Below are 53941 nucleotides of genomic sequence, written 5' to 3'. Positions count from 1 at the left end.
TGAGCATCAGAAGCAATGGGTCGTATATGCTGTCAAACTGACAGGTGTTTAATTTGGCGAGTTCTAAGGCATTTAGGCGTAGCAACTGCTGCGTAGCTGAATTGTAGACCAATGATTCTCCATGCTTTAGGGGAACCTTGACGTTGAAAAAAGATGTTTCCATAAAAAAGGGCGCGCGTTTTGAGCGCGCCCATACTTGGGAAAATCAGACGGCACACGCTGTAACGCTGTTGAAGTAGCAGGAGCCACCACCAGCAGCGTCAAGGGACGCATCAGTATGCGCATGATCGTCAAGCTCTTCGCGGGTCACCTCATGACCAAGCGACTGGGCATGTGAGATGATCTCGCTTGGAGTGGACGCCTTTGTATCAAGACGTGCGTCAGGATTGGCTTGCAAGTGGTCGATGTAGGTTTTGAGAGACATGATTGAGACTCTTGAGACTTAATGCGTCCAGAACTGACGCATAAATGCATTATAGGAGGTAGCGCCCAGGGCTGATTCAAAGTCTTAATCCGGGCCGGGCTCTGGTTGGCGCCGCGCCATCGCCAGCAGCGCCTTGATGTCATGCATCACCGCCTGCATGCCGGCTCGGATCGACTGGAAACCGGCCAGCCTCAGCAGGTTCATAGCCGCGGTGCGCAGCGTGCCCATCGCGCCGGCGCCATTGCCCCGGTAGCGGTGGGAGTCCTCATGCAGCTGGGTGTCCCTGATCCAGTGCCAGCCCTCAATGCTCCAGCGGTCGCGTACCAGTCTCAGCAGGGCTTCTGGGGTGGTGCGTAGGCTCGTGAGAAACAGGTGGGTCGCCTGAAAGGGCTTGCCGTCACGGGTGCCGCTGGCCGTGACTTCCATGATCCAGCTGGTGCCGACGGAGGAGCATTCAAGGTCGAAGATGTTGTTAGGATTAGCGGTGAAGATGAGAAGCGAGTTGCCCAGGCTAACTTATTGTTGTATTACAATAATATGGTTTCGCTTGGCCAAGGCGTGTCGGGTGCGGAGGGCGGTGAGTTGACGCTAAAGGATACGATTCCTTCGGTCGATAAAAATGTGGTAGCTGACGATTATGCTTGGCTTGAGCGGTATGTAGCCCAGCTTTCCCCGTTTGAAATACAGGTGTTAAGCCTTCGGTTTTTGAGTGACAAAAAACTGTCACTCGTGGATGTTTCTCGCTTAACGGGGAAAACCAGGCATCATGTTCAGGTTGTCGAAAGCAGAGCGCTTGGAAAGTTAAGGCGAAATGTTATGCCCGCTTTGAATCCTGATTGAAGAGTCGGCATCGGCACCTCTCGGTTTTTGGCCTTCTGAGGTGCCCGTTGGGGGCGGGATTGATGCCGAGCAGCTGCTTGGCCTGCACCGCGCGGTGCCCGTTGCCTTCGAAGCCTGAAGGCTGAGCCATCGCGGGCTGTTGTTCCCTCAAGGCGTCCTCCAGCAAGAAGGCGCAAAGGTTGGAGACGGAGCGGCCTTCGTTTTCGGATCGGCTCAGCAAGGCCTCATGAACGTGGTAGCTCAAAGTGATCGAGATCCGGCGGGGCTGACGCTGAAGAACGCGAAGACGGTTGTTCATTGTTTCGTTCCTCTAGGTGAAGCGTGATGGGTTTCTGGTGTATTCGATGTCACATCCGTGCATGTGCCATCTGCGTCGTAATAGCACTACTCTTTGAGCCCTCCTCGCGGTTTGCGCTCTAACCGGTTCGGTTCCGATGTGGCCTGCCGCAGTGGCGGCGCAGAGCTCAGCAAAGGGCCTCAGTTTCAAGCGTCCCTGCGCCACCAGCGCCAGCCCTCCACGTTGATCAGCAATCCGAACACCGTCAGGGCAGCCATCAGCACGATCTGATCAGCACGGGCATCGGGCACAAGGATGTCGGCGACCAGATGGGGCACGTTGGTGACCGAGTAGACGATGCTGAACCAAAAGTGCAAACGTCGCCAGGGCCGCCAGCGCAATGCCGGTTCCGATGCGGTGTCGGCATAGCTGATCAATACAACCGCGATCAGCGGCAGCAGGAAGTAGCCGAGCATGGCGCCGAACAACAGCGGTAGGGCGCTGGTGGGGAGCTGGCTGTGGATCTCAGGCGACTGACCGTGGAACAGAGGCATCAAGCCCAGATCCACATGGAACAGCATGGCCAGCATCCAGGCGATCCACAGGGTGATCAGCCGCTGGGCATGGTTGGTGGCTTGGCGCATGGCCTTTGCCCGCATGCCGGGCTCTTGCTTGGGTTCAGTGTGGGGCGGTTGCAGCTCAGCCGGCTGGTTTGCGTCCGAGCACCTGATCCACGACGTCGCTCCTTCAGGATCAGCAGCCTGCTGCATAATGTCTTTATTGTCATACTCACTTTCATGGCTGCCTCCGGCTCCATGCCCTCTCCTCAGTTGCTGGAGGAGTACAGCCAGTTCTTCCGACTGCTGAGTGAGCCGGCCCGCCTGCAGTTGCTCTGTCAGCTGAAGCAGGGGCCGATGGATGTGGCTGCGCTCATTGAGGCCACCGGCTTTTCCCAGTCGCACATCAGCCGCCAGCTGGGCCAGCTGCAGCGGGCCGGCCTGGTGCGGTGTGAGCGCGATGGAGTGCGCACGATCTGGACTGCAGAAGGCGAGCTGGTCAACGATCTCTGCACCCTGGTGCAGACCCGGCTGAAGCAGCGCCTAGAGGACCAGCTCTCCCAGCTGTAGTCGGCCTGAGCCTGCTGCTTGGGCGGCTGGTGGGTAGCCGTTGGTGGGGGCCATGCTTGATGCGTCATCGCCCCGTGGTCTCAATGGCTCCATCCGATTCGGCCCTTGCGCGTCTCCGGAGCCACCTGCACCAAACGCGCCTGCTGGGCTCGATCAGTAGTGCCCTCTACTACGACCAGAACACGGTGATGCCCGCGGCTGGCGCCGCTTGGCGGGGAGACCAGCTGGCCCTGTTGGCCGGCCAGCTGCACCAGCGCCAGAGCAGCGCGGAATACGCCGAGCTGGTGGCAGCGGCTGAGGCCGAGCTTGACGTCGATGCGCTGCCTGAGCGCCGCCGCAACCTGCAGCTGCTGCGGCTGGAGCTGGAGCGTCAGCGCTGCCTCGATCCAGCCCTGGTGGCGGCCCTCGCCAAGGCCCAGTCGCGCGGCAATGCCGTCTGGCAGGACGCCCGCGCCCGCAACGATTTCGCCGCCTTTGCCCCGGCCCTCCAGGAGCTGATTGGCCTGCGCCGCCAGCAGGCCAGCCAGCTCGCCGCCGCTGAGCCGGTGGCCCGCAGCCCCTGGGAGGTGCTCGCCCAGCCCTTCGAGCCTGAGGTGAGCAAGGCGCGGCTGGACGAGTTGTTTGCGCCGCTCAAGGCTGAGCTGCCAGACCTGCTGCAGCAGGTCGCGGGACCGCCCTCAGTCGAGCCAGTCTCCGCCAGCCGCGGCGCTGTTGAACCGCTGGATTGGCCTGAGGCAATGCAGGAGGAGCTCTGCACCGCATTGCTTGAGCGCTGGGGCTACGACCCAAGCCGCTGCCAGCGCTCCCGTTCTGCCCATCCCTTTTCCTGCACCGTGGGCCCCCAGGACTTCCGCATCACCACCCGGGTGGTGCCGGGCCAGCCCCTCTCGGCCTTTCTGGCCACCGCTCACGAGTGGGGCCACTCCCTCTACGAGCAGGGGCTGCCACGCTCAGGTGATCACTATTTCCCCTGGCCCCTGGGGGAGGCCACCTCGATGGGGGTGCACGAATCCCAGTCGCTGTTCTGGGAGTGCCGCGTGGCCCGCAGCCGCGCCTTTGCCGAGCGCTGGCATCCCCGCTTTTGCGCGGGGCTGTGCAGCGCGCCGGCCAGCGATCCCTGGGGCGGTGCCCAAGGCTTCTGGCGCGCCCTCAACCCGCTCAAGCCTGGCCTGATCCGGGTGGAGGCCGATGAGCTCAGCTACTGCCTGCACATCGTGCTGCGCTATGAGCTGGAGCTGGCCCTGCTGGAGCAGGACATGCCGGTGGAGGCTCTCCCTGAGCAGTGGAACCAACGGATGCACAACCTGCTGGGCATCCAGCCGGACAGCGATGCCCAGGGCTGCCTCCAGGACATTCATTGGGCGGAGGGCCTATTTGGCTATTTCCCCAGCTACGCCCTCGGCCATCTGATCAGCGCCCAGCTGGCAGAAGCCATGGAGCAGGAGTGGGGTGATGGCGCCATCGAGGCGGCGATCGGCGCGGGCCAGGAGAGCCGCTTGCACGACTGGTTGGCCCAGCGGGTCTACCCCCTGGGCCGAAGTGTCGATGCCGAAGGGCTGGTGGAGCAGGTGAGTGGTGCCCCTCTGAGCGCAGCCCCGTTTCTCCGTTATCTGCGCCACAAGCTCGAGCCGTTTCAGGCCTGATGACCCCACTCCTTAGGATGCGCCCCGATTCCGTTTTGAAGCCGCGCCCATGGCGAACATCGACCACGCTCCCAGCCGCACGATGCTCAACCTGCTGCACGTGCTGCCGGCCTTTGCCGATGAAGCCGAGCTGCGTCTGAACGCCATCGTGGAGCTCAACTCCATGACGATCAACAAATACGAGCTGATCACGGAAACCGGCCACCTCAAGCTCGACCGCGTCGGCTATTCATCCCTGGCCTACCCGTTCGCCTACGGCTGCATTCCCCGCACCTGGGACGAGGACGGCGATCCCCTCGACATCGAAATCGTGGGCGTGACCGAACCCCTGGTGCCCGGCTCCCTGGTGGAGGCCCGCATCATCGGCATCATGACCTTCGACGATGGCGGTGAGGTGGACGACAAGGTGATCGCCGTGTTGGCCGATGACAAGCGCATGGACCACATCACCAGCTACACCCAGCTCGGTGCCCAGTGGGTGAAGGAAACCGAGTACTACTGGGAGCACTACAAGGATCTCAAGAAGCCCGGCACCTGCAAGGTGAACGGCTTCCTTGAACCCGCCGAGGCCGTGCCCATCATCAAAGAGTGCGAGCAGCGCTACCGCGACACCATCGATGCCAAGTTGGTGAACTGAGCCAGAGCTCGAAGCCGGCGTTTTCAGGCTGAGTTCGAAGTTTGCGCGCGAATTGCCGATGACTGCCTCCTTCAAACCCCTCTGGCTTGCGGCTGCCGCTCTCCTGGTGGCGCCGGTCTGGGCCCAGGACAGCCCTGTGCCCCCGTCGGTTCAACCGACAGCGTCCACCGCCACGGCTGTTCCTGGGCCTCAGTCAGCTCCCGCCCCCCAGGTCAGCACCCGTGAAATCGTGTTGCAGCTGAGCAAACGCACGATCAGCCTGCGTGAAAACGGCAAGGTGATCAGCAGTTGGCCCGTGGCGATCGGCGATCCCAGCACGCCCACCCCAGTGGGCCGGTTCACGGTCCAGAACAAGGTGGTCAATCCCAAGTACCAGAGCACCAAGAGCGGCAAGATCAACGCCACGGTGGGACCCAATGGTCCCCTGGGCGACCGCTGGCTGGGGTTCCAACAGAGCGGCCCGAACCAATACGGCATCCACGGCACTCCGTCTGCCTGGTCGTGGACGGTGACCTCCCGCGCCGCTGTGACCAACGGCTGCGTGCGGATGCTGCACGAGCATGTGCGCAAGCTGTTTGATCTGGTGGATGTGGGGACGCCGGTGATTGTGCAGCGCTGATCGGTTTAGCGCTGATCGGCCTAATGGAAAACATTCTGGAGATCGACAGCTCTCCGGCTAAACGTCGCATCAACACAAGTACTTTGTAAGGCCTCATCAAGGCCATGGGCCTCCCGCGGCCCCGTTCATGTCCCCGGCTTCCTCGTCCCACCAACCTGCCGATCCCCAGGCCAGCACCACGCTCAAGTGGGCCAGCGATGGGGAACTGTCGTCCCTCGATCTCGAGCGGATCCTGGAACGCTTGTGTGCCGTCGATCCGGCAGCCCAGCCGCTTACCGGCGCCCTTCAGGCCCAGTCCTGAGCTGACTGCAGGTGCCGTGCCAAGGCCCGGGCCATGCCATCGCGACTGGCCAGACCCCGCAGCGCTTCGACGGGGAGGCCAGGGTTGGGCAAGCCATGGGGGAGGGCCGCCGCCACGGCCGCCGGCACATCGAACACCGGCACTTGGCGTAGGCCATTGGGGGTGAGCTGGTCCTCAAGCTGGGCCATTTGGGCCGATAGGGGCAGCCACACCAGATCCCCGCGGCGGCAGTCCATCAGGCTGGGCATCAAGGCTGCGCCATTTGGGCTGCGCGAGGGTTCGGCACTGAGGGCCCGTTGCAGATCCGCCAGGGTCACCAGTCCCACCACCCAGGCCCCGTCGGCCACCACCAGGCAATGGCCGTGGGCCTCTACCAGCTGACGCAGGGCCAGGTGGGCCGGCAGCTCGGCCGGCAGCACCAACGGGGCTTCCGGCTCAAAGGCTTCCCCCACCGGCAACGCCGCCAGCTGGCGACGGCGGTGCTCCTCCAGGGGATCGGGGCCCAGCAGCCCAGGATCCGCTAGCCCCTGCCAGCGCTCCACCAGGGCGGCGCTGAGGCCGGCCGCCGCCATCAATGGCAGCACGATGCGGATGTCGCGGGTGAGCTCAAACAGCAGCAGCAGCGCCGTCAGTGGTGCCCGGGCGCTGCCCGCCAGCACGGCAGCCATGCCCACCATCGCGTAAGCCGGCGGTTCGGCCACCGGCAGATGCAGGCCGCTGGCGCCGAGCAGCTGGCCGTAGCAGTTGCCCAGCACAGCCCCGAGAAACAGCGAGGGTGCAAATCCCCCTCCCACGAAGCCGGTGGCGTTGCTGATGCCGGTGGCCAGCAGTTTCACGCCCAGCAACACCAGCAGGGTCAACAGCGGCACCCCGCCGTCACTGCCGAGCAGGGCTTCGATCGTGTCGTAGCCCACCCCCAGCACCTGGGGAAACACCAGGGCCATCAGGCCCACACAGGCTCCGCCCAGGGCAGTGGGCAGGCCAGGTGGCAACTGGGCTAGCCAGCCCTGAAGCCGTTCACTGCGGCCGGCGGCCAGCAGGCTGATCAGGGCCCAGGACATCAAGCTGGCCACCAATCCCAGCCCGAGATAGAGGGGCAACTCCAGTGGCGAGCGCACCTCGTAGGCCGGCAGCCGCAGGATTGGTGTGTCGCCGAGCAGCAGCTGGGTGACGAGCGAGGACGCCACCGCCGCCACCAGCACGGCCCGCAGGCTGGGTCGGCCCTGGACGGCGCTGAAGCTTCCCTCGAAGGCAAAGAACACCCCCGCGATCGGGGCCTTAAAGCCTGCCGCTAGGCCGGCGGCCACCCCGGCCGCCACCAGAGCTTTCTGGCTCTGGGGGGAGAGCCCGCCGCGCAAGGCCACCCAAAGGCCAAGGTTGCCGCCGCTCTCCACGCTGGGGCCCTCGGGGCCGAGGGAGGCGCCGCTGCCAAGGCTCAGGGATGCGCCCAGCAGGCGCTGAAGCGGCAGCCTGGGCTGGGCCGGCATCGCCCCATCCGCCATGGCCATCAGGCTGGGTAGTCCCGGACCGAGGTCGCCGCCGTAGCGGCGCAGCAGACCCACGGCCAGCCCCCCCAACGTGGGCACCACCACCACCGGCCAGAGGCTGATCCAGTCGGGGAGCGACGAGACGGGTAGGGGCAGCGGCTCGGGCGCTGCCGGCGGTGGCGGCAGAAAGCCCAGACCCCCCAGACCCACCTGCAGCAGGGCCCGCAGGGGGGTGCCCGTATCGGGGGGCAGGGCGGGCAGTTCGGGCGGGAGCTCGGGCGGCTGGCTGCGGCCGACGGTCAGCAGGCCCTCGACGAACGGGCCAAACAGCCCGTTGTTGATGAAGCCGAGCAATTCATGGAAGCCCACCACGGCCAGCCCGGTGAGCACGCCCACCAGAGCTGCCCAGGCGAGCAGATTCCACTGGTACGGGAGGGCGCGGGCCTCGGCTTCTGCCGGGGCCTGGTTCTCAGCGGGTTCGGATGTGGTTTCAGGCTTCAGGCCGGACCGTTGCAAAGATCTCCTCCAGGATTTCTCCTGCTCCCTGGGCTTTGAGGGTGTGGGCCAGGGCAATGCCGATGGCCTCGGGATCCGCCTGGGGGCCGCGGGCCTCATCGCGGATCAGGCGCTGGCCATCGAGGCTGGCCACCATGCCGGTGAGGATCAGCTCGCCGGTGTTGTCGGGGCCGGCAAAGCGGGTGTTGACGCCGATCGGCACCTGGCAGCCGCCTTCCAACTCCCGCAGGAAGGCTCGCTCCGCCAGGCAGCGGCGGGCGGTGGGGGGGTGTTCCAGCACCTTGATCTGCTCCAGCACGGTGCTGTCGCCCTCGCGGCACTCGATGCCCAGGGCCCCTTGGCCCACAGCGTGCAGGGAGATGGAGGGATCGATCAGCTCGTGGATGCGGTCGCCCAGCCCCAGCCGCCCCAGGCCGGCCGCCGCAAGGATCAGACAGTCGAATTCACCGGAATCGAGCTTCTCCAGGCGGGTGATCACATTGCCGCGCACGTCCTTGAAGGTGAGGTGCGGATAGTGGTGGCGAAGCTGGGCCAGGCGGCGCAGGGAGCTGGTGCCCACCACGGCACCGGCGGGCAGGGTGGCGAGTGTTTTGTCGTTGTGCTTGGCGTGCACCACCAGGGCATCGGCGGGATCTTCCCGCTCGGTGATGCAGCCCAGCATCAGGCCTTCAGGGAGGTTGGTGGGCAGGTCCTTGAGGCTGTGGACGGCGATGTCGGCCTGGTCGACCAGCATCTGGGCCTCGAGCTCCTTGGTGAACAGTCCCTTGTCGCCGATTTTGGCCAGGGCCACATCGAGGATCTTGTCGCCCTGGGTGGCCATCGCCTCGATGCTGATCTCCAGGCCGCTGTGGGCCTTGGCCAGCTCATCGCGCACCCAATGGGTCTGCACCATGGCCAGTTGGCTGCGGCGGGAGGCGATGCGCAAGGGATTGGCCATCGGTGCCAGATAACAGCCGCCCAGCCTAAGGAGTGGAGCTCTCTCGCAACGCCTGCGCTGTCACAAAAGCGCGGGATCGCTCAGGCGGCAAACAGATCGAGGGGGAAGGGCCCCCAGGTGTCTTCGGCGTCGGGATTGACACTGCTGTGGCCAGTGATGAGAAGCCCTTCCCCCAGCCCCGTTTCACGACGCACCAGAAAGCGGCCCGTGTTCTGGTTGGCCTTGAGAAACACCGGCCCCTCGATGGCCTCCAGGGCTTCGCAGGCCGGATCCAGCTCCAGGGGGCTCCAGCCCAGGGCCGTCTCCAGCTGGCGCAGGCAGGCCAGCGCCCTGGCCGCTGTGGGAGCCATCACCCCCACCGTGAACCAGTCACAGGCGGCAAGACAGGGCTGCAGTTCCGTCAACAGCGCAGCACGCTCAGGGGCCTGAAGCATCGGCGCGCTGCGCAGCTCCCGCAGGGCCGTCAGGCCCTCACTCACTTGATGTACTCCTTGAGCACGCCGTTGCGGTTGGGGTGGCGCAGCTTGCGCAGGGCCTTGGCCTCGATCTGACGAATCCGCTCGCGGGTGACATCAAAGATCTGGCCGATCTCCTCGAGGGTTTTCATGCGGCCGTCATCCAGGCCGTAGCGCAGGCGCAGCACGTCGCGCTCGCGGGGGCTGAGGGTGGCCAGCACGCCTTCGAGGTCTTCGCGCAGCAGGTTCTTGGCCACGTCCTGCTCGGGGTTCTCGATGTCGGCTTCGATGAAGTCGCCGAGGCGAGAATCCTCCTCCTTGCCGATCGGCGTTTCCAGGGAGATCGGCAGCTGGGCGCTCTTGGCGATGAAGCGCAGCTTCTCGATGGTCATCTCCATCGATTCGGCGATCTCCTCCTCGGTGGGCTTGCGGCCGAACTCCTGGGAAAGGGTCTTGGTGGTTTTCTTGATGCGCGAGATCGTCTCGTAGAGGTGCACCGGCAGGCGGATGGTGCGCGACTGGTCGGCGATAGCGCGGGTGATCGCCTGACGGATCCACCAGGTGGCGTAGGTGGAGAACTTGTAGCCCTTCTCGTGGTCGAACTTCTCGGCGGCGCGGATCAGGCCGAGGCTGCCCTCCTGGATCAGGTCCTGGAAGCTCAGACCCCGGTTCATGTATTTCTTGGCGATCGACACCACCAGTCGCAGGTTCGACTGCACCATCTTTTCCTTGGCCCGGCGGCCCAGCATCAGCCGGCGGCGGAACTTGATCGGTGGCATCTCCACCAGAACCGCCCACTCCCGGTTGTCGGGCTGGCGGCCGTTGTCAGCCTCGAACTGAGCAGCAATCTCCTCGAGCTGCAGCAGATCAGCGATCTTGCGGGCCAGCTCGATCTCCTCGTCTGGGCGCAGCAGCCGGATCCGGCCGATCTCCTGCAGATAAACGCGGATCGAGTCTTCCGTGTAGACACCCTTCGGGCCCACCTTGATGCTGGCCAGGGCTTTGGCAGCCTTGTCGTCCTTTTCGGCTACCGCGGCGGCGAGGGCTGGGTCTGCCCCGTCGGCGGCGGGGGCTGCATCCGCAACGACAACCTTGGCTTTGGCAGGGGCCTTGGTGCCTGCAGCCTTGGCTTTGGCTGGGCTGGATTTAGCGGTTGTGGTTTTTGGGGCGGCAGACTTGGTGGAGGTGGCCTTGGGCTTGGCAGCAGCCTTCTTCGCCTTGGGCTTCACAGCCAACTCTTCAACGGCCGCCGTGGCCACCATCAGGTTTTCCGGGGTTGCTTTCAGCTCGGCAGCAGCGGGGCTCATGGGATACGGAAACGAAGAGAGACAGAGCGTTGGGGAGGAAGCGGGTTTCCAGGGATTGCCCGTCGGCATTCAGCACGACTGCACTGTCGAACTGGGTTGGAAACGGCGATGGTCGGTCGGGTGGCTGGACTTCGAGAGGCCTCAAGGGTTTGAGGAGAGTCGACAGTGATGTTGAACAGCGGAGTCGACGGGACACCTCACGACAGAAAACGACCTGATGGAACAAAAAGGTCGGCGGCGGAAGCCTGATTGGATGGCCGAAGCCAGGAAATTGGCTGGAGCCAAAAAATTGGCTGGAGCCAAGCAGTGCTGTCAGGGGTGGTCGCAGACCGGGAGGCCGAATGGTGGGAGGCTGGCTCCCGGGGTCTCTCTTCAGGTCTTCCCGCTGGACGGAACTCTGCTCGGTTCCGACGGCAGCCATTGGACTGCCCAACTGACACATTCTATGAATGGGCTGTGACCTTTGCAAGCTCGACGCCCCCGTGGCTGCAGATCTGGCTTGAGGCCGGCCGGGAAGGCCAGGTCTTTACCTATGCCAACAGCGCTCAGACCCCTGCTGGCATCGGTGATCTGGTGCAGGTGCGTCTGCAGGGCCGCTTGCACACCGGGCTTGTGGTGGAAGCGCTCGATCAGCTGCCGGCCAGTCTGAGCGGCAAGACGATCCAACCGATTCTGGCGATCTGGCAGCGGGCCGCCGTCGATCCCCAATGGCAAGGGTTGATTGAGAGCGTGGCCGAGTCGTGCCACACCAGCCTGTTCAAAACCCTCAAAAGCGCCCTGCCCCCCGGTTGGCTCGGCCAGCGCAGCCAGGGGCCAAGTCGCACCAGCCGTCCAATCTGGTTGGTGGAACGCTCTGCCGCGCCGCTCCCCAGCCAGCCCCTTACCCCCCGGCAGCAGCAGCTGTTGGAGCACCTGGAGGGTCAAGCCGCTGCGGTGCCCCTGCGCCAGCTCTGCGGCGAGGCGGGCTTCAGCCGGGCTGTGCTGAAGGGCCTGGAATCTCGGGGGTTGGTGGTGCGGCGCTCGGAGTCGGAGCCGGGCAGCAGTTCTGCGGGCCTGCCGGCTGCCGCCTGGCCTGCTCTCACCGAAGCCCAGGCCGCTGCGGTGCACGCCCTGGCCGGGGCGGATCCGGGCGCTGAATTTCTGCTCTGGGGCGTCACCGGCGCCGGCAAAACCGAGGTGTATCTGCAGGCGGCTGCCCGGGTGCTCGCCGCGGGGGAGGGCTGCTTGCTGCTCACGCCGGAGATCGGCCTGATTCCCCAGCTGCTCGACCGTGCCCGTGAGCGCTTTGGCTCCCGGGTGGTGGAGTTTCACAGCGGCCTCGCCGATGGCGCCCGGGTTGCCACCTGGCGCCGCTGCCTCGAAGACGAGCCGGTGGTGGTGGTGGGCACCCGCTCGGCGATCTTTTTGCCGATGCCACGCCTGGGCTTGATCGTGCTGGATGAGGAGCACGACAGCTCCTACAAGCAGGACAGCCCGATGCCCTGCTATCACGCTCGGGATGTGGCTCGGCAGCGGGCCCGGCGCAGCGGAGCCCGGCTGGTGCTTGGCAGTGCCACCCCATCGCTGGAGAGCTGGCTGGCGTGCCAGGGGCCCCAGGCCTCCACCCGCCTGCTGCGGCTACCGGAGCGGATCGGAGCCCGGCCGCTGCCTGCTGTGCGGGTGATCGACATGCGCCATGAGTTGGCTGAGGGCCACCGCCGCCTGCTCAGTCGGGCCCTGATGGGGCGGCTTGAGCAGCTGCAGGAGAAGGGAGAGCAGGCCGTGGTGCTGGTGCCCCGCCGCGGCTACCGGGCCTTCCTGAGCTGCCGCAGCTGCGGCGAGGCGGTGCTGTGCCCCCATTGCGATGTGGCCCTCACGGTGCACCGCTCCAAGGGTGGCCAGGAATGGTTGCGCTGCCACTGGTGCGATCACCGCGCCGAGCTGGGAGACCGCTGCGGCCACTGTGGCTCCACCGCCTTCAAGCCCTTCGGGGCCGGCACCCAGCGGGTGATGGAGCAGCTGGCCGCCGAGCTGGAGGGTCTGCGGTTGCTGCGCTTCGACCGCGACACAACCCGGGGCCGAGATGGTCACCGCCGCCTGCTCGACCGTTTTGCCCAAGGTGAGGCCGACGTGCTCGTGGGCACCCAGATGCTGGCCAAGGGAATGGACCTGCCCCGGGTCACCCTCGCTGTGGTGCTCGCGGCGGATGGGCTGCTGCATCGCCCTGATCTGCGCTCCTCGGAGCAGTGCCTGCAGCTGCTGTTGCAGCTAGCGGGCCGGGCCGGGCGCGGTGAGAAGCCGGGGGAGGTGCTGGTGCAGACCTACAGCCCGGATCACCCCGTGATCCGCCATCTCGTGGATGGTCGCTACGGGCAATTTCTGCTGGAGGAGAGCCAGTTGCGTCGCCAGGCCAGCCTGGTGCCCTTTAGCCGGGCCTGTCTGCTGCGCCTAAGTGGCCCCACGGCCAGCGGCACCGCCACGGCGGCAGCGGCTCTGGCGGAGCGGATTCGCGGCGACCTCGAAGCGGCCGGTTGGCTGCTGATCGGTCCCGCCCCGGCCCCGGTGGCCCGGGTGGCGGGCAAGAGCCGCTGGCAGCTGCTGTTGCACGGACCCGCCGGCCAGCCGTTGCCCCTGCCCAGCGAGGCCGTGTTGCGCCAGGGGCTGCCGGCGGGGGTTGGGCTGGCGATCGACCCCGATCCCCTCACCCTGTAAGGGGTGGCTTAGGCCGGTAGCTCGGGCAGGCCGAAGCCCAGCAGCCGGCGCAGGCGCTCCAGTGCCAGCACCAGGGCCAGGCCCGCTGCGATCAGAAGGCCGCCCAGCCCCAATCCGCTCCAGCGCCAGCAGGTCAGCTGCAGGGTGTTGCGAGCCCCGAAGCGCAGCGGCCAGCGCAGGGTCTGCCGGCCTGGAAGAGCCTGGGCCGGCTCCGGGCCAGCGCGCTGCACGGCCCTGCTGCCGGCGGGGCTCAGCTCAACGGCGGCGCTGAAGCCCGGCAGGGGTTGCACCTCCCGCAGGTCTACGGCCAGCTCGAGGGTCTGGTGCACGCCCACCAGCCAGTTGCGCTCCTGCAGCGCGAGCTCCGGAGCCGGCAGGGTCACCCCGGCGAGCTGGGCCGCATCGCTGAGGTTGCGGGCCAGCAGCTCCAGGGCCCGGGGTGCCGCCAGCACCTGGCTCTGCAGCCGTTGTTGCCAATCCCCAGGGCCCGGTGACGCCGCGCCGGTGGGGGCAGGCCGAAAGCCCTGGCTCTGCAGGAGCTGGCTGAACTGGCGCCCCCAGGGGGGCGGCTGCGCGCCAGCGCTAATCAGTGCATGGGTGATCTGCAGCCGGCCCGGTCCCTTGAAGTTGAGCTCGGTGCGCACCTCCATGCAGCCGCCGAGCAGCACCGTGAGCAACAGCAACACCACCGCCAGCAGGGCAAAGCCCACCGGGGCCCGGGTGGGCCCAACGGGCGGTGGCGGTGGCGGCGGCGGTTTGTTGGCGCGGCGGCTGCGGGCCAGTTGCTGCATCTGGCTGCCCATCGCTTGGGCTGAGCCCAGATCAGGCAAGGTGATCGACCAGTCGCGGGGCCGCTCCAGGGCGGGGGCTTCCAGCACGGCGAGCAGGTCCTGGGCCTGGGCCCGCAGGGTGGCATCCCGGCAGCGCTTGATCAGGCGGCAGCACACCATGGCGCGAGCGTTGTCACCCTGGCCCATCCAGGCCGTGGCCAGCAGCAGCTGGATCTCGGCCCCTGCCTGGGTGGTGGAGGGGTGTTCGCGGGTCAGGGGCTCGAGCAGCCGCACCACCCGCCCGTAGTCACCCCGCTCCAAGGCCGCGCGAGCTGCGGCCAGCTGTTCCTCCAGGGACGCATCCAGGGGCGCATCAGCCATGGCAAGCGCGTTGGCTGCCCACCACCATCGTGCCGATGCCCGCGTCGGTGAACACCTCGAGCAGCAGGGCGTGGGGCACACGGCCATCAACGATGTGGGCCGCCGCAACCCCCTGGGCTAGGGCGCGGATGCAGCACTCGGTTTTCGGGGTCATGCCGCCCTCTACCACGCCGTCGTGGATCAGCTGCCGGGCTTGCGAGAGGCTGAGCTGGCGGATCAGGGAGCCGGGGTCGTGGCGATCCTGCAGGATCCCCGCCGTGTCGGTCAGCAGGATCAGCTTCTCGGCCTGCAGTGCGGCGGCCAGTTCGCCGGCCACCGTGTCGGCGTTGATGTTGTGGGCCTGCCCCTCGCCGTCGGCCGCCACGCTGGAGATCACGGGGATGTAACCCGCATCGAGCAGAGGGAACAGCACGGAGGGGTCCACCGCCGCCACCTCCCCCACCAGGCCATTGGCCCCATCGGCGTAGGTGCGGGCCCGCACCAGGGAGCCATCGCTGCCGCACAGGCCCACGGCCCGCCCGCCCACGCGGTTGAGCCCGTTGACAATGTGTTTGTTGACCCGGCCCACCAGCACCATCTCCACCACGTCCATGGTTTCCGGGGTGGTCACACGCAGGCCGTTGCGGAAGGCCGGTTCGATGTTGAGGCGGGTGAGCCAGTCGTTGATCTCCGGCCCGCCGCCGTGCACCACCACCGGTTGCACGCCGACGGAGGCCAGCAGCACCAGGTCGCGGTAAACGGCATCGCGCAGCTCGTCGCGCACCATGGCCGCACCGCCGTACTTGACCACCACCCGGCGGCCAGCAAAGCGCTGGATGTAGGGAAGGGCCTCACTGAGGACCGACACCCGCAGGGTGTCCTGGCTGCTGATCAAGGGTTCGGAGCTCAAGGCGGGGCGCAGAAACGACGGGGAATGGGGAACAAGCAGGTCTTAGCTCGCTGCAGCCGCGGGCACCAGGGCGAGGCTGAAGCTGTCGCGGCGCTCCGGTTGAATGTCGGCCTTAAGGCCTGGCCCGAAGAAGCGGCCGAGGCGGTCGGCCCGGGCCTGCCAGCGCTCGAGGGGCACCCCCTCACAACGAAACCGCAGTCTGAGTCCGTAGCGGCCGTCACAATCCAGCTCTTCGACGCTGATCAACTGGGGCGGGGCGTCCTCATCCCAGAGCTTCAGCACCTCCAGCGAGCTCTCCAGATGGGCTTTCTGGCCGTAGCGCCAGCGGTCTACGTCGGCGAGCAGCTTGCGCAGCGGTTCGCTCTCTGGGAGCTCCCGCAGTGCCTTGTACTGGGCGGCGGGGGTGAGGCGCTGGGGGGGCGGCAGCTCTGAAGATTTCAGGGCCAGACCGCCCAGCAGGATTGGAATCCCGTAGAAAATCGTCGGCAGGCTGAGGTTGGGGATGTCGGTGGCGTAGGCGATCGAGCCGATCACCGTGAGCACCGCTCCTGCAATCGTGACCAGGCTTCCGGGGGAAAGGAGTGCTTGCATACAGCCATCTTCCTGTATGCCCATGGCCCCCGAAGCCTCCAGCACGGCCACTGAGCCCAGCACAGTTGCTTTGATCGACGCCCTCAAGGCCGATCGGCTCTGGCTGTTGCGTCAGATCGATGCCGGCCGTTGGCCCCAATGGCGGCTCGACCTCGCTGCCCTGGAGCGCGAACTCGGTCAGCTGCTCGACCAGGCCAGTGAGCGGGTGGGCGAGGAGCAGGTAGGCGAGTGAGCAGGTAGGCAGTTAGGGCTCGATTCAGAAGGGAATGTCGTCGTCGTCGGGCAGATCGGGCACCAGCGGCGAGGTGTTCCAGGTGGGGGGCTGGGCAGCCGGCTGGGCTGCGCTGGGGTGCGCCGTACTGGGAGAGGCGCCGCCTGGAGCTGGTGCCATCCCGGAGCCGGTGGCGCGGCGCACCGGCGGCGCAGTGGCACTGGCGGCGGGGGCCGTAGTCGTGGGGGAGGGGGTGCCAGGAGTCATTCCGGAGGGTCCAGCACCCAGGGGGTGGAGGCGGGCCAGGGTGAATTCGGCGCGCTTTTCCTTGACCCCGTCCTGCCGTGTCACGGTGTTCATGCGAAGGCGGCCTTCGAGCATCAGCCGCTGGCCCACGTGCACGCTGTTTTGCAGCTCCTGGGCCAGATTGCCCCAGCCCACCACCTTCAACTGGCCCGGAGGATCATCGGGACGCAGACCGTCAATTTGGACGGCCATTTCCGCCACCGGCGTCTGGTTGTCCTGGGTGTAGCGCACCTGGGGCGCTTCCAGCACCTCGACCTCGAGCAGACAGTGATTCACTCCCCGGAAACCATTGGGCGACGCCCATCCTGATGCACCGACCCGAGATGCACCAGGATCGCAGCTACCAGGACTGCCGGCGCCTGTGGTTGGTGGCTGGCACCGGCGAGGGCCCCGAGCTGGCCGAGAGGCTGCTGGCCCTCGGCTGGCAGCTGACGGTGAGTGTGGTCAGCGCGCCTGCGGCCCTGGCCTACCGGCCCCACCCGGAGCTGACCCTCAGGGTCGGCGCTCTCGGTGGAGAAGCGGCTGTGGAGGCCGAACTGACGGCCGCCGCATCCAGCGGCCGCCCCTACGCGCTGGTGGTGGACGCCAGCCATCCGTTTGCCTGCCAGGTGAGCCGCCAGCTCATGGCGGGTTGCGCCCGTCAGAGGCAACGTCTGCTGCGCTTGCAGCGCCCCACTCTTGAGGGCCCGGCCACCTTGCTTCCAGCGCTGGAGACTCTGCGGGCTGTGCCGCTGGCGGGTCAGCGCCTGCTGCTGGCCATCGGCGCCCGGCAGTTGGCGGCAGCCGTCTCCCTCAGCCCCGGTGCCCTTCACCATGCCCGCCTGCTGCCCAGCGTCAGCTCCCTGCAACAGGCCATGGCAGCGGGCCTGACAGCTGAGCGGGTTGCCTGCCTCAGGCCCGGGGCGGCGCTGGCCGTGGAGCGGGCCCTGGTGCGTCGCTGGCGCATCAACACGGTGTTGGCGCGCCAGTCTGGCGGCTCCACCGAGGAGCTCTGGCGCAGGATTTGCTGCAGCGAGGGTCTGAACCTGCTGCTGCTGTGCCGCCCCCAGGAGCCGGCCGGGCTGGAGAGCCTCGATGCAGTGGCGCTGCTGGCGACACTGGCAGGCTGGACGCCCCCCCGCCCATGACGGACGCCAACACCAACCAGCCCTTGCAGCTGGTGCTCACCACCGAGGCCAGCCCAGAGCGCGCCCGGGCCTTGGCGGCGGAGCTTCTGGAGCGGCGCCTTGTGGCCTGCGCCAGCCTGTTGCCAGTGCAGTCGCACTACCGCTGGCAGGGGCAGATCACCTCCAGCGAGGAAGTGCAACTGCTGCTCAAGACCAGCTCCGAGCGGCTGGAGGCCCTGCATGAGGCGTTGCTGGCGCTGCACAGCTACGACACCCCGGAGTGGATCCACTGGAGCGCCGTTAGCGCTGGTGCCTATGGCCGGTGGCTGGTGGAGGGCCTCAGCCCAGATGCTGGGCCACCAGGTCTTTGAGGGATCCCTGGGGCCGGGGGCCGAGCTGGGTCACCACCTGACCGGCGCAGAGCGAGCCGAGGCGGCCACAGGCCTCCAGGTCCTGGCCCTGGGTGTAACCATGCAGGAAGCCAGCCGCATAGAGATCGCCGGCGCCGGTGGTGTCCACCAGGGGGCCGAGCCGGAAGGGCTCGATGGCGTGGCTGCCCTGGCCATTGAGGATCACCGAGCCCAGTTCGCTGCGGGTCAGGGCCGCCACCTTGCAGCGCCCCCGCACCTGGTCGGCGGCCTCTTCAAAGCTGTTGGCTTTGTAGAGGGCCGTGATCTCCATCTCGTTGGCAAGCAGGATGTCGACGTGGCCATCCACCAGCTCTTGGAAGCTGTCGCGGTGGCGCTCGACGCAGAAGGCATCGGAGAGGCTCAGGGCCACCTCACCGCCATGGGCGCGGGCCACTTCGGCCGCGGCGATGAAGGCCGCTTTGGCCTCGTCGCTGTCCCACAGGTAGCCCTCGAGGTACAGCACCTTGGCCTGGGCCACCAGGTCCAGATTCAGATCGGCAGGATCGAGGCCCACCGACGCCCCTAGGTAGGTGCACATGGTGCGCTGGGCATCCGGGGTAACCAGGATCAGGCAGCGGGCCGTGGACGGCCCCGTGGTGGCGGCCGGCGTGTCGAACCGGGCGCCGACCGAACGGATGTCGTGGGCAAAGATGCCCCCCAGCTGGTCGTCGCGCACCCGGCCGATGAAGCTGGCCCGCCCGCCCAGCTGAGCCACCCCGGCGAGGGTGTTGGCGGCTGAGCCCCCGGAGGTTTCCAGGCCTGGCCCCACGCTGGCGTAGAGCGTTTCGGCCTGGTGCTCATCCACCAGGGCCATGGTGCCCTTGGTGAGCTCGAAGTTGTCGAGCAGGTCGTCGTCGGCCTGCACCAGCACGTCCACGATGGCGTTGCCGATGCCGACAACGTCGAAATGTTTGGTCATCAGACGCTCAGCAGGGCTCGCTTGGGACCGTGGATGGGGTCTTCCACCACGATGGTCTGGTCGCGGTTGGCGCCCAGGGAGACGATCGCAATCGGCACTTCCATCAGGTCGGCCAAAAAGCGCAGATAGCTCATCGCCGTGGCCGGCAGTTCTTCGAGGCTGCGGCAGTTGGCGGTGGAGGTCTGCCAACCCGGCAGGGTTTCAAAGATCGGCTGGCAGCGGGCGAAGTCTTCCGAGCTGCTTGGGAAGTACTCAATGCGCTCGCCGTTGAGCTCGTAGGCGACGCACACCTGAATCTCATCGAGCTCATCGAGCACGTCGAGTTTGGTGATGGCCAAACAATCGAGACCGTTCACCTCCACGGCGTAGCGGCCAATCACGCCGTCAAACCAGCCACAGCGCCGGCGTCGACCGGTGGTGGTCCCGAATTCGCCGCCGCGGTCGCAGAGGTGATCGTTGAGGCTGCCTTCGAGCTCGGTGGGGAAGGGACCCTCACCCACCCGGGTGGTGTAGGCCTTGGCCACGCCAATCACCCGGTCGATCAGGGTGGGACCCACGCCGGCACCGATGCAGGCGCCGCCACTCACCGGGTTGGACGAGGTGACGTAGGGATAGGTGCCATGGTCGAGATCGAGCAGGGTTCCCTGGGCACCCTCGAACAGGATGTTCTTGCGGGCCCGGGCGGCTTGGTGAATGGTGCGCGTGCAGTCGACGACGTGGGGTGCCAGGCGCTGGCCGTAGGCCACGTATTCGGCCACCACCTCCTCAAACACAAGCGGTTCGAGCCCGTAGAGCTTCACCAGAATCTCGTTCTTCTCGGCCAGCGGCCCGGCCAGCCGGTCGCGCAGGCGGCCTTCGTCAAGGATGTCGAGGATGCGGATGCCATTGCGCTCCGACTTGTCGGCGTAGGTAGGGCCGATACCCCGGCCGGTGGTGCCGATGCGACGGTCGCCGCGGCGCTGCTCCATCGCCTGGTCCAGCAGGCGGTGGTAAGGCATGGTCACATGGGCCGTGGAGGCCAGCTGCAGGCCCTCCACGCCAATGCCGTTCTCGGCCAGCATGTCCAGCTCGCCGAGCATCACCTTCGGGTCCACCACTGTGCCGGAACCGATCAGGCAGACGGTGTCGGGATAAAGGATGCCGGAGGGGATCAGGTGCAACTTGAGCACCTTGTCGTCCACGACGATGGTGTGGCCGGCGTTGACCCCGCCCTGATAGCGCACCACAACATCGGCGGAGCGGCTGAGAAGATCTGTGATCTTGCCCTTCCCCTCGTCGCCCCACTGTGCACCGATGACGACAACGTTGGCCAAGGACACAGCGGCCCGCAGCCGCTTCTGAGCACAATCCGTGAGCCTCTCAGATCGCGGTGCCGTTCGTCAAAGTCGGAACGGCACCGCTGCTGTCCAGGCGCCGAGAACCAAGTGCTCAAGCCCCCCGGACGACGTTGGTTTCGGCCTTTTTGAGCTCTTTGCTGATGCGCTCCTTGAGGGCCTCAGGCACCGGCCGATTCGGATAGTTGGTGTAGTGGCCGGCCAGGGAGTTGAGGGCCGTCTGCATGGTGGTGAAGGAGCCGAGGCCGTTCACCGCGCTGCGGGGGCGGTAGCGGGCCATGTAGCCGTTAATCAGGCTGCGGGCTTCGGTCTCAGCTTCAGCGCGGCCGGGATCATCAGCCCCCAGGTTGAGGGTGGCCAGGAGGCTGTCAGCAACCGCCACGGTGTCGTCGACGTAGTTGCCCGTGAGCCCGCCACTGGAGGAGCTGCAGGCCGTCAGGGTCAGGCTCAGGCAGAGCACCAAGGCGATCGCCAGCCGCGAGATCAGCAGCCTCAGCCGCTGGCTGAAGGGGGCGAGCACAGCGGCCATGGGTGGGATGCAAGTGATTTGATCCTAGAAGCCGCCTCAGAGGAGCCCCTGGCGCTGGCTCTCCAGGCTGGGCAGCAGGGCCGCGAGCAGCTCGCTGGCGGGGAGCTCCCGCTTGTCGCCACTGGTGCGTTCCACCAGTTCCACCAGGCCGGCTGCGGCGCCGCGGCCTACCACCACCCGCCAGGGGATGCCGATCAGGTCGGCATCCTTGAACTTCACCCCAGCCCGCTCGCCGCGGTCATCCAGCAGCACGTCCACGTCGGCCTGCTGCAGCTGGCTGTAGAGATGTTCGCCGAGGTTGGATTGCTCAGGGTCGGCCCCGTTCGCCACCACCACGATCACCTCAAACGGAGCGATCGATACGGGCCAGCAGATGCCGTTGCCGTCGTGGTGCTGCTCCACCGCCGCCTGGGCCAGCCGCGAGACCCCGATGCCGTAACAGCCCATCCACAGGGCTTCCTCAACGCCAGCTTCGTTGGTGAAGCGGGCGTCGAGGGCTTCCGAGTATTTGCGGCCGAGCTGGAAGATGTGGCCCACTTCAATGCCACGGCTGGCCTCCAGCTGCTGGCTGGGATCGTGCTGGCAGCGATCTCCAGGTTGGGCGGCCCGCAGATCCACGCTCTCGGGAGCGGGGCATAGCGATCCCCAGGCAGCCCCCACCAGGTGGCTGTCCATCGTGTTGGCCCCACACACAAAGGCCTCGAGCGCGGTGGCGGTGGGGTCGGCGAGCCGCAGGAAGCGCGGCGACCAGCTGCGGGCGGCGGCCAGGGCGCCATCGCTCAGCTGGGGTCCCATGAAGCCGAAGGGGATGGGCTCCAGGCCTTCCTTGGCGGCTGCTTCGGCGCTGAGGGGGCTGATGTCCAGCAAGGCGCCGTGCTCGGCGGAGCCTCGGGCGGTCACCGCATTGGCCAGCTTGACCTCGTTGAGCTGTTGATCCCCCCGCAGGCTCACCAACAGGGGCTGCTGGTGGCCGCCTTCGAAGCGGGCCAACAGCAGCAGCACTTTCACCGTCTGGGTGGGATCGAAGCCATGGGCGGAGCAGAGGTCTTCGATGCTGCTCTGCCCAGGGGTGGCGAGGGGTTCACCCTGCCCACCGGCGCGCACGCCGCCCAGCAGGGCCACGGCTTCAGGTGCCAACGACACGGCCCGTTCCTGGTTGGCGGCGTAGCGGCCGTCGCCGCTGGCCAGGATCAAGTCCTCGCCTGCCTCGGCGGTAACCATGAACTCCTGGCTTGCGGATCCGCCGATGGCACCGCTATCGGCTTCCACGGCCACGGCTCGGAGGCCGCAGCGGGCAAAGATGCGGCGGTAGGCCTGGTCCATCTCCTCGTAGGTCTGCCGCAGGGAGTCTTCATCGGCATGAAAGGAATAGGCATCCTTCATGATGAATTCCCGTCCGCGCATTAGCCCGAAACGTGGACGGATCTCATCGCGGAATTTGCTTTGAATCTGATAGAGATTCACGGGCAACTGCCGGTAGGAGCGCAGCAGGTCGCCGGCCAGTGCCGTGATCACCTCTTCATGGGTGGGTCCCAATCCGAGCTCTCGGCCCTGGCGATCCTCCAGGTGAAACATGATGCCCTCGCCTGCGGTGTAGCCGGCCCAGCGGCCACTGCGCTGCCATAGCTCTGCTGGCTGCAGCTGGGGCAGCAGGGTTTCGAGGGCACCGGCCCGATCCATCTCCTGGCGCACAACCCGGGACACCTTCTGGAGCACCCGCCACATCAGCGGCAGGTAGGCGTAAATCCCGGAGGCCACCCGGCGGATGTATCCCGCCCGCAGCAACAGCTTGTGGGAAGGGATCTCGGCCTCGGCCGGATCATCGCGAAGCGTCACCAGCATCAGGCGGGAGACGCGCATGGCCGCAGATTTCAGAGGATCGCGGAACCTATCACCGACCCAGGCCCAGGGACGCAGTCGTCTAGGTGACCATCGCTGCAGCGGAGCCTCGCAACCCCTGCTAACGTCTGTGCCCAATCCCAGTTGTCCTAGGTCCGTCTCATGTCTCTCAACCCCGGTGCCGCTCATGCAATGGGTTTGGGTGCAGCGGGATTGGGTCAGAAGGCTGCGCTACCGCTGGAAGAAGCCGCTTCGGTCGGATCTGCGGAGGTGGGGTCGGAAGATAGCGAAGGTTTGATCAGTATTGACGAGGTTCAGAAGGCCCTCAACCGATCCCGAGCCTCGGTCTACCGCTACACCAACACCGATCCGCGCAATCTCAACCCTCCGTTCAATCCGCGTAAACTCAATCCGGAATACCGCAGCGATCAGAAGGATCCGCTGATGTTCCACCCCAACGAGGTGGCTCGCTTCGCCCGCGACGTCCTGCGGATCAAGGAGGTCACGGTGGAGGTTCTCAACTCCCCCTCCACAGCCACCCAGCAGTTGCTCGGTGCCATCCTCGAGGAGTTGCGTGTCATCCGCACCCGTCTCGATCACCTCGACGGTCGCCCAGCCGACCTCAGTGCCCGTCGCGATCAGCACGATCAGGGTGCTCGCCCCGCCGCCTGAACAAGACCGCTCGCCTGGCGGAACTCGCCTGGCGGAAAAAGTGCCAGAATTGTTGAAGTCTCTTGTGTCGTTACTGGTGGATGAGGTGCCTGCACCTTCCACAGCCCCATGGATCGTGTTTCCCGAGATTCCCCTACGACCCTCAGGCCCATCACTAGGCCCGACTGCCCCACGCCGATCCAGTTGGCCAGTCAGGAGCCCTTGGGCGACGATGGGGATGACCCTTTCAGTCCGGGCCCCCAAGCCCTACCGCTGCTCCTGGGCAGCCTGATTGCCTTGGCCACAGCCGTCGTGCCACTGACCACGGTGGTGACCGGCAGATCGTTAACCCCCATCCCGCCGAGCTTCGATGGATCTGCGCCATCTGCCGGCCTCCCCGGCGCCTGGGCTGGTGAACCTGGTGGTGGAAATTCCCGCCGGCAGCCGCAATAAATACGAATACAACGAGCAGGCGGGGGTGATGGCCCTCGATCGGGTGTTGCACTCGTCGGTGCGCTACCCGTTTGATTACGGCTTCGTGCCCAATACCCTCGCCGAGGATGGTGCCCCCCTCGACGCGATGGTGATCATGGAGGAGCCCACCTTTGCGGGCTGCCTGATTCGCGCCCGACCGATCGGCATCCTCGACATGGTCGACTCCGGTGCCCACGACGGCAAGTTGCTGTGTGTGCCGGAGGCCGGCTTCCGGCACAAGGAGATCCGCTCGATTCGTCAGATCGCGCCCAACCAGCTTGAGGAAGTGGCGGAGTTTTTCCGCACCTACAAAAACATGGAGGGTCGGGTCACCGAGATCACCGGTTGGCTGGATCTGGAGGCGGTGCCGGCCCTGCTGCAGAGCTGTATCGAGGCCGCCAAGGCCAGCTGCTGACCCTGGCCTCAGGGACGGCGCTGCAGCAGGAAGCCCTCGTAGCCGAGAGCCTGGAAGATCCGGGCCGGGTCGCTGAAGCCGGCCGCGTTCACCAGGGCGGTGAGCCGGGCCTCGCCGATGGGGTGGAGCCCCTGGGTGAGGGGCTCCAGGTCGCGCGGCTCCGCCTCCAAGCCGCTGGCCCGCTGAAAGCCCAACCAGGCCGCGTCCACCTGGTTTTGCAGAGGGGAGCGTTCCGGCGCCATCAGATCCACCAGCACCAGCTGGCCGCCCGGCTCCAGGCTGCGGGCCAGGGCCGTGAGGAAGGCCAGCTTGGTGCCGTCATCCGGCAACGACTGCAACACCAGCACCGATAGGGCCCCGGCGAAGCAGGCATCCGCCTGCAGCTCCTCCACCGTGGTTTGACGCCACTGGATGCCCTCGCTCCCCAGGCGCTTCTGGGCCGCGGCGAGCATCTCTGCGGAGGGATCAATCGCGGTCAGCTGCCAGTCGGGGCGCTGGGCCCGGGCTTCCACCAGCTCAGCCCCGGTGCCGCAACCTGCCACCAGCACACCGGCACCGGTGCGGCTGGCCAGCGGTGAAGCCGCCAGCAGGGCCACCGCCAACCGGGCCAGGCTGGCGTAACCCGGGATCAGCTGCTGCACGATCAGGTCGTAGCCGAGGGGAGCTGACAAGGCTTGAAGACGTGGACTCTGATGCTAGGCATCGGGACGGGCGTGGCTTAAGTTGGGCGGCGCACTTTGCCCCAGCTCGACCGTGCCCACCATCCGTTTTGAACAGGAAGGCCAGCAGGTCGGTTGCATCGAGGGGGCCAATCTGCGCAAGGCCGCCCTGGATGCGGGCATCAATCCCTACAAGGGCCTCAACAACGTCAACAACTGCGGTGGCCTGGGCCAGTGCGGCACCTGCGTGATGGAGGTCGTGGAGGGGATGCAGAACCTCTCCCCCCGGAGCGATGTCGAGGAGGTGTACCTCTCCGACCGCCCCGCCAACTTCCGCCTCAGCTGCCGCACCAGTGTCAACGGTGACGTCACGGTGCGCACCCGGCCCACCAACGCCGTGGGCAAAGGCTCCAACAGCCTGGTTGGGGCGCTTAAGTCCTTGATTGGCAGGGGCTAGGCCGCTGAAGCTCTACAGCTACTCGCGTTGCAGCACCTGCCGTAAGGCCATCGCTTGGCTGGCCGCCCGACAGCTGCAGCCTGAGATCCTCGACATCACCGAGCAGCCCCCAAGCCCTGTGGAGCTGGAGCAGGCCTTGGCGCAATTGGGGCGCCAGCGCCTGTTCAACACCAGTGGCCAGAGTTACCGCGCCCTGGGAGCGGCTGCAGTGCAAGCCCTCGATGATCAGGCGGCCCTCGCGGCTCTGGCTGCTGATGGCAAGTTGATCAAGCGGCCCGTGCTGATCACCGACGCCGGCCGCATCCTCACCGGTTTCAAGCAGCCGGAGTGGGCAGCGCTTCTGGACGTTCAGGCTCCGGGTTAGGGGGCTTGCTCGCCTTCGGCCCTGACGGGGGCGGTGATCAATTGATCCAGCTCTTGGATCAGGGCCTCGATGCCGGCCCGGTTGATCTGGCTGAGGTAAGTGCCCTTGGCGCCATCGATCAGGGCGCAGAGGAGCTCCTGGGAACGCTCCAGGGCGGGCCCGCTCTCAAGGGCCGCCGCTAGTTCCTCCCAGAAGCGATCGATGAAGCGCTGCAGCAGGTCCAGCTGTACATCGTCGCGGCGAGAGAGTCGATTGCCGGTGCTGCGGGAAAGCTCCAGCAGGCTGTCGACCATGCCTGAGGCCAGCTGACGACTGATGCCGGTTTCCACCTGCAGCAGGGGTTGCAGTTGGCGCAGCGGCGGCGGCACCACGGTGCGATCAAGGCTTTGGCGCAGGCTGTAGCCCAACAGCCCTTGCAGCTCCGGGGCCAGCCGGGGGGCCACCCGGCTGAGCAGCAGCGGCGCCCAGATGCGCACCAGCTCCACCAGCGCCCGCTCATCGCTGCTGCTGGCCACGCTCTGGTGGCTGCGCAGCGCCCGCAGCCGTTGGGGCCAGCGCCGCGAGCGGATCACCCCCTGGGTGCCGTCGAGGATCTGCAGCGACAGCACCTCGAACAGCTCCACCGCCAGCAGTGCCACCACGCCGCGGCTGACCACGGCCCGTAGCGGCTCGAAATTGACCAGCCCCGACGTCTGCAGCCGCTCCAGCACCGGCACCACCCGCAACCAGCGCCAGAAGGGCAGCAGCAGGGGCAGGTCGCTCCAGCGCCGCAACAGGGCATCGCCCCAGCTCAGCCCCGGCAGGCGCCGCCGCAGCCGGATCAGTCGCAGCAGGATGTCCAGGGCGAAGACGCTCTGGAACAGCAGCAGGTCGATGCGCCAGAAATGGTCGGTGGGGCGACCGTTTTCATCGATGGACCGCCAGTAATTGGTGGCCACCAGCGGCAGGATCTGGCCGTTCCAGAAGCGGCGCTCCTGGATCCAGCCCTTGCTCTGGATCCAGACCGGATCCAGCAGCACGGCGGCTGCTTGGCGGGCGGAGTCGCGATCGGCCCGCTGCCGTATCCGATTTTTGATCTTTTCGAGGGTGCCGGAGGCCTCCGAAGCCAGGAATGGGTTGCTGTCGATTAGCTGGGCGGTGAGCTGGGCCTGACGGTTCAACAGGGTCACCTGGCTCGCCTGGGGGACCTGGCCGGCGGGTAGAGCCTGTAGGGACAGATCCAATTGGCGAAACTGCTCGAGGTAGGCCTGGGTTTCGCGATGGGGTTCGATGCCCTTGATCGGATCCACAAGCGGTGTGACATCGGGGATCACGGTGAGCGGCACCACCAGCGGCACCGAGGGGATCGGGTAGAGGTTGCGCTGCAGCCAGAAAGTGCGCAGCGGCACGTAGGTGATGTCGAAGGCGACCCACAGCAGATTGACGCTGGCCCACGCCGCCACAAAGCGATCCCAGCTCCGCGCCCAGCGCCCTGATGACGCCGCCCTTGAAGCAGCTGTTTGAGCTTGCCAGCGGGGGCGCGCCATGGAGCCGGGCGGGTGGTGGAGTGCCTAACCTGCCGAGTCTGGCCAGGGGACCCTGACTCCGCAGGGCCCGGGGGCCTTTGCGTCAACACAATGATGCGGCCGGGCCTGCTTGGGCTCTGCTTCCCCAGCGTCCTCCCGTTTCTGAAGGCCCCACCTGTTGAACAGCCCGTTGAACACTCCCGAAAGCCTGGATCAGCCCTCCCCGTCGCCGGCTGAGCCCCCCGCCGAGACTCCCGCTCAGGCCCTTGCGGAGACACCTGAAAGCCCCTGGGCCTTCTGGCGCAGTGTGGTGATCACCCTGGCCGTGGCGTTGGGCATTCGCCAGTTTCTGGTGGAGGCCCGCTACATCCCGTCGGGTTCGATGCTGCCAGGGTTGCAGCTGCAAGATCGCCTGCTGGTGGAAAAGCTCAGCTACCGCCAGCGCGCTCCCCGCCGCGGCGAGATCGTGGTGTTCCAGTCTCCCCACCATTTCGACCCGGTGCTCTCGGCTGGTGCCAGCCGCAACCCCTTGCGCTGCCTGGTGGTGAATCTGCCTCTGATCGGCAGTCTGCCCGGGGTGGCCAGCCCCGCCTGCGATGCCTACATCAAGCGGGTGGTGGCTTTGCCGGGCGAGCGGGTGATGGTGGATCCCAGGGGGCATGTGTTCATCAATGGCCAGCGGCTGCCCGAGCCCTACGTGCAGAACGACTGCCCGGTGGACAGCCAGGGGATGGGGCCCTGCCGCACCCTCAATGCGGTGGTCCCACCAGGCCATGTGCTCACCCTGGGTGACAACCGTGCCAACAGCTGGGACGGACGCTTCTGGCCAGGGGGCCCTTTCCTGCCCCAGGACGAAATCATTGGCCGTGCCTTTTGGCGCTTTTATCCCTTCAACCAGACAGGGGCGCTGGGGGTGACAGGCTCCAGTGATCAGCCGGCGTCAAGCCGGTAGCGCGCACCCCACCCTGGATGGTCCGGCCTCCCAGGGGTTGGTTGGCTGCGTGCGAGAGCGAATGGCTTGGTTCCCAGGCCCATTGCTGCTGCGGGTCGAACAGCAACCAGCGGCGCGACCCCACGCGGAGCTGTTCGGGCGGCAGCCCCAGCAGCGCGGACCCGCCCCAGCTCAGGGCCTGCCAGAGTTGCTCCACTGGCCAGCTGCGGCGGCCCACCAGCTCCTGCCAGAGCAGCGGCAGCACCAGTACGCGGGGGGCGCCGTGGCTGGCCAGCCCAGGCCGCCGCTGGTCGAGGGGCAGCAGCTGCTCCTCCGCATCAAGCGGCAGGTGATGCACCGCCACGGCGGTGAGCACGCCATCGGCCAGGGCGGTGATCAGGGCGTGGCGATCGTCCGCTGTGCCCAGGGAGGGGTGCAGCCGCCAGCCCTCAGCGGTGGGATCCAGGTTGCTGCTGTCGGCCAGCAGGTGCCACCAGCTGACGCTGGCCAGGGGGCGGTGCTGGGCCGCCCGCAGCAACGCGACACCTGCGGCGGTGGAGAGGTTCATCAGCCGCAGGGCTGCCTCGGAACGGCTGGCGGCCAGGGTGAGCAGGCTCTGCAGAGGCAGGGTTTCGCTCAGCACCGGATCCGGCGGCCAGCCGGCCCGCAGGGCGTCGACGCCCTCGCGCACGAAGCCTCCACCGGTGAGGCTCCCATCCCTGGGTGCCACCAGCACGGGCCGCGGGCCCATCTCGCCAAGCAGCAACCCCCGCTCCAACAGGGCCAGGGGGGGCAGCTGGTCGTGGCAGGCCAGCCCGATGGCCCCTGCAGTGATCTGATCGGCGTGGGGGGCCAGCTCCTGATCGGCCCCCTCCAGGCTGAAGCTGCCCCAGCGCTCCAGGGCCAGCGGCTCCAGTCCGGGCGGGTTGAGGTTGAAGCTGAGGTTGAGGCGCTCGGGCCGGTCCCGCCAGGGGCTGGACCAGGGCAACAGGGCCACGGTGCCGTAGCCCCCCGCCGCTGCGGCGGCAGCCAGGCTGGTGAGGTTCTCAGCCCGCCCATCCCAGGGCTGCTCCAGCGCGCTGTGGGGATCCACCAGCATCGGCGCCAGCAGCCACCCCTGGGCAGCCGTGGGGGAAAGCCCGAGGGCTTCGGCCTGCTGCCCGGCCGGCTCTCCCCAGCTGAGCAGGGCACCGCTGGCATCGATCAGGGCATCGGCGCGGTGGAGGGGCTGGCCTGGCCCTGTGAGCAGTTGAACCTGCTGAAGCCAGAGGGGGCGCGTCAAAATTCAGAGCGCACCGGCGGCGGTGCGGTCCAACACGCCGCCTAGGTGTGGGGTGAGGTTCATGGCTGCCACCAGCGGGCGCCCGCCGGCTCCTTCGGGGTAGTCGATCACGGTGACGCCACCGTTGCCCTGCTTGATGGCCCAGATGTCGGCGGGCTGCAGGCCCAGCAGGCCGCAGAGAATGGTTTTGTTGACGGCGTCATGGGCCACCACTAAGGCGGTTTCGTCGTCGCTGAGGCTGGCGGCGATGCGGGCCCATGTGGCCAAGGAGCGGTCCCAGACCTGCTGCAGGGTTTCCCCCTCCGGCATCTGAACCGTCTGGGGCGCCCGCTTCCAGTCTGCGAGCAGCTGGGGCCAGCCCTCGGCGATCTCCTGCTCAAGCCGGCCTTCCCAGAGCCCGTGGCCGATTTCCACCAGGCCGGTGCTGCTGGTCAGGGGCACGCCAGGGTGGGAGGCCAGGATCGCTTCGGCGGTCTGACGGGGGCGGGCCATGCAGCTGGTGTAGGCCCGGTTGATCGTGACCGGCGCTAGGAAACGACCAGCTGCTTCGGCCTGGGAGCGCCCGGTGGCATTGAGGGGAATGTCGATCTGCCCCTGGAAGCGGCCTTCGCGATTCCAGTCGGTTTCGCCATGGCGCACCAGCAGCAGGCGCGGCCCTGGCCCCTTGGAGGGCAGGGGGTCGCCAAGGTGGGCCAGCCCGTTGAGGGATTCCACCTGCACTCCGCCGCCACTGAGGTTGAGCACTGATAGGGAGCAGTTGTCGACCCGCAGCCGGCGGAAGCCGGACAGGGGCAGATCCAGCAGCGCCAGCAGCAGGCAGCGCAGGATGGCGTTGTGGGCCACCACCAGCACCGTCTGGGGTGGACCCTGCTCGTCGGTGATTGCAGCCCCATGGCGCTCCAGCAGCTGCTCTCGGAATTGCTGGGCCTGGGCCATCAGCTCCTGCAGGGGCAGGTAGGTGTGGCCATCGGCCCGCTGCAGTTCGAGCCGTTCCGGTGCCAAACGCCACTGCCGCTCTAGCTCGGCGTGGTGCTCGCGCAGCTCCTGGCGCAACAGCCCGCTCCAGGGGGCCAGGTCAATTTCCAGCAACAGCGCATCGGGCGTCGCCACCAGGCCCTGACCCTGCTCGGCCAGCAACAGCTGGGCGGTGTCGGCGGCCCGGCGCAGCGGCGAGGTGTAGGCCGCCGTGAAGGTCAGATCCCGCAGCGCGGCCTCTGTGGCACGGGCCTGGGACTGGCCGGTGTCGGTGAGGGTGGAGAGATCGTCGCGGCCCTGGATGCGGTGCTCCACATTGAAGCTGCTCTGCCCATGGCGCACCAACACAATCCGAAGGGGCACGGGCTTGACGCTGCTCTCCGCCCATCGTATGGGAGGGGGTGTGGGCAGAATCGCTCCACTCGTAAGCCCCGGAGGGCCTGCGCTTGAACGCCAGCCCCCCCCCGCAACCCCGTCCGAGCGCAGGGTGGACTGCTGGCCTGGCCCTGCTCAGCCTGGTGCTCAGTGGCTTGCTCTGGCTCAATGGCCTGGTGGACAGCCTGCAGCGCCCATCGGTGGGCAACGCCCTGGAGCTGCGCCAGCGGGAGCTGACGGCCCTGGCGGCCCCTGCCCTGCCCGCCAACTTGCGCCCGCTGCTGGCCGGGGATCAGCCGCTCCAGGCCTTGCAAAAGGAACTCCTGCAGCAGGTCAACGACGCCCCCCTGCCCCCTGCCCCCGAGCAGCAGCTGCAACTGGCTCTGCTGCAGGGTCAGACGGGGCAGCAGCAGGCGGGCCGGCAACGGCTGCTGGATCTGCAACAGCAGGTGCCTCCAGAGCAGCGGCCCCTACTGGCGGCCCTGCTCGCCCCGCCTGCGAACCGTGCCCCTGGGCCGGCGGAGGGGCTGTGGGCGGGCTGGCACCCCTCGCCCCTCACCCGTGCCTTGGCCTGCCAGGCCCTGGGCGGGAGTGTCGACGCCTGCAGCGATCAGCCGGCCCAGCGGGCGGCGGTGCTGCGCCTGTTGGGCACGGGGGTGGTGCCGGTGCTGTTGTTGCTGCTGGGCATCGGCCTGCTGCTGCGCGAGCTCTGGCTGCGCTGGCGCGGCAAGGCCCAGGCCCGGGCGCCCCTGCAGGGGCCACCCCTGACCCTGGCGGAGGCAACGCTGCTGATCGCCGGTGGCTTTGTGGTGGTGGGTGAGTTGTTGGTGCCGCTGCTGCTGGCTCCCCTGCTGCAGGGCGGACTCGGGCCGCTGGCCGCCCAGCCCGCCCTGCAGCAGGGGGTGTTGGTGCTGGGCCTGTACCTCGGTTTGATGGCGGTCCCGCTGGCACTGCTCTGGGGCCAGTTGCGGTCCCACGGTCCGCGGCCCCTAGGAGGCTGGCTGCAGTGGCACTGGCGACCACTGGGCGGCACCCTGCGCCGTGCTCTGGTCCAGGTGCTGATGGTGCTGCCCCTGGTGGCCCTGACGGGCTGGCTTCAGGAGCGGTTGGTTGGCGATCCTGGCGGCAGCAATCCCCTGCTCGAGCTGGTGCTGACCAGCGCCAACCCCCTGGCCCTGCTGTGTTTTGCCTTCACGGCCCTGGTGCTGGCACCACTGTTTGAGGAAACCCTGTTCCGCGGCGTGCTGCTGCCGGTGCTGGCCCAGCGCTGGGGCGGCCTCTGGGCCGTGCTGATCAGTGCCCTGGTGTTCAGCGTTGCCCACCTCAGCATCGGCGAATTGCCGCCCCTGTTTGTGCTCGGCTTGGGCCTGGGCTGGCTACGGCTCCAGAGCGGCAGGCTGGGGGCGAGTGTGTTGATGCACAGCCTGTGGAATGGCCTCACTTTTGCCAATTTGCTCTTGCTGGCAGGTTGAAGGCTCCAGTCCCCTTGCTGGTTCGCATCAGGGGTGGTTCAATCGCGCAGTGCTCGGGCCGTCCCTTTGGTTGCCTCCCTCTCGCCCCGGCAGGCTCCCGAAAGTCGTCTGATGGCGGGGAAACACGCCAGCCGACGGGCTCAGCGGCGCACCCTTCAGCTGATTCAGGGCTCCCTCTCGGGCCGCAGGTTGGAGCGCCGAGCTCCCTGGATCAGCAACCTCCACCGCGCCACCGACGGCACCCTGGCGGGCCTCGGCATCTGCATGCTCGCCCTCAGCGCCCTGACCCTGCACTGGCAGAACCGCTGGGGTGTGAGCTACCAGCAACTGGAGGCCTCCCAGCTGTTGGAGCACAAGCTGCAGGAATCGTCGGCGCTGCTGGAACAGCACCACCTGGGCGCGGTGAAGCGCCCGGGCTGGCTGGTGCCGACCAGCAGTGAAAAACTGGTGTACCTCCCGCCCCCTAAGTCCGCTTCCCTCTCCGTCGGTTTGCCCCTGCTGAGCAGCATTCAGTTGCGTCAGATCCGCTCGGGTTACTGATTCATGTCGATGACGTCCAGTCGTCGCCGCGGTCCCAGCCGCAGTCGCAGCAGTTCTCCCCAGCGGGTCGTGGCGATCCAGCCGGTGCCCACCGGTCGTTTGCTGGCGGTTTACGGGCTGTTGTGCGCGGGCCTGGTGGGGCTGGCCGTACGGCTGGCCTGGTTGCAGGTGGTCGATGCGACCAACCTCCAGAACCGCGCCCACGCCATCCAGACCCAAACCACCAAGCCGATCGGCAAGCGACGCACGATCGTTGATCGCAATGGGCGCCTGGTGGCCCTTGATGAACAGCGCTTTACCCTCTGGGCCCATCCCCGTTATTTCAATTTCCCGGGCGACGACCCCCAGAAGATCCGCAGCGTCGATGAGGTGGCCAGCAAGGTGGCGGCGGTGTTGGCCCTGCCGAAAGCCGGGCTTCTGCAAACGATGGCGGGCCGCCGCAGTGGCATCAAGCTGCGCACAGACCTGGATCCGGAGACGGCTGAGCGGGTGCGGCAGCTGGGAATCAGTGGCCTGGATCTCGAGGCCTACCCCCACCGCATCTATCCCCAGGGCCCCCTGTTTGCCAACGTCGTCGGCTTCCTCAACCTGGAGCGCGTGCCCCAGGCCGGCCTGGAGCAAAGCCGCGATGGCGACCTCAAGCGCCAGGAAACGGCCCTGCAGATGCGCCGCGGCGCCGACGGCACCCCACTGCCCGCTGGCCTGACAGCCGGCTCTCTCTACGGCGACGACCTGCGCCTGCAGCTCACCCTCGATGCCCGGCTGCAGCAGGTGGCCCAGCAGGCCCTGGTCAAGCAGGTCAAGAAATGGAATGCCAAGCGCGGTGCGGCCCTGGTGATGGACGTGCGCAACGGCGAAATGCTGGCGCTGGCTTCCACCCCCACCTACGACCCCAACGCCTTCTGGAAGTTCAACCCCGGTCTGTTCCGCGAGTGGTCGGTGCAGGACCTCTACGAACCGGGCTCCACCTTCAAGCCGATCAACCTGGCCCTGGCCCTGCAGGAAAAGGCGATCCAGGCCAATGGTCGGGTGGCCGACACCGGTCAGCTGACGATCGGGGGCTGGCCGATCTTCAACCACGACAAGCGGGCCAATGGCCTGATTGATTTCCCCACCGTGCTGCAGGTGTCGAGCAACGTGGCGATGGTGAAGGCGATGGCTCAGGTGAAGCGGGACCGCTTCTGGCAGTGGCTGCGCACCTTCGGGATTGATGAAAGGCCCGACACCGACCTGCCGGGGGCGGTGGCCGGGGAACTCAAGCCCCGCAATGCCTTTACCAGCCAGGCGATTGAGCCGGCCGTGGCTGCCTTTGGCCAGGGCTTCTCCTTGACGCCGCTGAAGCTGCTGCAGCTGCACGCCATGTTGGCCAATGGGGGCCGGCTGGTGAGCCCGCACATCACCCGAGGTCTGCGCTCAGGAGATGCACTGGCCAGCGCTCCGGGTGGGAGCGGGATGCCGTTGCTCGATCCCGCCGTCACCCGCACGGTGATGGGCTGGATGGAGTCGGTGGTGGAGAACAGCAGTGGCTTGGGCATCAAGATTCCCGGTTACCGGATCGGCGGCAAGACGGGCACCGCCCAGAAAGCGGAGCGGGGTGTGTACATCCCGGGGGCTCTGATCACCAGCTTTGTCGGGCACCTGCCCATCGACGACCCGCGCTACGTCGTGCTGGTGGTGGTGGATGAACCGAAGGGCGGCAGCATCTACGGCTCCACGGTGGCGGCCCCGGTCGCCCGCCAGATCATCGACGCCCTGCTGGTGCTGGAGCGGATTCCGCCCTCGCGCCCCAAGGCCTGACGGCTCGTGTTGCCGTTCCCTCAAGGATCGGTCTGCCGTCTGGGTGAATCCGTCCACACTGGCTAGCGTGATGGCACTCAGGGCTGATGCCCAGCCAGCTCGACCCGTCCCTGCCCATGGCCAACCTGCTCGATCAACTCGCTGCCATGACCGTGGTGGTGTCCGACACCGGCGATATTGATGCGATCAAGCAGTTCACCCCCCGCGACGCCACCACCAACCCGTCGCTGATCCTGGCCGCAGCCCAGATTCCCACCTACCAAAACCTGATCGACCGCTCCCTGCAGGAGTCGCGCCAGGTGATGGGGGCCGATGCCGGCGCCGACGCGGTGGTACGGGAAGCCCTCGATGAAATCTGCGTCACCTTCGGCAAGGAGATCCTCAAGATCGTGCCCGGCCGCGTGTCCACAGAAGTGGACGCCCGCCTCAGCTACGACACCGAAGCCACCATCGCCAAGGCCCGCAAACTGATCGGCCTGTACAACCAGGCGGGCATCAGCAACGACCGGGTGCTGATCAAGGTGGCGTCCACCTGGGAGGGCATTCGTGCCGCCCAGCAACTGGAGCAGGAGGGCATCCACTGCAACCTGACCCTGTTGTTCGGTTTTGCCCAGGCGGTGGCTTGCGCCGAGGCCGGCGTCACCCTGATCTCCCCCTTCGTGGGACGCATCCTCGATTGGTACAAGAAGAGCACCGGCCGCGACGTCTACCCCGGCCCAGAAGATCCCGGTGTGATCTCCGTGAGCCAGATCTTCAACTACTTCAAAACCTACGGCTACAAAACCGAGGTGATGGGAGCCAGCTTCCGCAACATTGAGGAGATCATCGAGCTGGCGGGCTGTGATCTGCTCACCATCTCGCCGGCGCTGCTCGATCAGTTGCGCCACACCGAAGGGGAACTGGAGCGCAAACTCAACGCCTTTGATCCGGCTCCCACCGAAGCCCAAATCCATCTCGATGAAGCCCACTTCCGCCAGATGCTGGCGGCCGATCCGATGGCCACCGAGAAGTTGGATGAGGGGATCCGCGGCTTCTGCAAGGCGATCGAAGCCCTGGAGGCCCAGCTGGCCCATCGCCTGGCCGAGCTCGAGGGTGGTGCCGCGTTCAGCCATGCCGTGCACGAGATCTTCCTGCTCAATGATCTCGATGGCGATGGCTGCATCACCCGCGAGGAGTGGCTGGGCAGTGATGCGGTGTTCGATGCTCTCGACACCGATAAAGATGGCCGGCTCGCCCCGGACGACATCAAGGGTGGATTGGGAGCGGCCTTGGTTGGTGCTGGCTAGAGCCAGCCTTAACCGGCGTGGGGCACACTGGCCCCATCTCCGTCCGTAGCCGTCGCACCGTGAACGCCCTCGACACCATGCGCGCCCTGGCCAGCAACGGTGAGGTGGTCACTGTGGAGCCTGGGGAGCTGATTTTTGCCTCGGGGGAATCGGGCGATTGCATGTTCGGCCTGCTGGAGGGCTCGGTGCAGTTGAGCTGGAACGGCGACCAGGGCCATGAGCAGATCAATGCAGGCGATGTGTTCGGTGCCGGTGCTCTGGTGACGAGCGATCACCGCCGCTACGGCAATGCCCGGGCTTTAACCCCCTGCCGGTTGCTGGTGATGAACCGCGAAAAGTTTCTGTTTGCTGTGCAGGAGTCGCCGATGTTTGCGATCGAACTGCTGGGCTCGATCGATCAGCGCCTGCGGCAACTCAAGGATTGCACCAAGATCTGAGGCTTGCACCAAGATCTGAAGCCCGCCTTCAGGAGCGCTGGAACAGCAAGCGGCGGATCACCCGTTGGGCGATGTCGCCATAGCCCATCTCGCCGGAAAGGATCTGGGCAATGCGCTGCGGTGCGGTGGGGCGCTTGATGCCCAGCTGGTAGCCCACCCGCGGCACCCGGTAGAACACCTGGGCGATGCGTTTGCCCCAGGCCATCGACTCGCCCCATTCGGCCCGCATGCGGCGCGTGTAGCCGGCCAGGGCCGAGGGCTCACCGGCCAACCAGGCTGCGATCGCCTCAGCGGCCCGGCAGCCGCTGATCAGGGCGGGACGCAGACCTTCGGCCAGGAAGGGATCGCACAGCGAGGCGGCATCGCCTACCACCACCAGCCCGGTGTTCTCCCCCTGGCCATGGAGCGGGTGGTGGCCATCCCAGATGCGCAGCTGGCCCGCACGGCGCTCGCCGGCATCGGCGGGCAGGCCCAGGCTGGGCAGTAATTGGCTCAGCACCGCATCGGCATCGGCGGGATCGCGGCCGATGAAGGTGCCCACGCCGATGCTGTAGCCCCCCTGGCGGGGGAAGGACCAGCAGAAGCCATGGCGCACCAAACCGAATTCAAAGCGGGCGGTGCTGGGCTCGCTCACGGCACATTCCACCTCCACCGACACCGTGTCGGCAAAGCGCGGCCGGGCTGGCCCCAGGCCATGGCGGGCCGCCAACTGCGATCCCGAGCCGTCGGCGATCACCACCGCCCGCGCCTGGAGCGATAGGGCTGCGCCGGTTGGCCCGATCGCCTGCAGCTGCCAGTGATCCCCTGATCGCTGCAGGCTCTGCACCGCCACGCCCGGCTGGAAGTCCACCCCAGCTGCCGTGGCCTGCTCCACCAGGTAGGAATCGAGCACGGAACGCCGCACGATCCAGAAGGGGGCATCGCCGGGCAACACGGCCGTCACGGGGTCGCCCAGGCACCAGGTGAAACGCACCTGGTCGATCACCGCATCCACGGCCGGGCCCAGGTCAAAGGGGAACAGCGCCTGCATCGAGGCCGCCATGCCGCCCCCACAGGGCTTGGGGCGTGGGAAGGCGGCGCGATCCAAGAGGACCACCTTCTGACCCTGCTGCGCCAGGTGGAAGGCCGCTGCGCCACCAGCAGCGCCGGCCCCCACCACCACCACGTCAGCTGGCGTGGCGTTCACACCTTGAGGATGTCGGCTTCCTTCTCGGCCAGGTGCTTCTCGAGCTCGGCGATGAACTTATCGGTGAGCTTCTGCACCTTGTCCTGATCATCGCGGCTCTGATCTTCTGAGAGCTCGCCGTCCTTCTCCTGCTTTTTCACCTTGTCGATGGCATCGCGGCGCACGTTGCGCAGGGCCACCTTGCCCTCTTCGGCATACTTCGCGGCCAGCTTGCAGAGCTCCTTGCGGCGATCTTCGGTGAGGGGCGGGATGTTGATCCGGATTACCTTGCCGTCGTTGTTGCAGGTCAGGCCCAGATCACTCATGGAGATGGCCTTCTCAATCAGTCCCATCGAGCCGGTATCGAACGGCTGGATCTGAATCGTTTGGGAATCGGGGGTGGACAGGGTGGCCAGAGACTTCAGCGGCGTCTCAGCGCCGTAGTACTCCACACTGATTTTGTCGAGCAGGGAGGGGTTGGCCCGGCCCGTGCGGATGGTGTTGAAGGTGCGCTGGGTCGCTTCGAGCGACTTGCGCATGCTGGCTTCCAAATCCATGGCGGGGGTCAGGGGTGAATGCGGGTGCCGATCGGCTCGCCGGCCACGGCGCGGCCGATGTTGCCGGCGCCGAACAGATCAAACACCACAATGGGAATGGCGTTGTCCTTGCAGAGGGAAATGGCCGTGCCGTCCATCACCTCGAGCTCGGAGCTGAGCACCTCCAGGAACGAGAGGCTCTCGTAGCGCACAGCATCGGTGTGCTTGTTGGGGTCTTTGTTGTAGACGCCATCCACCTTGGTGGCCTTGAACACCACATCGGCGCCGATCTCAGCGGCCCGCAGGGCTGCGGTGGTATCGGTGGTGAAGAAGGGGTTGCCGGTGCCGGCGGCAAAGATCACCACCCTGCCCTTTTCCATGTGGCGGATCGCCTTGCGGCGGATGTAGGGCTCGGCTACCTCCTGCATCGAGATGGCGCTCTGCACCCGGGTGGGCACGCCAGCCCGCTCGAGGCCGTCCTGCAGGGTGATGGCGTTCATCACGGTGGCGAGCATGCCGACGTAGTCGGCGGTGGCCCGGTCCATACCGGCGGCCGATCCTTTCAGGCCGCGGAAGATGTTGCCACCACCCACCACGATCGCCAGTTGGGTGCCACCGGCCACGCAGGCGGCCACATCGGAGGCAATGGACTGCACGATCGCCGGATCGATGCCATAGCCCTGCTCCCCCATCAGCGCTTCGCCGCTGAGTTTGAGCAGCACGCGCTTGTAACCCATCGACCCCACTGATTTGCCGCACCGTAGCAACGCCCTTGCGTCCTGCCCGCCCAACCGCTTCAGTGCCACAAAGCGTGAGCGCCATGGGCCACCTTCCCCTCGGCCAGCCCCAGCCTTACCGCCAGCCGCGATCCTGTGGCGTGATGGCGCGCCTCACCCTTTCGGCCCTGGATCGGGCCAGCGCCGACCCGGCGATCTGGCGCGAACCCGATGTGCACCGGGCCGTGTTGATCAGCGGCCTCACCGTGCTGGTGAGTGCCCTGGCTCAGCTCCAGGACGACCTGGGCTGAGCCGTGCCTAAAACTCAATCCCTCGCTGAGCTTTCACGCCCTGCTCCCGGAAGGGATGGCGCAGCAATTTCATTTCCGTCACCAGATCGGCCCGCTCCACCAGGGCCGGGGGGGCACCGCGGCCGGTGAGGGCCACGTGGGTGAGCTCGGGGCGCAGGGTCAGGCCCTCCAGCACCTGTTCCACCGCCAGGTAGCCCAGCTTGAGGGCGACATTCACCTCATCGAGCACCACCAGCTTGCGGTTGGCGTCGGCGAGGTAGCTGAGCGATCTCTCCCAGGCGGCCTGGACCAACACACGATCCCGCTCCCGGTCCTGGGTTTCCCAGGTGAAGCCCTCGCCCAGGGCGTGCCAGGCCAGCGCGTCGCCAAACAACTCCAGGGCCTTGGCTTCGCCGGGCTGCCAGCCGCCCTTGATGAACTGCACCACCGCCACCGCGTCGCCGTGGCCCAGGGTGCGCAGCACCAGCCCTAGGGCTGCGGTGGTCTTGCCTTTGCCGTCGCCGGTGAACACCAGCACCAGCCCCTTCTCCAGGTTGCGCTCACCCACTCGCTGCTGCTGCACCTCCTTGCGCCGTGCCATGCGGCGGCGGTAGCCATCGGCATCCGCTTCTGGCGCCAGAGCGCCGCCGGGGCCGAGTTCCGCTGCCACCGCATCGAGGGCCGACCCTGGCGCAGTGGCGTCGGGCTGGGGTGCGGTGGGATCGGGTTGGCTCACGGCAGGGCAACGGCAAGGCAGCCACTCTGGCGGGCTTAGGCCACCGACTGCCGGCGCGCCAGGGCCGCATCCACCGCCTGCTGCTGGTCGCGGCGGGTGATCCAGTGGTGATAGGTGCGGGTGTGAATGGCCACGGAGTGACCCATCATCCGGGCTGCCACGGTGTCGGGCAGGCCGATGTGGATGGTGCGCACCGCCCAGGCATGGCGCAGGTCGTAGGGGGTGATCGGCAGGTCGTAGCGGCGAAATTGTTCCGCCACCCGCCGGCCCACCTGCTGCAGGGTGGTGCGGCGTAGGTCGGTGGCCACTGGGGGCAAAGGTGGGGCGGTGCTCCCCAGTTGCTCCAGGCCGAAGTGTTCCACCCACTCCGGCTGGAACGGCCACACCTGGTGCTCCCCGGTTTTGGAGGTGGGCAGCACCCGGATCACCCGGTCGCCGCCGGGGGCCAGGGCCGAGAGGTCGCAGAAAAAAATCTCGTGGTTGCGCAGGCCATAGGTGGCCATCAACGCGTAGGCCAGCCGCCAGCTGGGGTTGGGGATCTGTTCGGCCAGGGCGAGGATCTGCGGATCGCCGGGCAGCCTGCGGAACTGGGCCGCATGCAGGCCGTAGCCCGCCGCCCGTTCGGCCCAGTCCTCGGGCAAGGGCTGGCCCAGGTGGCGGGCCAGGGCCGCCAGGGCGGTGCCGCACTGCTGGCGACTGCGGCTGGTTGGGGCATAGCTCTCCAGAACCGTCTCCAGCAACGGCAGGCCCAGGGGCCAGTTCCGTTCCGCCGCCACCGCCGCCAGGCGCCGCAGGTAGGGACGGTAGGCGCTGGTCCAGGTGGTGCGGCAGCCGGCGGGGTTGCGGCGGCGGCGGGGGTCGGCGAAGAAGGCCGCCTCGAAGCTCTCCAGCCCGAGGGGATCGCCGCAGCCCTTCACCACCGGCCTCGTCACCCGCTCGGTCACAGGGCTTCCTGGGGTCGGTTCCGGCAGCGCCCGGGCCCACACCGACCAGTCGAAACGCCCTTGCTGGAGCTGACGCAGCGCCTCCTTGAGGCGCTCCCTGGCCTGATCCAACCCCGCTGCGTCGGCGGGCAGCCCCAGGCTGATGCGCTGCACGGGGTGCCGACCCGTCCCATGGCGGCAGGGCAGCGGCCCCCGCAGCCCCAGCCGTTGGCCGCGCAGCTCCAGACGCAGCGAAAGCCCCGCCCGCGCCAGGGCGCTGTTCTCCTGCGCCAGCTGGGCCTGCAGGCTCGCCAGATCGGGCACCGCAGCTCCGCTTGCCATGGCCCTTGCACAGGTCTCGACGTTATCGATCCGACGCCGAAGCCGCTAGGGGTGTAGCGGCAGCGTTACGCTCGGCCTTCCTGAGCCGCACGGAACGAGGGCATGGCCAAGGTTGGCGTGCTGCTGCTGAACCTCGGCGGGCCCGAGCGTATTCAGGACGTCGGTCCGTTTCTCTACAACCTGTTTTCCGATCCGGAGATCATCCGGCTGCCGAATCCTGCTCTCCAGAAGCCACTGGCCTGGTTGATCAGCAGTCTGCGGGCCGGCAAATCCCAGGAGGCCTACCGCTCGATCGGCGGTGGCTCGCCCCTGCGGCGCATCACCGAACAGCAGGCCCGGGAGCTCCAGAGTGAATTGCGCTCCAGGGGCATCGAGGCCACCAGCTACGTGGCCATGCGCTATTGGCACCCCTTCACCGAATCGGCGGTGGGCGACATCAAGGCCGACGGAGTGGATGAGGTGGTGGTGCTGCCCCTCTATCCCCACTTTTCGATCAGCACCAGCGGCTCGAGTTTCCGGGAGCTGCAGCGGCTGCGTCAGGCCGATACAGCCTTTTCGCGCCTGCCGATCCGCTGCATCCGCAGTTACTACGACGACCCCGGCTACATCGGCGCTATGGCCGGCCTGATTGCCCGCGAGATCCAGGCCTGCCCCGAGCCGGCCCAGGCCCATGTGTTCTTCAGTGCCCATGGGGTGCCCAAGAGCTACGTGGAGGAGGCTGGCGACCCCTACCAGCAAGAGATCGAAGCCTGCGCGCGCCTGATCATGGAGCGGCTCGAGCGCGATCTGGGCCACGCCAATCCGTTCACCCTGGCCTACCAGAGCCGGGTGGGTCCGGTGGAGTGGCTCAAGCCCTACACCGACGACGCCCTGCAGGAGCTGGGGGCCGCCGGTGTGACCGATCTGGTGGTGGTGCCGATCAGTTTCGTCAGTGAGCACATCGAAACGCTCGAAGAAATCGACATCGAATACCGGGAAATCGCCACCGAGGCGGGCATCATCAATTTCAGGCGCGTCCCGGCCTTGGACACGACCCCAGCTTTCATTCACGGCCTGGCCGATCTCGTGCAGCACGCCCTGGAGGGCCCCGAGGTCAACCTGGATCAGGCCGCCGAGTTGCCCACCAAGGTGAAGCTCTATCCCCAGGACAAGTGGGCCTGGGGCTGGAACAACAGCTCCGAGGTGTGGAACGGTCGCTTGGCGATGGTGGGCTTTTCCGCTTTCCTGCTGGAACTGATCAGCGGACGGGGCCCCCTGCATGCGCTCGGCCTGCTTTAAACACCGCCCCCTGACGAAACGTTTCAAAGGCCCTTTCAGACGTTGTTTGACACGCTGCTCAACAGGGTTTTGCAGGGGTGAAAGAACCGCTGCCTGGCCCGGTCTGATCTGTGCGGCTGTGGCTGTCACGGTTCAGCTGGCTTGCGGTACGGCCCTCGCGCAAGCCCATTGGCAGATGGGGGTGTTTCCGGTAGCCAACTTCCTGGCCTACACCAGCCACTTCGGCACCCGCACGGGGCCCTGGGGCCGGGTGGAGCCCCACTACGGCCTCGATATCGCCGCCCCGATGGGCTCGCCGATCCGCAACTGGTGGGCCGGGGTGGTGCAGGACGTGATCCACGACGGAGCCTGTGGCATCGGCCTGGTGATCCGCTCGGGGGACTACGAGCACATTTATTGCCATCTCGCCGGCCACGTGGCCGGCGGCACCTATCGCAGCGGCCCCGTCGCCCTGCGCCAGGGGCAACGGCTGCGCACCGGTCAGTTGATCGGCCATGTGGGCATGAGTGGTCGCACCACCGGCCCCCATCTGCACTGGGGCATGCGTCACGGCGGGCGCTGGCTCGATCCCGCCCAGATTCTGCGGGCCATGGCGGCAGGCCGCGTCAAAAGCCGCGCCGGCACCTAGAGTTGCCGTAATTCGTGAACCAGCCTCAGCGGTTGGCATGCTGCAGCCGTGACGCTGACGCCCCTCACTCCTGCGGCCCAGTCCGCCCCTGCTGTTTCCAATGGCGACAGCTCCACCGTTGCGGCCAACCCTCCGCAACGCGTTAGTGGCGGCTACGCCCTGATGGATGCGCTGCATCGCCATGGGGTGGAGCACATCTTCGGCTACCCCGGCGGCGCGATCCTGCCGATTTACGACGAGCTGCACAAGGCCGAGGCCCGCGGCTGGCTCAAGCACATCCTGGTGCGCCATGAGCAGGGCGGCACCCATGCCGCCGACGCCTATGCCCGCGCCACCGGCAAGGTGGGTGTGTGCTTCGGCACCTCTGGGCCCGGCGCCACCAACCTGGTCACCGGCATCGCCACCGCCCAGATGGACTCGGTGCCGATGGTGGTGATCACCGGGCAGGTGCCCCGGGCATCCATCGGCACGGATGCCTTCCAGGAAACTGACATCTTCGGCATCACCCTGCCGATCGTGAAGCACTCCTGGGTGGTGCGCGACCCGGCTGATATCGGCCGAATCGTGGCCGAGGCCTTCCTGATCGCCGCCAGCGGCCGCCCCGGCCCGGTGCTGATCGATGTGCCTAAGGACGTGGGCCTTGAGGAATTCGACTACACCCCGGTGGCCCCTGGTACGGCCATCCCCGCCGGTTTCAAGCTGCCCCCCAGCCCCGATCCGGCGGCGATCGCCGCGGCCCTGACGCTGATTCGTCAGGCTCGCCGTCCCCTGCTGTATGTGGGAGGTGGCGCTATCAGCAGCGGTGCCCATGGTGCCGTCAAGCAACTGGCTGAGCGCTTCCGGTTGCCCGTCACCACCACCTTGATGGGCAAGGGGGCCTTCGATGAGAAGCATCCCCTGGCGGTGGGCATGCTGGGCATGCATGGCACCGCCTACGCCAATTTCGCGGTCACCGAGTGCGATCTTTTGATCGCCACCGGCGCTCGCTTCGACGATCGGGTCACCGGCCGGCTCGATGGCTTCGCGCCCCGGGCCCAGGTGATTCACATCGACATCGATGCGGCTGAAATGGGCAAGACCCGCCTGCCGGATGTGGCGCTGGTTGCCGATGTGCAGGCCGCGCTGGAGGCTCTACTGGCGGCGTCTGCCGGGGAGAGCAGCGAAGGCCGCATCGAAGCTTGGTTGCAGCGGATCGACAGCTGGAAGCAGCACTACCCCCTGGTGGTGCCTGCTCCCGAGGGCGACATCGCCCCCCAGGAGGTGGTGGTGGCCCTGCGCGAGCTGGCGCCCGATGCCTTCTACACCACGGATGTGGGTCAGCATCAGATGTGGGCAGCCCAGTTTCTCCACAACGGCCCCCGCCGCTGGATCAGCTCGGCGGGCCTGGGCACCATGGGCTTCGGCATGCCTGCCGCTATGGGGGTGCAAACGGCCTTCCCCCACGAGCAGGTGATCTGTGTGGCCGGCGACGCCAGCATCCTGATGAACATCCAGGAGCTGGGCACCCTCAGCCAGTACAACCTGCCGGTGAAGGTGGTGGTGCTCAACAACGGCTGGCAGGGCATGGTGCGCCAGTGGCAGGAAAGCTTCTACGGCGAGCGCTATTCCGCCTCCGAGATGACCGGAGGCATGCCCAACTTCGCAGCCCTGGCCGAGTCCTTCGGGGTGCGGGGCGTGCTGATCGATGATCGGGCCAGCCTGCGCCAGCAGCTCCAGGCGGCCCTCGACCATCCCGGCCCCGTGTTCATTGACGTCAAGGTGCGCCGCAACGAAAACTGCTACCCGATGGTGCCCCCCGGCGCCAGCAACGCCCAGATGGTGGGCTTGCCCAGCCATCCCGAGCTGGCCATCGATACCACCCGCCACTGCCATGCCTGTGGCAGCACCACCGAAAGCGCCCATCTGTTCTGCCCCAACTGCGGCGCCAAGCTTTGAGGTGGCTTGCGGCACTGATCGCGGCCCTCGTCCTGTTGCTCTGGCCTGGTGCGGCGCTGGCGGCTGAGATGCTGCAAGTGCGGGGCGCCACCCTGTTGCAACTGGGTGATCAGAACCGCAGCTACACCGTCCAGTTGGCTTGCATCGTGGTGCCCGAGGCCCAGCAGAGCGAGGCGGTGGATTGGCTGCGTCAGGCCGCCCCCCGCCGCACTCGGGTCAATCTGCGGCCCATGGGCCAGAACCAGGGGGTTCTGCTGGCCCGGGTGCAGACCCTCTCGGCTCCCCAATACCGATCAGGCAGCGCTTCCGGCAGCACGGATCTGGCCAGCGGTTTGGTTGCCGCCGGCCTGGCTCAGGTTGCCGCTGACGCCGATCCCAGTGGGGATTGTGCCAATCTCGGCGCCTGATCCTGTTGCTTGGGCTGATTCCGTGAGTTTGAACCGCACTGCGAAAGGCATTGTGCTGGTGCCTTCCCTGCTGCTGGGCGGAGCCTTCCTGGCGGCCGGCGTATGGAGCGACGGACCCGCAGCCAGCAACAAGATGTTGGCCCTGAGCCTCGGGGGGGTGTTGATGGCCGCCGGCTTGCTGGCCCAATTGTTGCCCGACAGCCAGCCGGAAGAGTCAGATCCCGATTGAAGGGGTCCCAACCGGTTAAGGGGCCCAGCTGGGACCTTCCTACTTCTTCTGCTGCTGTTTGGCCTGGGCCGAGAACTGGGCGATCACGTCATCGACGAATTTCTTGTCGGCGGTGGTGATCTTCGGGTAGCAGCCTTGCTTCACGCGGCCCACGATCTGCACGATGGTGCCGTTGATGATCTGGGAGGCCTCCAGCTTGCCTGCACCGGCGATCTGGCCGCCGTGGGTGGCGGTGACCACGTAGGTGATCGCCTTGGCGTTGGAGATCACGGCGTTCTGCACGGGCACCTTCTGCTCGACTGCCAGTTCGCAGACGTTGACGGCGGCGGCCAGAGCCATGTCGTTCATCGTCTCCAGGCTGGCGGGCTTGGCGGCCGCCGCGGCAGGGGCTGACGACTGGGCCAGGCCGGGCGCTCCGAGCAACGCCGTTGCTCCCGCTACAGCCGTGACGCCAGCGAAAGCCGTGGCGCTAAGGGCGGAAGCAGTGAACCGGGCCAGGGAAAAACGAGACACAGAAACCGTCGGACGGGTAAACAGCATCCTTCCACTGTGGCATCCGTGTCGGGCCCGTGATAGGGGAGCTGCGCTTGGGTGGCCGCCTTCACAGTTGGCCCCAGGCCCGTCCAGTGGCGCCAGAGTTGGTCTGGCTGCCCTTGTCGGATGCGCACCGTCAATCCCCTGCCTGCCGAAACCCTGGCTGCTCCCCTGGTGGTGCCATTCGCGGCGGTGGGTCTTGGGGCGATTGCCCAGGTGGGGGGCAAAAACGCCTCCCTGGGCGAGATGATCCGCGAGCTCGCCGGCGCGGGGGTGCGGTTGCCGGGAGGCTTCGCTACCACCGCCGCTGCCTATCGCCACCTGTTGCGCAGCAATGGCCTCATGGCACCGCTGGCGGAGCTGCTCACGGGGCTGGATGCTGACGACCTCGGCGCCTTGCAGAGCGCTGGCAAGGCCGCCCGTAGCCTGCTGCTGGATGCCGAGCTGCCCGCCGATTTGGCCGAGGCGATCCTGGCGGCCTATCGGGAGCTGGCAACACCAGATGGCGGTTTCCCAGCCGTTGCGGTGCGCTCCAGTGCCACCGCCGAAGACCTTCCCAACGCCAGCTTTGCCGGGCAGCAGGAGACCTACTTGAACATCGAGGGTGAGGCGGCCCTGCTCGATGCCTGCCGGCGTTGCTACGCGTCGCTGTTCACCGATCGGGCGATCTCCTACCGCCAGCTCAACGGCTTCGATCACCTCGAGGTGGCCCTCTCGATCGGGGTGCAGCGGATGGTGCGCTCCGACCGCGCCTGTGCCGGGGTGATGTTCAGCATCGACACCGAAACCGGCTTCCGCGATGCGGTGCTGCTCACGGCCGCCTACGGCCTGGGCGAAAACGTGGTGCAGGGGGCTGTCAACCCCGACGAGGTGCTGATCTTCAAGCCCACGCTGGAGCAGGGTTTCGCGCCGATCCTGAGCAAGCGGCTGGGCAGCAAGGCGATCCGGATGGTGGTTGGCCAGGCGGGGAGTGGCGAGGGTGGCGCGCCCGTGCACAACGAGCCGGTGCCCCAGGCCGAGCGCGATCGCTTCGCCCTCAGCGACAACGAGTGCCTCACCCTGGCCCGCTGGGCCTGCCGGATTGAGCGCCATTACAGCGCCCAGAGCGGGTCCCCCACCCCGATGGACATCGAGTGGGCCAAAGACGGCCTGACGGGGGAGCTATTCATCCTCCAGGCCCGCCCCGAAACCGTGCAGTCGCAGCAGCAACAGGCGGTGCTCCGCAGCTGGCACCTGGAGCCTCACCAGGCCGAAACCCTGGTGAGCGGCCGTGCCATCGGCGCCTCTGTGAGCAGCGGCGTGGCACGGGTGATCCGCCACCCCTCCGAGATTGAGCGCTTCGAGAGCGGCGATCTGCTGATCACCGAGCGCACCGATCCCGACTGGGAGCCGATCCTCAAGCGGGCTAGCGGGGTGGTGACCGACCAGGGCGGCCGCACCTGCCATGCGGCGATCATTGCCCGGGAGATGGGCATCACCGCCATCGTTGGCACCGGGGACGCCACCCGCCGCATCCACGACGGTGACCCCATCACGATCAGCTGCTGCGAAGGCGATGTGGGCCGGGTGTACCGCGGCACCCTGCCGTTCTCGGTGACGGAGCAGCCCATCGGCGATCTGCCCGCCACCCGCACCCAGATCCTGATGAACGTGGGCAACCCGGAGGAGGCCCTCAACCTGGCGGCCATCCCCTGCGATGGGGTGGGGCTGGCCCGGCTTGAGTTCATCATTGCCAATCACATCAAGGTGCACCCGATGGCCCTGCTCCAGCCGGACCGGGTTGCCGATCCAGCGGAACGCATGGCGATCGCCCAGCTGACGGCCGGCTACGCCAGCCCGGCCGAGTACTACGTGGATCTGCTGGCCCAGGGCATGGCCCGCATCGCGGCGGCCTTCTATCCCCGGCCAGTGATCCTGCGCTTGTCCGATTTCAAAAGCAACGAGTACGCCAAGTTGCTGGGGGGCGCCGCTTTCGAGCCCAGCGAGGAGAACCCGATGCTCGGCTGGCGGGGCGCCTCCCGTTATTACGCTCCCGCCTTCCGTGACGCCTTCGCCCTGGAATGCCAGGCCCTCAAGCGGGTGCGCGAGGGCATGGGCCTGACCAACGTGATCCCGATGGTGCCCTTCTGCCGCACCCCCGAGGAGGGCGACAAGGTGCTGGCTGAGATGGCCCGCTCCGGCCTGGTGCGGGGCGAGAACGGGCTGGAGGTGTATGTGATGTGCGAGCTACCCAGCAATGTGATCGGGGCCGAAGCGTTTGCGGAGCGTTTTGACGGCTTTTCGATCGGCTCCAACGACCTCACCCAGCTCACCCTGGGCCTGGATCGCGATTCGGCGCTGGTGGCGGAGCTGTTTGATGAGCGCCACGCCACCGTGAAGGCCATGATCCGGCTTGCGATCCAAACGGCCCGGCGCTGCGGCCGCAAGATCGGCATCTGCGGCCAGGCCCCCAGCGATTACCCCGATTTTGCCCGCTTCCTGGTGGAGGAGGGCATCAATTCGATCAGCCTCAACCCCGACGCCCTGATCGCCACCCGGCTGGAGGTGGCCCGTATCGAGGCGAGCCTGGGCTGAGCGCCCGACCAGATTCGCCTCTCCAATCCGTTTAGCCGATCCGCCGCAGTACCGGCCTCTGGCTGGGGCGGATCTGGGCCGGCAGCTGCTGGCTGGCGATCGGCTGCAGGGTGCGCATGTTGTAGGTGGTGTAAACGGTGCGGCCCGTCGTGCTGCCCTCTCCGGCGCCGTCGCCCCGGGGCCAGAAGGCATCGATCAGGGTGAGCGTCTGCACCGGTGGCGAGGGATCCTCCAGCCGACGGCGCGGCCCACTGCCCAGGGCGCCGAGGTTGAGCAGATCCAGCTGGCCCACCCGGCCGGGGAAGTAGGCGTGGTGGTGGCCACTGATGTAGGCGTGGGCACCGGTGCGCTCCAGCAGTTGGCGCAGGGCGTCGCTCTGTTGCAGCACGTTGCCGGGGGTGTCCCTGCCCTGCCCCACCGCATAGAGGGGCAGATGGCCCAGCACAAGGCGCAGCCGGGCCGACTGCGCCGCCGGGCTGCTCAGCTGGCGCTCGGCCCAGGCCACCTGCTCAGCCGGCACGGTGGCGGAGGAGGCATCCCACACCAGCAGGAACAGGTCGTGTTGGCTCACGCTGTAGGCGAACGGGAACCGGCTGGCATCCACGAAGGACAGCCCCAGCCCGTCTTCCTGCCCGCGCCAGTAGCGCTCTGCCTCCTGCCGGTCGAGCCCGAACGCGTAGCGCCCGCCGGAGCGGGCGGAGGAGGCATCGTGATTGCCCATGGTGATCGCCACCGGCAGCCCCGCCCGCCGCAGCGGCGCCAGCAGCTGGCGGTGGAAGGAGGCCCACATGGCACTCAGGTGCACGCGGCTGAGCCCCTGCTTCTGGCCGGCCACCATGTCGCCGCCGCAGAGCACCAGGTCGGGTTTCCAGCTGGGAATCAGCTCGACAGCCCGCAGCACCTCCGGCAGGTAGCTCGTGGAGCCATAGCTGCTGTTGAGGTCGCTGATGGCCACCAGCCGCAGGTCGCCCCGCGGTGGCAGTGCGGATGCCCCGACTCTGTTGGAGCTGGCTGCAGCAGGCCTTGAGGGCAGGCCGGTAGTCGCCCAGGCCCCCAAGGCCAGCCCCGCCAGAGTCAGAACATCCCGCCGCCGCAGGGAGGAGCCTGGCCACTGGTGCATGGGGCGCTCATCCATGGGATGGTCTGCAGGCAAAGGACTGCCCCCTGCTTAGCGCCCGGGGCAAGGGGGATCAATCAAGCCGCTAGGCGCCACAACAGGGTGCCGTGGGCCATGGCTCGCACCACGCACAGCACCGCCAGGGCCATGCAGAGGGGGCAGTGGGTGATCCCCATGGGGCTGGCGCCGTATCAGTTCTCACCCTGGCAGGCCGAGGCGTTGTCCTGACGGCGGACCTCGAAACTGCTGAAATAACGCCATACATCGGCCGCCATCTCCGGTTGGGCCCCCCTGGAGACGGTTGTGCTGCGCCTGAGTGAGCTGAAACTTCCCCTCGACCACAGCGACGCCGAGCTGGAGGCGGCGGCGTGCCGGCGGTTGCGGATTGCTCCCGACCAGCTGCGAGCGGTGCGGCTGGTGAAGCGCAGCGTCGATGCCCGCAAGCCCCAGGCCATCGCCCTGGTGTACAGCCTCGATCTGGACTTAGCCCTCGATCCGCGGGCGGAGGCCCGCCTGCTGCAGCGCTTCGCGGGGGATCCCCACCTGCGGCCCAGCCCCGATACGACATACCACCCGGTGGCCCAGGCCCCCGGCGCTGGGACCAATCCAGGGGTGGCCGTACCGCGTCCGGTGGTGGTGGGGGCTGGCCCCTGTGGCTACTTCGCGGCCCTGCTGCTCGCCCAGATGGGCTTCCGCCCCCTGCTGCTGGAGCGCGGCAAAGCCGTCAAGGAGCGCACGGCCGACACCTTCGGCTTCTGGAAAGGCAACCGCCCCTTCAACCCCGACTCCAATGCCCAGTTTGGGGAGGGGGGAGCAGGCACCTTTTCCGACGGCAAGCTCTACAGCCAGGTGAGCGAGGCGAAGCCCTACGTGCGCAAGGTGCTGGAAGAGCTGGTGGCTGCCGGTGCCAACCCAGACATCCTCACCCTGCATCACCCCCACATCGGCACGTTCAAGTTGGCCACGGTGGTGCGAGGCCTGCGCCAGCGGATTGAGGCCCTGGGGGGTGAGGTGCGCTTTCAGGCTCGGGTGGACGGCCTGGAGTTGGCGGATGGGGATCGCTCCGTGCAGGCCCTACGGCTCCAGAGCGGCGAGCGGATTGCTGCCAGCCATGTGGTGCTGGCCCTCGGCCACAGCGCCCGCGACAGCTTCGCGATGCTGAAGGACGCCGGTGTCGCAATGCAGCCCAAGCCCTTCGCGGTGGGCCTGCGCATCGAACATCCCCAGAGCCTGATCGACCGCGCCCGTTGGGGTGGGGCCACCGGCCATCCGCGCCTGGGCGCCGCCGAGTACAAGCTTGTGCATCACTGCAGCGGCGAAGCCAGCCAGGGCCGCAGCGTCTACAGCTTCTGCATGTGTCCGGGCGGCTTGGTGGTGGGTGCCACCTCAGAAGCGGGCCGGGTGGTGACCAATGGCATGAGCCAGCACTCCCGCAATGAGCGCAACGCCAACAGCGGCATTGTTGTGACGGTCGACCTCGACGATCTGGCCCCCTACGGCGATGGACCCAACGATCCCCTGGCCGGGGTGGCCTTCCAGCGGCACTGGGAGGGCCGTGCCTTCATCGCCGGTGGGTCCAGCTACCAGGCCCCCACCCAGCGGGTGGGGGATTTCCTGGCCGGTCGCCCCAGCAGCGGCGGCGCCAGGGCTGTGCACCCGTCGTACCAGCCTGGGGTGCGCTTTGGCACGCTTGAGGGTTGCCTGCCAGCGTTTGTGCTGGAGGCCATTAGGGAGGCCCTACCGGTGTTTGAACGTCGCATCCCCGGTTTCGCGATGGACGATGCCCTGCTGACGGGGGTGGAAACGCGCACCTCCTCGCCACTGCGGCTGCCCCGAGACAAAACAGCCCTGGAGTGTTGCAACACCCCAGGGCTCTATCCGGCGGGAGAGGGGGCCGGTTATGCGGGCGGGATCCTCTCTGCGGCCATCGATGGCATCAAGGTGGCCGAGCAGGTCGCCTTGGCGATCACTCGTCCTCGTCTTCAGCGCCCAGGGGAACCAGTCGGATCTGCTTGCGACCCAGTTTGATCTCAAATTCGTCGCCGGGTTTGAGATCGAGCATGCCGGTGTAGGCCTTGCCCACCATCAGGTTGCCGTTGAACTGAACCTTGGTGTTGAAGCTGAGCTTGCGGCCGCCTTTGCCGGTTTTGGCGGTGCTACCGAAATCAACACCTTTGGCGTTGAGCAGGGCCTCGTAAAAGGCCGTGAAATTCAGCCGCTCAGAGCCATCTTTCTTGTGGGAGACATAGCCGCAAGCTCGGACGAGATCGGACTTGCTCACATCTCCATGTTCCTTGACCTTTGCGAGGAGGTCAGCGCCAGTGAGCATGGATGAGATTTATGCGAATTCTGCATTATTGCGCAGGATCTGTCCCGACTGCAAGCGAAGGGGTGGGAATCCGGCGTAAATCCGGATCGGTGCTGCGCCAAGACGCATGGATTTCGTCACATCCAGTCGCATGGGCGGCGAAAAAAAAATTTGGTTTCGAACATCAGGTCTGGGAAACAATCCCGCTCCACTGCACCGCTTTCACTTGATCACGGCGCCAGGAGTGAAATAGCAGTGGCTCAGTGGCTGTGCAAAGGGGGCAGATTGCAATGCGTTCAGTCGCAACGCCGAGGTTCTCGAGTTGGCGGCGGGCAGCGGCGCGAATGTCCAGCCGATCGCGCTGGGGATCGGGGTCATCTTGCAGGGCGCCGCAGCAGCGCAAGGCCTCCAACAGGTCCGGCAGGTGTTCCGGCTCGTTGGGCGCCAGGGCCGCCGCCACCTGCTCGCTCACCGCCCGCTCCACCTGGTAGCAAGACCCACTGATCGCCGGACCCAGGGCCACCAGCAGCTCGGCGGCGCGGCTGCCGCTGGCTTGCAGTTGTTGCACGGCCGCGGCCAGGATGCCGCCGGCCACACCCCGCCAACCCGCATGGCAGGTGGCCACCCGGCCCGAAACCGGATCGGCGATCAGCACCGGCGTGCAATCGGCGCCGCAGGCCCAGAGACACTGGCCGCCGCCATCGCTCACCAGGCCATCGGCCTCGGGCCAGGGCTCGGCCGTGGCCTGGCTGGCCGGCAGCACCACGGCACTGTGCACCTGGCGCAGACGGTGCACGCTCACCCCGGCACTCACGTAGCCGGCCAGCACCTCAGGCCCCCGACCCTGCCACTGGCGGGTGAAAAAGGCGTGCTCAAAGCTGCCGAGCAGGTCGCACTGGAGGTAGTGGCCGCCATAGGTGCCCACCCAGGTCCAGCCCGGCAGGCTGTTGAAGTCCCGGTCGGGACGGTCAAAAGGGGGATCGAGCGCTTCGGCCATGGTTGGTGCCGGGTGCCGGTGGTCTCAGGCGTCGGTGGTCTCAGGCGTCGGGGAGGTCGCGCAGCAGCCAGAAGCCCTCGAAGCGCTGGTCGTCCTCGCGGGCCTGGACGGCGAGAAATTGCAGCCCTCCGGCCTGCTGGCGGGCCGCGGCGAAAGCCGTTGCCGCCGCCTTCGCCTCATCGGCCGGCAGATCGCTCAGCAGCCAGCGGTCTTCCAAGCCGGCCTCAAGCACCAGCTGTTGCCCGCTGATCTCCAGGCGCACCGGCTCCAACCCCGCCAGCCAGCCAGCCAGGGCCAGGGCCCGGGAGGCACTGAACAGGCGAATCCCTGGCACCGGCACCTCGGGGGAGAGGTCTGCGGGTAGCGGCACCAGGCCGGCAAATCCCAGCTCCCAGTCGGCGGCGCTGGCGAGGGCGCCCACGGGCAGGGTGGCCCAGCCCCAGCTCTCGCCCCGAGCCGCTTCTGGCAGGGGTACGGCGATCGGGCGGATCGGCTGGGGTGGCGGTGCCAGGGGGCCGGCCATGTAGCCGCTCTCCTGGGGGTAAACGTCACGCTCCCGCTCCTGCAGCCAGGTCACCAGCGCATAGGTGCGCCGGCTGGGCACCAGTTCCAGGCCCAGACCCTCGGCGGCCCGTTGCACCATGGTGCGCATCGAGGCCCGCCAGCAGCGCAGCCGCCGTGGGGGCCCGAAGCCCTTGGCGGCAGCAGCGGCCAGGGCCTGCTCGAGGGCGTCCTTCAGCCAGATCGAGTTGACGCTGGAGGCGGGGCAGGCCTGCACCCAGCGAAAGATTGCAGCGGAGGGCTGTTCTGCGGTCTGCACCTGGGGCGTGGAGCAGATCAGCAGCTCCCAGCGCTTCTTGCCGTCGGGCTCGAGGATGGGCCGTGAGTAGTAGTCGAGCTCCCAGTCGGGGGAGAGGGCGGTTGTCACTGGGGCCTCCACTGGCTCCGCTGGAACAGGGGCCTTGCTCATCCGGCCTGTTGCTCCTGCTGGCGGAGCACCGAGCGGGCGCGGTTGGCACGGTCGGTGGCTTCGTCCATCACCTTGTCTTTGTCAATCAGC

General features: G+C 67.2%; 60 protein-coding genes (2 of these 60 cut by a window edge). 28 read left to right on the top strand and 32 right to left on the bottom strand.

Annotated elements, in window-relative coordinates; all coding sequences use genetic code 11:
* The 3 genes from KBY70_RS09205 to KBY70_RS09195 form a co-directional block, all read right to left on the bottom strand.
* On the bottom strand, positions 1 to 163 hold the beginning of the coding sequence (locus KBY70_RS09205) for a radical SAM/SPASM domain-containing protein (RefSeq protein ID WP_254988255.1). 1277 nt of this gene lie to the left of the window's left edge; only the first 163 of its 1440 coding nucleotides appear in the window; its start codon is at positions 161 to 163; its stop codon lies off the left edge, out of view.
* A 42-nt stretch (positions 164 to 205) separates the two neighbouring features.
* Positions 206 to 424, bottom strand: coding sequence for a hypothetical protein (locus tag KBY70_RS09200; protein WP_254988254.1), 219 nt, complete (start codon positions 422 to 424; stop codon positions 206 to 208).
* A gap of 84 nt (positions 425 to 508) precedes the next feature.
* Positions 509 to 850, bottom strand: a complete 342-nt coding sequence (locus tag KBY70_RS09195) for a hypothetical protein (protein ID WP_254988253.1) — start codon at positions 848 to 850, stop codon at positions 509 to 511.
* Positions 851 to 961: 111 nt separating this feature from the next.
* Between KBY70_RS09195 and KBY70_RS14565 the strand changes: the two genes are divergently transcribed.
* Complete coding sequence (locus KBY70_RS14565) at positions 962 to 1264, top strand: sigma factor-like helix-turn-helix DNA-binding protein (protein ID WP_255000775.1); 303 nt, start codon at positions 962 to 964, stop codon at positions 1262 to 1264.
* Here the strand turns inward: KBY70_RS14565 and KBY70_RS14560 are convergent.
* Together KBY70_RS14560 and KBY70_RS09190 are read right to left on the bottom strand one after the other, a co-directional pair.
* Positions 1239 to 1562 (bottom strand): ribbon-helix-helix domain-containing protein, encoded by a 324-nt coding sequence (locus tag KBY70_RS14560; RefSeq protein WP_409996044.1) that lies wholly within the window; start codon positions 1560 to 1562, stop codon positions 1239 to 1241. The genes KBY70_RS14565 and KBY70_RS14560 overlap by 26 nt on opposite strands.
* A gap of 185 nt (positions 1563 to 1747) precedes the next feature.
* Positions 1748 to 2185 carry a hypothetical protein gene (locus KBY70_RS09190; RefSeq protein ID WP_254988252.1) on the bottom strand — a complete coding sequence of 146 codons (438 nt, stop codon included), beginning with the start codon at positions 2183 to 2185 and terminating at the stop codon, positions 1748 to 1750.
* 171 nt (positions 2186 to 2356) lie between these two features.
* On the opposite strand from KBY70_RS09190, the gene KBY70_RS09185 reads away from it, so the two are divergent.
* The 5 genes from KBY70_RS09185 to KBY70_RS09165 all read left to right on the top strand — a co-directional run bounded on the left by KBY70_RS09185 (position 2357) and on the right by KBY70_RS09165 (position 5868).
* Positions 2357 to 2668 carry an ArsR/SmtB family transcription factor gene (locus tag KBY70_RS09185; RefSeq protein ID WP_094559979.1) on the top strand — a complete coding sequence of 104 codons (312 nt, stop codon included), beginning with the start codon at positions 2357 to 2359 and terminating at the stop codon, positions 2666 to 2668.
* Between the two features lie 83 nt (positions 2669 to 2751).
* The gene (locus KBY70_RS09180) at positions 2752 to 4311 is read left to right on the top strand and encodes a carboxypeptidase M32 (RefSeq protein WP_254988251.1); all 1560 of its coding nucleotides are present in this window, start codon (positions 2752 to 2754) and stop codon (positions 4309 to 4311) included.
* 49 nt (positions 4312 to 4360) lie between these two features.
* Positions 4361 to 4948, top strand: coding sequence for an inorganic diphosphatase (locus KBY70_RS09175; RefSeq protein ID WP_094559929.1), 588 nt, complete (start codon positions 4361 to 4363; stop codon positions 4946 to 4948).
* A gap of 58 nt (positions 4949 to 5006) precedes the next feature.
* Positions 5007 to 5567, top strand: coding sequence for a L,D-transpeptidase (locus tag KBY70_RS09170; RefSeq protein WP_254988250.1), 561 nt, complete (start codon positions 5007 to 5009; stop codon positions 5565 to 5567).
* 127 nt (positions 5568 to 5694) lie between these two features.
* Positions 5695 to 5868: a hypothetical protein gene (locus KBY70_RS09165; protein WP_198953848.1), complete on the top strand. Its 174-nt coding sequence runs from the start codon at positions 5695 to 5697 to the stop codon at positions 5866 to 5868.
* On the opposite strand, the gene KBY70_RS09160 is transcribed toward KBY70_RS09165, so the two are convergent.
* From KBY70_RS09160 to rpoD, 4 genes are all read right to left on the bottom strand, one after another.
* Positions 5853 to 7871: a chloride channel protein gene (locus KBY70_RS09160; RefSeq protein ID WP_094559928.1), complete on the bottom strand. Its 2019-nt coding sequence runs from the start codon at positions 7869 to 7871 to the stop codon at positions 5853 to 5855. The two genes, KBY70_RS09165 and KBY70_RS09160, sit on opposite strands and share 16 nt — an antisense overlap.
* Positions 7846 to 8808, bottom strand: coding sequence for a hydroxymethylbilane synthase (hemC, locus tag KBY70_RS09155; protein WP_254988249.1), 963 nt, complete (start codon positions 8806 to 8808; stop codon positions 7846 to 7848). The genes KBY70_RS09160 and hemC overlap by 26 nt, the downstream gene beginning before the upstream one ends.
* 80 nt (positions 8809 to 8888) lie before the next feature.
* On the bottom strand, positions 8889 to 9287 hold the full coding sequence (locus KBY70_RS09150) for a DUF1824 family protein (RefSeq protein WP_254988248.1): 399 nt from the start codon (positions 9285 to 9287) through the stop codon (positions 8889 to 8891).
* Complete coding sequence (gene rpoD, locus KBY70_RS09145) at positions 9284 to 10570, bottom strand: RNA polymerase sigma factor RpoD (RefSeq protein WP_254988247.1); 1287 nt, start codon at positions 10568 to 10570, stop codon at positions 9284 to 9286. The genes KBY70_RS09150 and rpoD overlap by 4 nt, the downstream gene beginning before the upstream one ends.
* A gap of 456 nt (positions 10571 to 11026) precedes the next feature.
* On the opposite strand from rpoD, the gene priA reads away from it, so the two are divergent.
* A complete protein-coding gene (gene priA / locus KBY70_RS09140; RefSeq protein WP_254988246.1) occupies positions 11027 to 13261 on the top strand; it encodes a primosomal protein N' in 2235 nt (744 codons plus the stop codon).
* An 8-nt stretch (positions 13262 to 13269) separates the two neighbouring features.
* Here priA and KBY70_RS09135 read toward each other — a convergent pair whose 3' ends face one another.
* The 3 genes from KBY70_RS09135 to KBY70_RS09125 are packed head-to-tail and all read right to left on the bottom strand — an operon-like array spanning position 13270 to position 15892.
* A complete protein-coding gene (locus KBY70_RS09135; protein ID WP_254988245.1) occupies positions 13270 to 14412 on the bottom strand; it encodes a DUF3153 domain-containing protein in 1143 nt (380 codons plus the stop codon).
* Positions 14405 to 15301, bottom strand: a complete 897-nt coding sequence (argB, locus tag KBY70_RS09130) for an acetylglutamate kinase (RefSeq protein ID WP_094559922.1) — start codon at positions 15299 to 15301, stop codon at positions 14405 to 14407. The genes KBY70_RS09135 and argB overlap by 8 nt, the downstream gene beginning before the upstream one ends.
* Before the next feature lie 42 nt (positions 15302 to 15343).
* Positions 15344 to 15892 carry a DUF2854 domain-containing protein gene (locus KBY70_RS09125; protein WP_254988244.1) on the bottom strand — a complete coding sequence of 183 codons (549 nt, stop codon included), beginning with the start codon at positions 15890 to 15892 and terminating at the stop codon, positions 15344 to 15346.
* 16 nt (positions 15893 to 15908) lie between these two features.
* On the opposite strand from KBY70_RS09125, the gene KBY70_RS09120 reads away from it, so the two are divergent.
* Positions 15909 to 16124 (top strand): hypothetical protein, encoded by a 216-nt coding sequence (locus KBY70_RS09120; protein WP_254988243.1) that lies wholly within the window; start codon positions 15909 to 15911, stop codon positions 16122 to 16124.
* Positions 16125 to 16148: 24 nt separating this feature from the next.
* On the opposite strand, the gene KBY70_RS09115 is transcribed toward KBY70_RS09120, so the two are convergent.
* Positions 16149 to 16685 carry a single-stranded DNA-binding protein gene (locus KBY70_RS09115; protein ID WP_254988242.1) on the bottom strand — a complete coding sequence of 179 codons (537 nt, stop codon included), beginning with the start codon at positions 16683 to 16685 and terminating at the stop codon, positions 16149 to 16151.
* A 47-nt stretch (positions 16686 to 16732) separates the two neighbouring features.
* On the opposite strand from KBY70_RS09115, the gene KBY70_RS09110 reads away from it, so the two are divergent.
* Entirely contained in the window at positions 16733 to 17536 is an 804-nt protein-coding gene (locus KBY70_RS09110) for a precorrin-6A/cobalt-precorrin-6A reductase (RefSeq protein WP_254988241.1), read from the top strand.
* Positions 17533 to 17886: a divalent-cation tolerance protein CutA gene (gene cutA, locus KBY70_RS09105; protein WP_254988240.1), complete on the top strand. Its 354-nt coding sequence runs from the start codon at positions 17533 to 17535 to the stop codon at positions 17884 to 17886. Before KBY70_RS09110 ends, cutA begins: the two co-directional genes overlap by 4 nt.
* On the opposite strand, the gene KBY70_RS09100 is transcribed toward cutA, so the two are convergent.
* From KBY70_RS09100 to KBY70_RS09085, 4 genes are all read right to left on the bottom strand, one after another.
* On the bottom strand, positions 17855 to 18844 hold the full coding sequence (locus KBY70_RS09100; RefSeq protein WP_254988239.1) for an adenosine kinase: 990 nt from the start codon (positions 18842 to 18844) through the stop codon (positions 17855 to 17857). The two genes, cutA and KBY70_RS09100, sit on opposite strands and share 32 nt — an antisense overlap.
* Positions 18844 to 20163, bottom strand: a complete 1320-nt coding sequence (locus tag KBY70_RS09095; RefSeq protein ID WP_254988238.1) for an adenylosuccinate synthase — start codon at positions 20161 to 20163, stop codon at positions 18844 to 18846. The genes KBY70_RS09100 and KBY70_RS09095 overlap by 1 nt, the downstream gene beginning before the upstream one ends.
* A gap of 109 nt (positions 20164 to 20272) precedes the next feature.
* Positions 20273 to 20707, bottom strand: coding sequence for a photosystem II protein Psb27 (gene psb27 / locus KBY70_RS09090; RefSeq protein WP_254988237.1), 435 nt, complete (start codon positions 20705 to 20707; stop codon positions 20273 to 20275).
* Between the two features lie 36 nt (positions 20708 to 20743).
* Positions 20744 to 22567 (bottom strand): proline--tRNA ligase, encoded by a 1824-nt coding sequence (locus KBY70_RS09085; protein WP_254988236.1) that lies wholly within the window; start codon positions 22565 to 22567, stop codon positions 20744 to 20746.
* 171 nt (positions 22568 to 22738) lie between these two features.
* On the opposite strand from KBY70_RS09085, the gene KBY70_RS09080 reads away from it, so the two are divergent.
* Positions 22739 to 23218, top strand: a complete 480-nt coding sequence (locus tag KBY70_RS09080) for a hypothetical protein (protein ID WP_254988235.1) — start codon at positions 22739 to 22741, stop codon at positions 23216 to 23218.
* Positions 23219 to 23567: 349 nt separating this feature from the next.
* Entirely contained in the window at positions 23568 to 24086 is a 519-nt protein-coding gene (locus KBY70_RS09075) for an inorganic diphosphatase (RefSeq protein ID WP_254988234.1), read from the top strand.
* Positions 24087 to 24094: 8 nt separating this feature from the next.
* Here KBY70_RS09075 and KBY70_RS09070 read toward each other — a convergent pair whose 3' ends face one another.
* A complete protein-coding gene (locus KBY70_RS09070; protein ID WP_254988233.1) occupies positions 24095 to 24757 on the bottom strand; it encodes a class I SAM-dependent methyltransferase in 663 nt (220 codons plus the stop codon).
* Between the two features lie 82 nt (positions 24758 to 24839).
* Here KBY70_RS09070 and KBY70_RS09065 point away from each other — a divergent pair, with 82 nt between their 5' ends.
* Positions 24840 to 25202: a 2Fe-2S iron-sulfur cluster-binding protein gene (locus KBY70_RS09065; protein ID WP_254988232.1), complete on the top strand. Its 363-nt coding sequence runs from the start codon at positions 24840 to 24842 to the stop codon at positions 25200 to 25202.
* On the top strand, positions 25189 to 25566 hold the full coding sequence (locus KBY70_RS09060; protein WP_254988231.1) for a Spx/MgsR family RNA polymerase-binding regulatory protein: 378 nt from the start codon (positions 25189 to 25191) through the stop codon (positions 25564 to 25566). Before KBY70_RS09065 ends, KBY70_RS09060 begins: the two co-directional genes overlap by 14 nt.
* Here KBY70_RS09060 and KBY70_RS09055 read toward each other — a convergent pair.
* A complete protein-coding gene (locus KBY70_RS09055) occupies positions 25563 to 27008 on the bottom strand; it encodes a hypothetical protein (RefSeq protein ID WP_409996043.1) in 1446 nt (481 codons plus the stop codon). The genes KBY70_RS09060 and KBY70_RS09055 overlap by 4 nt on opposite strands.
* A 253-nt stretch (positions 27009 to 27261) precedes the next feature.
* Between KBY70_RS09055 and lepB the strand changes: the two genes are divergently transcribed.
* Entirely contained in the window at positions 27262 to 28023 is a 762-nt protein-coding gene (gene lepB / locus KBY70_RS09050) for a signal peptidase I (RefSeq protein ID WP_261356042.1), read from the top strand.
* On the opposite strand, the gene KBY70_RS09045 is transcribed toward lepB, so the two are convergent.
* A complete protein-coding gene (locus KBY70_RS09045) occupies positions 27962 to 29284 on the bottom strand; it encodes a dihydroorotase (protein WP_254988229.1) in 1323 nt (440 codons plus the stop codon). The two genes, lepB and KBY70_RS09045, sit on opposite strands and share 62 nt — an antisense overlap.
* A 3-nt stretch (positions 29285 to 29287) precedes the next feature.
* Complete coding sequence (locus tag KBY70_RS09040) at positions 29288 to 30622, bottom strand: histidine phosphatase family protein (protein WP_254988228.1); 1335 nt, start codon at positions 30620 to 30622, stop codon at positions 29288 to 29290.
* An 83-nt stretch (positions 30623 to 30705) separates the two neighbouring features.
* On the opposite strand from KBY70_RS09040, the gene KBY70_RS09035 reads away from it, so the two are divergent.
* The 5 genes from KBY70_RS09035 to KBY70_RS09015 all read left to right on the top strand — a co-directional run bounded on the left by KBY70_RS09035 (position 30706) and on the right by KBY70_RS09015 (position 36166).
* Complete coding sequence (locus KBY70_RS09035) at positions 30706 to 32106, top strand: CPBP family intramembrane glutamic endopeptidase (protein ID WP_233128525.1); 1401 nt, start codon at positions 30706 to 30708, stop codon at positions 32104 to 32106.
* Between the two features lie 111 nt (positions 32107 to 32217).
* Positions 32218 to 32646, top strand: a complete 429-nt coding sequence (locus KBY70_RS09030) for a hypothetical protein (RefSeq protein WP_254988227.1) — start codon at positions 32218 to 32220, stop codon at positions 32644 to 32646.
* A gap of 9 nt (positions 32647 to 32655) precedes the next feature.
* Entirely contained in the window at positions 32656 to 34443 is a 1788-nt protein-coding gene (locus tag KBY70_RS09025; RefSeq protein ID WP_254988226.1) for a peptidoglycan D,D-transpeptidase FtsI family protein, read from the top strand.
* A 116-nt stretch (positions 34444 to 34559) separates the two neighbouring features.
* On the top strand, positions 34560 to 35729 hold the full coding sequence (locus tag KBY70_RS09020; protein ID WP_254988264.1) for a transaldolase: 1170 nt from the start codon (positions 34560 to 34562) through the stop codon (positions 35727 to 35729).
* A 59-nt stretch (positions 35730 to 35788) separates the two neighbouring features.
* Entirely contained in the window at positions 35789 to 36166 is a 378-nt protein-coding gene (locus tag KBY70_RS09015) for a Crp/Fnr family transcriptional regulator (protein ID WP_094559904.1), read from the top strand.
* A 28-nt stretch (positions 36167 to 36194) separates the two neighbouring features.
* Here the strand turns inward: KBY70_RS09015 and KBY70_RS09010 are convergent, their stop codons facing one another.
* Genes KBY70_RS09010 through pyrH form a run of 3 tightly spaced genes read right to left on the bottom strand, consistent with a single transcriptional unit; the run spans position 36195 to position 38604 of the window.
* Positions 36195 to 37352: an NAD(P)/FAD-dependent oxidoreductase gene (locus tag KBY70_RS09010; protein WP_094559903.1), complete on the bottom strand. Its 1158-nt coding sequence runs from the start codon at positions 37350 to 37352 to the stop codon at positions 36195 to 36197.
* The gene (gene frr, locus KBY70_RS09005) at positions 37349 to 37888 is read right to left on the bottom strand and encodes a ribosome recycling factor (RefSeq protein ID WP_094559902.1); all 540 of its coding nucleotides are present in this window, start codon (positions 37886 to 37888) and stop codon (positions 37349 to 37351) included. The genes KBY70_RS09010 and frr overlap by 4 nt, the downstream gene beginning before the upstream one ends.
* An 8-nt stretch (positions 37889 to 37896) precedes the next feature.
* On the bottom strand, positions 37897 to 38604 hold the full coding sequence (pyrH, locus tag KBY70_RS09000; protein ID WP_094559901.1) for a UMP kinase: 708 nt from the start codon (positions 38602 to 38604) through the stop codon (positions 37897 to 37899).
* A gap of 83 nt (positions 38605 to 38687) precedes the next feature.
* Here pyrH and KBY70_RS08995 point away from each other — a divergent pair, with 83 nt between their 5' ends.
* Positions 38688 to 38894, top strand: coding sequence for a hypothetical protein (locus KBY70_RS08995; RefSeq protein ID WP_094559900.1), 207 nt, complete (start codon positions 38688 to 38690; stop codon positions 38892 to 38894).
* A gap of 7 nt (positions 38895 to 38901) precedes the next feature.
* Here the strand turns inward: KBY70_RS08995 and cobO are convergent, their stop codons facing one another.
* Together cobO and KBY70_RS08985 are read right to left on the bottom strand one after the other, a co-directional pair.
* Positions 38902 to 39609, bottom strand: coding sequence for a cob(I)yrinic acid a,c-diamide adenosyltransferase (cobO, locus tag KBY70_RS08990; RefSeq protein WP_254988225.1), 708 nt, complete (start codon positions 39607 to 39609; stop codon positions 38902 to 38904).
* A gap of 35 nt (positions 39610 to 39644) precedes the next feature.
* A complete protein-coding gene (locus tag KBY70_RS08985; protein WP_254988224.1) occupies positions 39645 to 40874 on the bottom strand; it encodes a site-specific integrase in 1230 nt (409 codons plus the stop codon).
* 102 nt (positions 40875 to 40976) lie between these two features.
* On the opposite strand from KBY70_RS08985, the gene hemH reads away from it, so the two are divergent.
* From hemH to KBY70_RS08960, 5 genes are all read left to right on the top strand, one after another.
* A complete protein-coding gene (gene hemH, locus KBY70_RS08980) occupies positions 40977 to 42152 on the top strand; it encodes a ferrochelatase (protein ID WP_254988223.1) in 1176 nt (391 codons plus the stop codon).
* Positions 42153 to 42270: 118 nt separating this feature from the next.
* Positions 42271 to 42780 carry a M23 family metallopeptidase gene (locus KBY70_RS08975; RefSeq protein ID WP_233128522.1) on the top strand — a complete coding sequence of 170 codons (510 nt, stop codon included), beginning with the start codon at positions 42271 to 42273 and terminating at the stop codon, positions 42778 to 42780.
* Between the two features lie 162 nt (positions 42781 to 42942).
* Entirely contained in the window at positions 42943 to 44715 is a 1773-nt protein-coding gene (gene ilvB, locus KBY70_RS08970; protein ID WP_409996046.1) for a biosynthetic-type acetolactate synthase large subunit, read from the top strand.
* A 68-nt stretch (positions 44716 to 44783) separates the two neighbouring features.
* Positions 44784 to 45122 (top strand): nuclease, encoded by a 339-nt coding sequence (locus KBY70_RS08965; RefSeq protein ID WP_233128536.1) that lies wholly within the window; start codon positions 44784 to 44786, stop codon positions 45120 to 45122.
* A 22-nt stretch (positions 45123 to 45144) separates the two neighbouring features.
* On the top strand, positions 45145 to 45351 hold the full coding sequence (locus tag KBY70_RS08960) for a GIVxVP protein (RefSeq protein ID WP_094559894.1): 207 nt from the start codon (positions 45145 to 45147) through the stop codon (positions 45349 to 45351).
* A gap of 39 nt (positions 45352 to 45390) precedes the next feature.
* On the opposite strand, the gene KBY70_RS08955 is transcribed toward KBY70_RS08960, so the two are convergent.
* Positions 45391 to 45864, bottom strand: coding sequence for a hypothetical protein (locus tag KBY70_RS08955; protein WP_254988221.1), 474 nt, complete (start codon positions 45862 to 45864; stop codon positions 45391 to 45393).
* A gap of 147 nt (positions 45865 to 46011) precedes the next feature.
* Between KBY70_RS08955 and ppsA the strand changes: the two genes are divergently transcribed.
* Positions 46012 to 48459 carry a phosphoenolpyruvate synthase gene (ppsA, locus tag KBY70_RS08950; protein WP_254988220.1) on the top strand — a complete coding sequence of 816 codons (2448 nt, stop codon included), beginning with the start codon at positions 46012 to 46014 and terminating at the stop codon, positions 48457 to 48459.
* Between the two features lie 31 nt (positions 48460 to 48490).
* Here the strand turns inward: ppsA and KBY70_RS08945 are convergent, their stop codons facing one another.
* Complete coding sequence (locus KBY70_RS08945; protein ID WP_254988219.1) at positions 48491 to 49594, bottom strand: metallophosphoesterase family protein; 1104 nt, start codon at positions 49592 to 49594, stop codon at positions 48491 to 48493.
* A 285-nt stretch (positions 49595 to 49879) separates the two neighbouring features.
* On the opposite strand from KBY70_RS08945, the gene KBY70_RS08940 reads away from it, so the two are divergent.
* A complete protein-coding gene (locus tag KBY70_RS08940; RefSeq protein ID WP_254988218.1) occupies positions 49880 to 51604 on the top strand; it encodes an NAD(P)/FAD-dependent oxidoreductase in 1725 nt (574 codons plus the stop codon).
* Here the strand turns inward: KBY70_RS08940 and KBY70_RS08935 are convergent.
* The 4 genes from KBY70_RS08935 to KBY70_RS08920 all read right to left on the bottom strand — a co-directional run.
* Complete coding sequence (locus KBY70_RS08935) at positions 51543 to 51905, bottom strand: AbrB family transcriptional regulator (protein WP_094559890.1); 363 nt, start codon at positions 51903 to 51905, stop codon at positions 51543 to 51545. The two genes, KBY70_RS08940 and KBY70_RS08935, sit on opposite strands and share 62 nt — an antisense overlap.
* Positions 51906 to 52068: 163 nt before the next feature.
* On the bottom strand, positions 52069 to 52881 hold the full coding sequence (pgeF, locus tag KBY70_RS08930) for a peptidoglycan editing factor PgeF (RefSeq protein ID WP_094559889.1): 813 nt from the start codon (positions 52879 to 52881) through the stop codon (positions 52069 to 52071).
* Between the two features lie 40 nt (positions 52882 to 52921).
* Positions 52922 to 53851 carry a Tab2/Atab2 family RNA-binding protein gene (locus KBY70_RS08925; protein WP_254988217.1) on the bottom strand — a complete coding sequence of 310 codons (930 nt, stop codon included), beginning with the start codon at positions 53849 to 53851 and terminating at the stop codon, positions 52922 to 52924.
* A protein-coding gene (locus KBY70_RS08920; protein ID WP_409996042.1) for a S1 RNA-binding domain-containing protein crosses the window boundary here: on the bottom strand, positions 53848 to 53941 show its final stretch. Its footprint extends 1124 nt past the window's final position; the window shows 94 of its 1218 coding nt (coding positions 1125-1218); the start codon falls outside the window, past its right edge — the gene reads right to left on this strand; its stop codon occupies positions 53848 to 53850. Before KBY70_RS08920 ends, KBY70_RS08925 begins: the two co-directional genes overlap by 4 nt.

This window comes from Cyanobium sp. ATX 6E8 (assembly GCF_024346335.1).
In the GTDB taxonomy this organism is placed as follows: Bacteria; Cyanobacteriota; Cyanobacteriia; order PCC-6307; family Cyanobiaceae; genus Cyanobium_A.
Note: the sequence above shows the minus strand (reverse complement) of the source record. Positions and strands in the feature narration are given on the sequence as shown.

What these genes read in the sequence shown, in the direction of transcription:
- KBY70_RS09110 (WP_254988241.1), top strand. Translation starts at nt 16,733, where the DNA reads ATGCACCAGGATCGCAGCTACCAGGACTGCCGGCGCCTGTGGTTGGTG.
- KBY70_RS09170 (WP_254988250.1), top strand. Translation starts at nt 5,007, where the DNA reads ATGACTGCCTCCTTCAAACCCCTCTGGCTTGCGGCTGCCGCTCTCCTG.
- pyrH (WP_094559901.1), bottom strand. Translation starts at nt 38,604, where the DNA reads ATGGGTTACAAGCGCGTGCTGCTCAAACTCAGCGGCGAAGCGCTGATG.
- KBY70_RS14565 (WP_255000775.1), top strand. Translation starts at nt 962, where the DNA reads ATGGTTTCGCTTGGCCAAGGCGTGTCGGGTGCGGAGGGCGGTGAGTTG.
- KBY70_RS09020 (WP_254988264.1), top strand. Translation starts at nt 34,560, where the DNA reads ATGGCCAACCTGCTCGATCAACTCGCTGCCATGACCGTGGTGGTGTCC.
- KBY70_RS09190 (WP_254988252.1), bottom strand. Translation starts at nt 2,185, where the DNA reads ATGCGCCAAGCCACCAACCATGCCCAGCGGCTGATCACCCTGTGGATC.
- rpoD (WP_254988247.1), bottom strand. Translation starts at nt 10,570, where the DNA reads ATGAGCCCCGCTGCTGCCGAGCTGAAAGCAACCCCGGAAAACCTGATG.
- frr (WP_094559902.1), bottom strand. Translation starts at nt 37,888, where the DNA reads ATGGATTTGGAAGCCAGCATGCGCAAGTCGCTCGAAGCGACCCAGCGC.
- KBY70_RS08985 (WP_254988224.1), bottom strand. Translation starts at nt 40,874, where the DNA reads ATGGCAAGCGGAGCTGCGGTGCCCGATCTGGCGAGCCTGCAGGCCCAG.
- KBY70_RS09120 (WP_254988243.1), top strand. Translation starts at nt 15,909, where the DNA reads ATGCCCATGGCCCCCGAAGCCTCCAGCACGGCCACTGAGCCCAGCACA.
- KBY70_RS08925 (WP_254988217.1), bottom strand. Translation starts at nt 53,851, where the DNA reads ATGAGCAAGGCCCCTGTTCCAGCGGAGCCAGTGGAGGCCCCAGTGACA.
- hemC (WP_254988249.1), bottom strand. Translation starts at nt 8,808, where the DNA reads ATGGCCAATCCCTTGCGCATCGCCTCCCGCCGCAGCCAACTGGCCATG.
- KBY70_RS09200 (WP_254988254.1), bottom strand. Translation starts at nt 424, where the DNA reads ATGTCTCTCAAAACCTACATCGACCACTTGCAAGCCAATCCTGACGCA.
- KBY70_RS09025 (WP_254988226.1), top strand. Translation starts at nt 32,656, where the DNA reads ATGACGTCCAGTCGTCGCCGCGGTCCCAGCCGCAGTCGCAGCAGTTCT.
- KBY70_RS08995 (WP_094559900.1), top strand. Translation starts at nt 38,688, where the DNA reads ATGGGCCACCTTCCCCTCGGCCAGCCCCAGCCTTACCGCCAGCCGCGA.
- ppsA (WP_254988220.1), top strand. Translation starts at nt 46,012, where the DNA reads ATGCGCACCGTCAATCCCCTGCCTGCCGAAACCCTGGCTGCTCCCCTG.
- pgeF (WP_094559889.1), bottom strand. Translation starts at nt 52,881, where the DNA reads ATGGCCGAAGCGCTCGATCCCCCTTTTGACCGTCCCGACCGGGACTTC.
- hemH (WP_254988223.1), top strand. Translation starts at nt 40,977, where the DNA reads ATGGCCAAGGTTGGCGTGCTGCTGCTGAACCTCGGCGGGCCCGAGCGT.
- KBY70_RS09175 (WP_094559929.1), top strand. Translation starts at nt 4,361, where the DNA reads ATGGCGAACATCGACCACGCTCCCAGCCGCACGATGCTCAACCTGCTG.
- ilvB (WP_409996046.1), top strand. Translation starts at nt 42,943, where the DNA reads ATGGATGCGCTGCATCGCCATGGGGTGGAGCACATCTTCGGCTACCCC.
- KBY70_RS09125 (WP_254988244.1), bottom strand. Translation starts at nt 15,892, where the DNA reads ATGCAAGCACTCCTTTCCCCCGGAAGCCTGGTCACGATTGCAGGAGCG.
- KBY70_RS09100 (WP_254988239.1), bottom strand. Translation starts at nt 18,844, where the DNA reads ATGACCAAACATTTCGACGTTGTCGGCATCGGCAACGCCATCGTGGAC.
- KBY70_RS09085 (WP_254988236.1), bottom strand. Translation starts at nt 22,567, where the DNA reads ATGCGCGTCTCCCGCCTGATGCTGGTGACGCTTCGCGATGATCCGGCC.
- KBY70_RS08965 (WP_233128536.1), top strand. Translation starts at nt 44,784, where the DNA reads ATGCTGCAAGTGCGGGGCGCCACCCTGTTGCAACTGGGTGATCAGAAC.
- cutA (WP_254988240.1), top strand. Translation starts at nt 17,533, where the DNA reads ATGACGGACGCCAACACCAACCAGCCCTTGCAGCTGGTGCTCACCACC.
- KBY70_RS08945 (WP_254988219.1), bottom strand. Translation starts at nt 49,594, where the DNA reads ATGGATGAGCGCCCCATGCACCAGTGGCCAGGCTCCTCCCTGCGGCGG.
- KBY70_RS09180 (WP_254988251.1), top strand. Translation starts at nt 2,752, where the DNA reads ATGGCTCCATCCGATTCGGCCCTTGCGCGTCTCCGGAGCCACCTGCAC.
- KBY70_RS09075 (WP_254988234.1), top strand. Translation starts at nt 23,568, where the DNA reads ATGGATCTGCGCCATCTGCCGGCCTCCCCGGCGCCTGGGCTGGTGAAC.
- psb27 (WP_254988237.1), bottom strand. Translation starts at nt 20,707, where the DNA reads ATGGCCGCTGTGCTCGCCCCCTTCAGCCAGCGGCTGAGGCTGCTGATC.
- KBY70_RS09195 (WP_254988253.1), bottom strand. Translation starts at nt 850, where the DNA reads ATGGAAGTCACGGCCAGCGGCACCCGTGACGGCAAGCCCTTTCAGGCG.
- KBY70_RS09165 (WP_198953848.1), top strand. Translation starts at nt 5,695, where the DNA reads ATGTCCCCGGCTTCCTCGTCCCACCAACCTGCCGATCCCCAGGCCAGC.
- KBY70_RS09185 (WP_094559979.1), top strand. Translation starts at nt 2,357, where the DNA reads ATGCCCTCTCCTCAGTTGCTGGAGGAGTACAGCCAGTTCTTCCGACTG.
- KBY70_RS09030 (WP_254988227.1), top strand. Translation starts at nt 32,218, where the DNA reads ATGGCGGGGAAACACGCCAGCCGACGGGCTCAGCGGCGCACCCTTCAG.
- KBY70_RS09135 (WP_254988245.1), bottom strand. Translation starts at nt 14,412, where the DNA reads ATGGCTGATGCGCCCCTGGATGCGTCCCTGGAGGAACAGCTGGCCGCA.
- KBY70_RS09080 (WP_254988235.1), top strand. Translation starts at nt 22,739, where the DNA reads ATGGGTTTGGGTGCAGCGGGATTGGGTCAGAAGGCTGCGCTACCGCTG.
- KBY70_RS08935 (WP_094559890.1), bottom strand. Translation starts at nt 51,905, where the DNA reads ATGCTCACTGGCGCTGACCTCCTCGCAAAGGTCAAGGAACATGGAGAT.
- KBY70_RS14560 (WP_409996044.1), bottom strand. Translation starts at nt 1,562, where the DNA reads ATGAACAACCGTCTTCGCGTTCTTCAGCGTCAGCCCCGCCGGATCTCG.